Annotated in this window: 53 protein-coding genes and 2 tRNA genes (1 of these 55 only partly in view); 46 read left to right on the top strand and 9 right to left on the bottom strand. The window is 60.0% G+C overall.

The window, feature by feature from the left end:
- Positions 1-500 precede the first annotated feature (500 nt).
- The 18 genes from ASE94_RS09150 to ASE94_RS09235 all read left to right on the top strand — a co-directional run bounded on the left by ASE94_RS09150 (position 501) and on the right by ASE94_RS09235 (position 19,096).
- On the top strand, positions 501-866 hold the full coding sequence (locus ASE94_RS09150) for an NADH-quinone oxidoreductase subunit A (RefSeq protein ID WP_061907385.1): 366 nt from the start codon (positions 501-503) through the stop codon (positions 864-866).
- Positions 857-1,438 (top strand): NADH-quinone oxidoreductase subunit B, encoded by a 582-nt coding sequence (locus ASE94_RS09155; protein ID WP_061907386.1) that lies wholly within the window; start codon positions 857-859, stop codon positions 1,436-1,438. The genes ASE94_RS09150 and ASE94_RS09155 overlap by 10 nt, the downstream gene beginning before the upstream one ends.
- Positions 1,439-1,447: 9 nt before the next feature.
- Entirely contained in the window at positions 1,448-2,086 is a 639-nt protein-coding gene (locus ASE94_RS09160) for an NADH-quinone oxidoreductase subunit C (RefSeq protein WP_061907387.1), read from the top strand.
- Positions 2,086-3,276 (top strand): NADH-quinone oxidoreductase subunit D, encoded by a 1,191-nt coding sequence (locus ASE94_RS09165; protein WP_061907388.1) that lies wholly within the window; start codon positions 2,086-2,088, stop codon positions 3,274-3,276. The genes ASE94_RS09160 and ASE94_RS09165 overlap by 1 nt, the downstream gene beginning before the upstream one ends.
- Positions 3,276-4,622, top strand: a complete 1,347-nt coding sequence (gene nuoE, locus ASE94_RS09170) for an NADH-quinone oxidoreductase subunit NuoE (RefSeq protein ID WP_062630162.1) — start codon at positions 3,276-3,278, stop codon at positions 4,620-4,622. The genes ASE94_RS09165 and nuoE overlap by 1 nt, the downstream gene beginning before the upstream one ends.
- A complete protein-coding gene (nuoF, locus tag ASE94_RS09175; RefSeq protein ID WP_061907390.1) occupies positions 4,622-5,929 on the top strand; it encodes an NADH-quinone oxidoreductase subunit NuoF in 1,308 nt (435 codons plus the stop codon). The genes nuoE and nuoF overlap by 1 nt, the downstream gene beginning before the upstream one ends.
- Positions 5,930-5,933: 4 nt before the next feature.
- Complete coding sequence (nuoG, locus tag ASE94_RS09180) at positions 5,934-8,036, top strand: NADH-quinone oxidoreductase subunit NuoG (RefSeq protein ID WP_062630163.1); 2,103 nt, start codon at positions 5,934-5,936, stop codon at positions 8,034-8,036.
- A gap of 9 nt (positions 8,037-8,045) precedes the next feature.
- The gene (nuoH, locus tag ASE94_RS09185; RefSeq protein ID WP_061907392.1) at positions 8,046-9,143 is read left to right on the top strand and encodes an NADH-quinone oxidoreductase subunit NuoH; all 1,098 of its coding nucleotides are present in this window, start codon (positions 8,046-8,048) and stop codon (positions 9,141-9,143) included.
- The gene (gene nuoI / locus ASE94_RS09190) at positions 9,143-9,631 is read left to right on the top strand and encodes an NADH-quinone oxidoreductase subunit NuoI (RefSeq protein ID WP_062630164.1); all 489 of its coding nucleotides are present in this window, start codon (positions 9,143-9,145) and stop codon (positions 9,629-9,631) included. Before nuoH ends, nuoI begins: the two co-directional genes overlap by 1 nt.
- Before the next feature lie 11 nt (positions 9,632-9,642).
- Entirely contained in the window at positions 9,643-10,251 is a 609-nt protein-coding gene (locus ASE94_RS09195) for an NADH-quinone oxidoreductase subunit J (protein ID WP_062630165.1), read from the top strand.
- Between the two features lie 16 nt (positions 10,252-10,267).
- The gene (nuoK, locus tag ASE94_RS09200; protein WP_061907447.1) at positions 10,268-10,576 is read left to right on the top strand and encodes an NADH-quinone oxidoreductase subunit NuoK; all 309 of its coding nucleotides are present in this window, start codon (positions 10,268-10,270) and stop codon (positions 10,574-10,576) included.
- A gap of 11 nt (positions 10,577-10,587) precedes the next feature.
- Positions 10,588-12,714, top strand: a complete 2,127-nt coding sequence (nuoL, locus tag ASE94_RS09205; protein WP_062630166.1) for an NADH-quinone oxidoreductase subunit L — start codon at positions 10,588-10,590, stop codon at positions 12,712-12,714.
- Positions 12,714-14,297, top strand: coding sequence for an NADH-quinone oxidoreductase subunit M (locus ASE94_RS09210; RefSeq protein WP_062630167.1), 1,584 nt, complete (start codon positions 12,714-12,716; stop codon positions 14,295-14,297). The genes nuoL and ASE94_RS09210 overlap by 1 nt, the downstream gene beginning before the upstream one ends.
- A gap of 9 nt (positions 14,298-14,306) precedes the next feature.
- Entirely contained in the window at positions 14,307-15,752 is a 1,446-nt protein-coding gene (gene nuoN / locus ASE94_RS09215) for an NADH-quinone oxidoreductase subunit NuoN (protein WP_082461132.1), read from the top strand.
- Positions 15,753-16,583 carry a biotin--[acetyl-CoA-carboxylase] ligase gene (locus ASE94_RS09220; RefSeq protein ID WP_062630169.1) on the top strand — a complete coding sequence of 277 codons (831 nt, stop codon included), beginning with the start codon at positions 15,753-15,755 and terminating at the stop codon, positions 16,581-16,583.
- Positions 16,584-16,654: 71 nt separating this feature from the next.
- Positions 16,655-18,328, top strand: a complete 1,674-nt coding sequence (locus tag ASE94_RS09225) for a ribonuclease J (protein ID WP_062630170.1) — start codon at positions 16,655-16,657, stop codon at positions 18,326-18,328.
- Between the two features lie 4 nt (positions 18,329-18,332).
- Complete coding sequence (locus ASE94_RS09230; RefSeq protein ID WP_062630171.1) at positions 18,333-18,584, top strand: DUF1467 family protein; 252 nt, start codon at positions 18,333-18,335, stop codon at positions 18,582-18,584.
- A gap of 35 nt (positions 18,585-18,619) precedes the next feature.
- Positions 18,620-19,096, top strand: a complete 477-nt coding sequence (locus ASE94_RS09235; RefSeq protein WP_062630172.1) for a hypothetical protein — start codon at positions 18,620-18,622, stop codon at positions 19,094-19,096.
- A gap of 17 nt (positions 19,097-19,113) precedes the next feature.
- Here the strand turns inward: ASE94_RS09235 and ASE94_RS09240 are convergent, their stop codons facing one another.
- On the bottom strand, positions 19,114-19,437 hold the full coding sequence (locus tag ASE94_RS09240) for an MmcQ/YjbR family DNA-binding protein (protein WP_062630173.1): 324 nt from the start codon (positions 19,435-19,437) through the stop codon (positions 19,114-19,116).
- Positions 19,438-19,833: 396 nt separating this feature from the next.
- Here ASE94_RS09240 and proS point away from each other — a divergent pair, with 396 nt between their 5' ends.
- From proS to ASE94_RS09255, 3 genes are all read left to right on the top strand, one after another.
- Positions 19,834-21,183, top strand: coding sequence for a proline--tRNA ligase (gene proS / locus ASE94_RS09245; RefSeq protein WP_062630174.1), 1,350 nt, complete (start codon positions 19,834-19,836; stop codon positions 21,181-21,183).
- Positions 21,184-21,245: 62 nt separating this feature from the next.
- Positions 21,246-22,556: an ABC transporter permease gene (locus tag ASE94_RS09250; protein WP_062630175.1), complete on the top strand. Its 1,311-nt coding sequence runs from the start codon at positions 21,246-21,248 to the stop codon at positions 22,554-22,556.
- A complete protein-coding gene (locus ASE94_RS09255; protein WP_062630176.1) occupies positions 22,549-23,235 on the top strand; it encodes an ABC transporter ATP-binding protein in 687 nt (228 codons plus the stop codon). The genes ASE94_RS09250 and ASE94_RS09255 overlap by 8 nt, the downstream gene beginning before the upstream one ends.
- 30 nt (positions 23,236-23,265) lie before the next feature.
- On the opposite strand, the gene ASE94_RS09260 is transcribed toward ASE94_RS09255, so the two are convergent.
- Positions 23,266-24,246 carry a hypothetical protein gene (locus tag ASE94_RS09260; RefSeq protein WP_062630177.1) on the bottom strand — a complete coding sequence of 327 codons (981 nt, stop codon included), beginning with the start codon at positions 24,244-24,246 and terminating at the stop codon, positions 23,266-23,268.
- Between the two features lie 158 nt (positions 24,247-24,404).
- Between ASE94_RS09260 and ASE94_RS09265 the strand changes: the two genes are divergently transcribed.
- The 3 genes from ASE94_RS09265 to ASE94_RS09275 all read left to right on the top strand — a co-directional run bounded on the left by ASE94_RS09265 (position 24,405) and on the right by ASE94_RS09275 (position 27,147).
- Positions 24,405-24,980, top strand: coding sequence for a nitroreductase (locus ASE94_RS09265; RefSeq protein WP_061907405.1), 576 nt, complete (start codon positions 24,405-24,407; stop codon positions 24,978-24,980).
- Positions 24,981-25,058: 78 nt separating this feature from the next.
- Positions 25,059-25,862 carry a transglycosylase SLT domain-containing protein gene (locus tag ASE94_RS09270; RefSeq protein WP_062630178.1) on the top strand — a complete coding sequence of 268 codons (804 nt, stop codon included), beginning with the start codon at positions 25,059-25,061 and terminating at the stop codon, positions 25,860-25,862.
- A gap of 79 nt (positions 25,863-25,941) precedes the next feature.
- Positions 25,942-27,147, top strand: coding sequence for a DUF2336 domain-containing protein (locus tag ASE94_RS09275; protein ID WP_062630179.1), 1,206 nt, complete (start codon positions 25,942-25,944; stop codon positions 27,145-27,147).
- 1 nt (position 27,148) lies between these two features.
- On the opposite strand, the gene ASE94_RS09280 is transcribed toward ASE94_RS09275, so the two are convergent.
- The 3 genes from ASE94_RS09280 to ASE94_RS09290 all read right to left on the bottom strand — a co-directional run bounded on the left by ASE94_RS09280 (position 27,149) and on the right by ASE94_RS09290 (position 28,281).
- Entirely contained in the window at positions 27,149-27,925 is a 777-nt protein-coding gene (locus ASE94_RS09280; protein WP_348270963.1) for an NAD kinase, read from the bottom strand.
- Between the two features lie 64 nt (positions 27,926-27,989).
- Positions 27,990-28,065 (bottom strand) — tRNA-Thr (locus tag ASE94_RS09285).
- 57 nt (positions 28,066-28,122) lie between these two features.
- Complete coding sequence (locus tag ASE94_RS09290) at positions 28,123-28,281, bottom strand: hypothetical protein (protein WP_156352088.1); 159 nt, start codon at positions 28,279-28,281, stop codon at positions 28,123-28,125.
- 294 nt (positions 28,282-28,575) lie between these two features.
- On the opposite strand from ASE94_RS09290, the gene cysD reads away from it, so the two are divergent.
- A complete protein-coding gene (cysD, locus tag ASE94_RS09295; RefSeq protein ID WP_062630182.1) occupies positions 28,576-29,484 on the top strand; it encodes a sulfate adenylyltransferase subunit CysD in 909 nt (302 codons plus the stop codon).
- Between the two features lie 13 nt (positions 29,485-29,497).
- Positions 29,498-31,372, top strand: coding sequence for a sulfate adenylyltransferase subunit CysN (gene cysN / locus ASE94_RS09300; protein ID WP_062630447.1), 1,875 nt, complete (start codon positions 29,498-29,500; stop codon positions 31,370-31,372).
- Here the strand turns inward: cysN and ASE94_RS09305 are convergent.
- Complete coding sequence (locus tag ASE94_RS09305; RefSeq protein WP_156352090.1) at positions 31,369-32,610, bottom strand: ROK family transcriptional regulator; 1,242 nt, start codon at positions 32,608-32,610, stop codon at positions 31,369-31,371. The genes cysN and ASE94_RS09305 overlap by 4 nt on opposite strands.
- A gap of 212 nt (positions 32,611-32,822) precedes the next feature.
- Here ASE94_RS09305 and xylF point away from each other — a divergent pair, with 212 nt between their 5' ends.
- The 11 genes from xylF (at position 32,823) to ASE94_RS09360 (ending at position 45,405) form a co-directional block, all read left to right on the top strand.
- Positions 32,823-33,860: a D-xylose ABC transporter substrate-binding protein gene (gene xylF, locus ASE94_RS09310; RefSeq protein ID WP_061907410.1), complete on the top strand. Its 1,038-nt coding sequence runs from the start codon at positions 32,823-32,825 to the stop codon at positions 33,858-33,860.
- A gap of 87 nt (positions 33,861-33,947) precedes the next feature.
- On the top strand, positions 33,948-35,267 hold the full coding sequence (locus ASE94_RS09315; protein ID WP_062630184.1) for a sugar ABC transporter permease: 1,320 nt from the start codon (positions 33,948-33,950) through the stop codon (positions 35,265-35,267).
- 11 nt (positions 35,268-35,278) lie between these two features.
- On the top strand, positions 35,279-36,061 hold the full coding sequence (locus ASE94_RS09320; RefSeq protein ID WP_062630185.1) for an ATP-binding cassette domain-containing protein: 783 nt from the start codon (positions 35,279-35,281) through the stop codon (positions 36,059-36,061).
- 44 nt (positions 36,062-36,105) lie between these two features.
- The gene (locus ASE94_RS09325; RefSeq protein WP_062630186.1) at positions 36,106-36,783 is read left to right on the top strand and encodes a DUF1345 domain-containing protein; all 678 of its coding nucleotides are present in this window, start codon (positions 36,106-36,108) and stop codon (positions 36,781-36,783) included.
- Between the two features lie 99 nt (positions 36,784-36,882).
- Positions 36,883-36,956 (top strand) — tRNA-Cys (locus ASE94_RS09330).
- A 140-nt stretch (positions 36,957-37,096) separates the two neighbouring features.
- Positions 37,097-37,720: a protein-L-isoaspartate O-methyltransferase gene (locus ASE94_RS09335; protein WP_162236075.1), complete on the top strand. Its 624-nt coding sequence runs from the start codon at positions 37,097-37,099 to the stop codon at positions 37,718-37,720.
- A gap of 133 nt (positions 37,721-37,853) precedes the next feature.
- The gene (locus tag ASE94_RS09340; RefSeq protein WP_162236076.1) at positions 37,854-39,206 is read left to right on the top strand and encodes a TolC family outer membrane protein; all 1,353 of its coding nucleotides are present in this window, start codon (positions 37,854-37,856) and stop codon (positions 39,204-39,206) included.
- A gap of 182 nt (positions 39,207-39,388) precedes the next feature.
- A complete protein-coding gene (locus ASE94_RS09345) occupies positions 39,389-40,240 on the top strand; it encodes a DUF2497 domain-containing protein (protein WP_062630189.1) in 852 nt (283 codons plus the stop codon).
- Between the two features lie 131 nt (positions 40,241-40,371).
- Positions 40,372-43,125, top strand: coding sequence for a valine--tRNA ligase (locus ASE94_RS09350; protein WP_062630190.1), 2,754 nt, complete (start codon positions 40,372-40,374; stop codon positions 43,123-43,125).
- Positions 43,126-43,132: 7 nt separating this feature from the next.
- Positions 43,133-44,140, top strand: coding sequence for a CorA family divalent cation transporter (locus ASE94_RS09355; RefSeq protein ID WP_082461133.1), 1,008 nt, complete (start codon positions 43,133-43,135; stop codon positions 44,138-44,140).
- A gap of 455 nt (positions 44,141-44,595) precedes the next feature.
- Positions 44,596-45,405: a tetratricopeptide repeat protein gene (locus ASE94_RS09360; protein ID WP_062630192.1), complete on the top strand. Its 810-nt coding sequence runs from the start codon at positions 44,596-44,598 to the stop codon at positions 45,403-45,405.
- Between the two features lie 37 nt (positions 45,406-45,442).
- On the opposite strand, the gene ASE94_RS09365 is transcribed toward ASE94_RS09360, so the two are convergent.
- The 3 genes from ASE94_RS09365 to ASE94_RS09375 form a co-directional block, all read right to left on the bottom strand.
- On the bottom strand, positions 45,443-47,584 hold the full coding sequence (locus ASE94_RS09365; protein ID WP_062630193.1) for an SPOR domain-containing protein: 2,142 nt from the start codon (positions 47,582-47,584) through the stop codon (positions 45,443-45,445).
- A gap of 74 nt (positions 47,585-47,658) precedes the next feature.
- Positions 47,659-49,404: an arginine--tRNA ligase gene (gene argS / locus ASE94_RS09370; protein WP_062630194.1), complete on the bottom strand. Its 1,746-nt coding sequence runs from the start codon at positions 49,402-49,404 to the stop codon at positions 47,659-47,661.
- A 30-nt stretch (positions 49,405-49,434) separates the two neighbouring features.
- Positions 49,435-50,628, bottom strand: coding sequence for a deoxyguanosinetriphosphate triphosphohydrolase (locus tag ASE94_RS09375; protein WP_062630195.1), 1,194 nt, complete (start codon positions 50,626-50,628; stop codon positions 49,435-49,437).
- A gap of 85 nt (positions 50,629-50,713) precedes the next feature.
- On the opposite strand from ASE94_RS09375, the gene ASE94_RS09380 reads away from it, so the two are divergent.
- The 9 genes from ASE94_RS09380 to serS all read left to right on the top strand — a co-directional run.
- Positions 50,714-51,067 carry an iron-sulfur cluster assembly accessory protein gene (locus tag ASE94_RS09380; protein WP_061907423.1) on the top strand — a complete coding sequence of 118 codons (354 nt, stop codon included), beginning with the start codon at positions 50,714-50,716 and terminating at the stop codon, positions 51,065-51,067.
- Positions 51,068-51,133: 66 nt separating this feature from the next.
- Positions 51,134-52,228: a serine hydrolase domain-containing protein gene (locus tag ASE94_RS09385; protein WP_062630196.1), complete on the top strand. Its 1,095-nt coding sequence runs from the start codon at positions 51,134-51,136 to the stop codon at positions 52,226-52,228.
- A gap of 24 nt (positions 52,229-52,252) precedes the next feature.
- Positions 52,253-53,032, top strand: coding sequence for an exodeoxyribonuclease III (xth, locus tag ASE94_RS09390; protein ID WP_062630197.1), 780 nt, complete (start codon positions 52,253-52,255; stop codon positions 53,030-53,032).
- A gap of 80 nt (positions 53,033-53,112) precedes the next feature.
- On the top strand, positions 53,113-53,886 hold the full coding sequence (locus tag ASE94_RS09395; protein WP_061907426.1) for a ScpA family protein: 774 nt from the start codon (positions 53,113-53,115) through the stop codon (positions 53,884-53,886).
- 5 nt (positions 53,887-53,891) lie between these two features.
- Entirely contained in the window at positions 53,892-54,539 is a 648-nt protein-coding gene (scpB, locus tag ASE94_RS09400; RefSeq protein ID WP_062630448.1) for an SMC-Scp complex subunit ScpB, read from the top strand.
- A gap of 117 nt (positions 54,540-54,656) precedes the next feature.
- The gene (locus tag ASE94_RS09405) at positions 54,657-54,869 is read left to right on the top strand and encodes a twin-arginine translocase TatA/TatE family subunit (protein WP_061907428.1); all 213 of its coding nucleotides are present in this window, start codon (positions 54,657-54,659) and stop codon (positions 54,867-54,869) included.
- Between the two features lie 49 nt (positions 54,870-54,918).
- A complete protein-coding gene (gene tatB / locus ASE94_RS09410) occupies positions 54,919-55,701 on the top strand; it encodes a Sec-independent protein translocase protein TatB (protein WP_082461135.1) in 783 nt (260 codons plus the stop codon).
- 4 nt (positions 55,702-55,705) lie between these two features.
- Entirely contained in the window at positions 55,706-56,548 is an 843-nt protein-coding gene (gene tatC / locus ASE94_RS09415; protein WP_062630199.1) for a twin-arginine translocase subunit TatC, read from the top strand.
- Positions 56,549-56,665: 117 nt separating this feature from the next.
- Positions 56,666-56,967 carry the 5' portion of a serine--tRNA ligase gene (serS, locus tag ASE94_RS09420; protein ID WP_062630200.1) on the top strand. The gene runs 1,027 nt beyond the window's last position, so only the first 302 of its 1,329 coding nucleotides appear in the window; its start codon is at positions 56,666-56,668; its stop codon lies off the right edge, out of view.

Raw genomic sequence — 56,967 nt, forward strand, 5'->3', positions numbered from 1 at the left:
CAATGCTGGTTCGGTTGGCCTCTACCAGCTCGGCGGCGGCGTCGAAGTTGCTGTGACCGATGCAATCACCGTTCGCGGTGAAGTCGTCGGCCAGGGCGATTTCAACAATGCTGGTGCCAATGACTCGTTCTTCGAAACGACCAAGGCCACCGTCGGCGTTTTCTACCACTTCTAAGAATCGGTCTGGCGCAAGCCAGTTGATTTTTGACGGCGAGCTGGCTTCCAGCTCGCCGTTTTTGTTTTGGGCACAGGAACTGTTCTATTTGCTTTTATTCTCGCGCTAAATTTACCCCAAACTCACCTCCTTTGAGCGATAAGCAATCTCAGCCATGTGGCTCAGATATATGATCTTTCAGCTCATATTTTCTTTCCCTTGAAACCGTTTTGGGGAAGGTCTAAGCCCTAGCCATCAATCAGACGCGGTGGTCGGCTCGCCCAAATTGCTTGCTCGCCCCGTGCATTGCCGGCGGCTCCCGTCGGCCCGAACCTTAGGCTGCCGCATGACTGACTTGCTCAGCAATTACCTGCCAATCATCCTCTTTATCGGCCTTGCCGCGGTCATTGGTGGCGCGCTCCTCGTTGCCCCTTGGCTCGTTGCGCATCGCCGTCCTGATCCAGAAAAGCTGTCTGCCTTCGAAGCCGGTTTCGATGCCTTCGACGACGCGCGCATGAAGGTCGACGTCCGATTCTACCTCGTGTCGATTCTTTTCATTATTTTCGATCTCGAAGTGGCTTTCCTCTTCCCCTGGGCAGTGGCGTTCCATGACGTGGGCTGGTTTGGCTTCTGGTCGGTCATGGCTTTCCTTGGCGTGCTGACCGTCGGCTTTATTTATGAATGGCGCAAAGGAGCTCTGGAATGGGATTGAGCCCCTCCAACGCGACACTGGTGACTCCTCGTCCCACTGGCGCGATCGACCCAAATACCGGCAAGGCCGTGGGCGCAGACGATCCGTTCTTCATGGGCGTAAACAACGAGCTGGCCGACAAGGGCTTTCTCGTCACGACCGCGGCGCAGCTCATCACCTGGGCGCGTACCGGCTCGCTGATGTGGATGCAGACTGGACTTGCCTGCTGCGCCGTGGAAATGATGCAGATGTCCATGCCGCGCTATGACATTGAGCGCTTTGGTACTGCGCCGCGCGCTTCGCCGCGTCAGTCCGACGTTCTGATCGTTGCTGGCACGCTGACCAACAAGATGGCGCCCGCTCTGCGCAAGGTCTACGACCAGATGCCCGAGCCGCGTTATGTCATCTCGATGGGCTCATGCGCCAATGGCGGCGGCTATTACCACTATTCCTATTCGGTGGTGCGTGGCTGCGATCGCATCCTGCCCGTAGACGTCTATGTCCCTGGCTGCCCTCCCACGGCGGAAGCGCTTCTTTACGGCATCTTGCTGTTGCAGAAGAAGATCCGCCGCGATGGCACGATCGAGCGATAGGCCCAGGCGATGACCGATACTGTTGAAACTGTTGAGCCCGTCGTTCAGGTCCATCCACTGGTTGCTTTGGGTGAGCACATTACTGCGTCGCTGGGTGAGGCCGTACTGGGCTTTGAAGTCGGTTACGGCGATCTTTCGATCAGCGCCAAGCGCGAGTCGATCGTCGAGGTCGTGACGTTCCTGCGCAATGATCCGAAGTGCCGCTTTATCTCGTTCGTTGATGTGTGCGGTACGGATTATCCGGCCCGCGAATTCCGCTTCGACGTCATCTATCACTTCCTGAGCCCGCACCTGAACCAGCGTGTTCGGGTGAAGGTCGAGACCAATGATTCGACGCCGGTTCCTTCGATCTTCGGCGTGTTTCCAGGCGCTGATTGGTTTGAGCGCGAAACCTATGACCTTTATGGCGTGCTGTTCTCGGGTCACCCCGATCTGCGTCGCATCCTGACCGACTACGGTTTCGATGGTCATCCCTTGCGCAAGGACTTCCCGCTGACTGGCTTTGTGGAGGTGCGCTATGACGAAGAGCGCCGCCGCGTCGTCTATGAGCCGGTATCCCTCCCGCAGGAATTCCGCTCATTCGATTATCTGTCACCCTGGGAAGGTACGGATTACGTGCTGCCCGGTGACGAGAAGGCTAAGAACTGATGTCCGAAGTCGACGTTCGCAATTTCACGATCAATTTCGGCCCGGTCCACCCCTCGGCCCACGGCGTGCTGCGCATGATTCTCGAACTCGACGGTGAACTCGTCGAGCGCGTTGATCCGCATATCGGCCTTCTTCACCGCGGCACTGAAAAGCTGATCGAATACAAGACCTACCTCCAAGCGCTGCCCTATTTCGATCGCCTCGACTATGTCGCGCCGATGAACCAGGAGCATGCCTTTGCCCTAGCCGTCGAGCGCATGCTCGGTGTCGAAGTGCCACGTCGCGGGCAGTTGATCCGCGTGCTTTACGCCGAAATCGGCCGCCTGCTTGCGCACCTGATGAACGTGACCACGCAGGCGATGGATATCGGCGCGCTCACGCCGCCACTTTGGGGCTTCGAGCAGCGCGAAAAGCTCATGGTCTTCTATGAGCGCGCGTCAGGCGCCCGTATGCACGCTGCCTATTTCCGTCCCGGTGGGGTCCATCAGGATCTGCCGCAGGCGCTGGTCGATGATATCGAGAGCTTCTGCGAAGAGTTCCCGAAAGCCCTCGACGACATCGATACGCTTCTGACCGAAAACCGCATCTTCAAGCAGCGCGGCGTCGATATCGGCATCGTCCCGCTCGAAGAAGCGTGGGGTAGGGGCTTCTCGGGCGTCATGGTTCGCGCTTCCGGTGCTGCGTGGGACCTGCGCAAGGCGCAGCCTTATGACGCCTATGCCGAAATGGATTTCGATATCCCGACCGGCGCCAATGGCGACTGCTACGATCGTTACCTCGTCCGCATGGAAGAAATGCGGCAGGCCAACAAGATCATGAAGCAGTGCGTTCAGAAGCTGAACGCGCCGGAAGGCAAGGGACCCGTGTCTTCGGTCGACGGTAAGGTCGTGCCCCCAAAGCGTGGCGAGATGAAGCAGTCGATGGAAGCCTTGATCCATCACTTCAAGCTCTACACCGAAGGCTATAAAGTCCCGGCCGGCGAGATCTATGCCGCCGTCGAAGCGCCCAAGGGCGAGTTCGGCGTCTATCTCGTCGCCGATGGCACCAACAAGCCCTATCGCTGCCACATCCGCGCACCGGGCTTTGCCCATTTGAGCGCCATGGATTGGCTTTGCCGCGGGCACATGCTCGCAGACGTGACCGCTATTTTGGGGTCGATTGATATTGTGTTCGGAGAGGTTGACCGCTGATGAGCGTGAGACGCCTTGCAGACGAGTCGGTTCAGCCGGCAAGTTTCGCCTTTAGTGATGCTAACGCCGCCTGGGCCGAAAAGCGCATTGCGCTTTATCCCGCCGGCCGTCAGCAGTCTGCCGTTATTCCGCTGCTCATGCGTGCGCAGGATCAGGACGGCTGGGTCACGCGCGCGACCATCGAAAAGGTCGCCGAGATGCTCGGCATGGCCTATATTCGTGTGCTCGAAGTCGCGACCTTTTATACCCAGTTCCAGCTTCAGCCCGTCGGCACCCGTGCCCACGTTCAGGTCTGCGGCACCACCCCGTGCATGTTGCGCGGGGCAGGGGAGTTGATCGAGGTCTGCAAAAGCAAGATCCACCACGATCCGCATCATCTCAACGATGATGGCACGCTCTCGTGGGAAGAAGTCGAATGCGCCGGCGCTTGCGTCAACGCTCCGATGGTCACCATCTACCACGACACCTATGAAGACCTGACGGCCAACCGGCTCGAAGAAATCATCGATGCCTTCCATGCTGGCAACGGCGCGAGCATCAAGCCGGGCACGCAGATCGATCGTTTGAACGCTGCCGCCGAAGGTGGTCAGTCGACCCTCCTCGAAATGCCTACGGCAACCCGAGAAAAGTTCATTCCGCCCACCCCGCCTGAGGCACCAGCGCCTGCAGCAGCTCCTGCTGCGGCCCCTGCGCCTGCGGCTGCTGCAGCACCAGCCGTTGCAAAGACAGCAGAGCCTGACAATGCTGCCCGTCCAAAGGACGTGAGTGAAGAAAATGCGCCGGCCCTGAAGGGCACGCCGAGCGAAGCCAAGGTCTCCGAGGCCAAGGCCGAAGGCGAGCGCAAGGCCGCCGGTGCAGCCTCCAAGGCTGATGGTACGCCAAACGCTGAAATGCGCTCCGGTGCCACCGGCGCCGAATCCGATGCCGGCAAGATCGATGGCGGCAAGGCTCCGGGCAAGGCGACTGTCGAAGCCGCCGAAAACGGCGCCGCGGCGACTGGCGTCAAGAAATCCGCCAAGAAGGTCGTTGCCGCTCCCGCCGAAGGCCTGAGCCCCAGCGCTGATGGCGGCAATCCGCAGCCGATCTTCACGGCTCCCGAAGGCCCTGCAGACGATCTCAAGCTGATCACAGGCGTCGGTCCGGTTCTCGAGCGCAAGCTCAACGCCGTGGGCATCACCAAGTGGAGCCAGGTGGCTGCCATGACGCCCGAAGAGATCGCCAAGCTCGAATCGAGCCTCAATTTCAAGGGCCGGGTGGCCCGCGATAACTGGCTGCAGCAGGCCGATGTGCTCGCTCGTGGCGGCATCGAAGAATATCGCAAGGTGTTCGGGAAGGACCCGCGCTAATGCTCGCTGATAAAGACCGTATCTTCACCAATCTTTATGGCCAGCATGACTGGCGGCTCGAAGGCGCGCGGTCGCGCGGCGCCTGGGTCGGCACCAAGGAATTCATCGATTCCGGCCGTGATTGGATTACCAACGAAGTCAAGTCGTCGGGCCTGCGTGGTCGCGGCGGCGCTGGTTTCCCGACTGGCCTCAAGTGGAGCTTCATGCCCAAGGTCAGCGATGGCCGCCCGCATTATCTCCTCGTCAATGCTGACGAATCCGAGCCCGGCACCTGCAAGGATCGCGAGATCCTGCGTCATGATCCGCATCATCTGATCGAGGGGTGCCTTCTGGCGTCCCGCGCCATGGATGCGCATCTGGCCTTCATCTATGTCCGCGGCGAGTTCATCCGCGAACGTCAGCGTCTCGAGGAAGCCGTACAGGAAGCCTACGACGCCAAGCTGATCGGCAAGGACAATGTCCACGGCTGGGATTTGGACATCATCGTCCATCACGGCGCCGGCGCTTATATCTGCGGGGAAGAAACCGCGCTGATGGAATCGCTCGAAGGCAAGAAGGGCCAGCCGCGCCTCAAGCCGCCATTCCCGGCCGGCATGGGTGTCTATGGCAACCCGACGACTGTCAACAATGTCGAATCGATCGCCGTCGTTCCCGAAATCCTCCGCCGTTCCGGCGCCTGGTTCTCCTCGATCGGCCGTCCGAACAATGTCGGCACCAAGCTGTTCATGGTCTCGGGCCACGTGAACAAGCCCGCGACCTTCGAGGAAGCCCTAGGCGAAAGCTTCAAGGAAATCATCGAAAAGCATTGCGGCGGTATCCGCGGCGGCTGGGATAATTTCCTCGCGGTCATTCCCGGCGGCGCCTCGTGCCCTGTGGTCCGTGCCGAAGACATGATGGATACCATCATGGATTTCGATGGCCTGCGCGAAAAGAAGTCGTCTTTCGGCACTGGCGGCATGATCATCATGGATAAGTCCACTGATATCGTGAAGGCCATCTGGCGCATCTCGGCTTTCTTCAAGCATGAGAGCTGCGGTCAGTGCACGCCGTGCCGCGAAGGCACCGGCTGGATGATGCGCGTTCTCGGCCGCATGGTCGAAGGCCGCGCCCAGAAGCGCGAGATCGATATGCTCTTCTCGGTCACCAAGCAGATCGAAGGGCACACCATCTGTGCTCTCGGCGATGCTGCTGCGTGGCCGGTTCAGGGCCTGATCCGCAATTTCCGCGACGTCATCGAAGCGCGTATCGACCAATATACATATTCTTCCACCAGCGACGGCGCGGTTCCGTCCATCGCTGCGGAGTAGGGCAATGGCTTCCATTAAGGTCGACGGCACGCTCGTCGAAGTTCCAGACTACTACACCCTGATGCAGGCGGCGGAAGCCGCAGGCGCGGAAATCCCGCGTTTCTGCTATCACGATCGCCTGTCGGTCGCCGGCAATTGCCGCATGTGCCTGGTCGAAGTAAAGGGTGGTCCGCCAAAGCCCCAGGCCTCTTGCGCCATGTCGGTCAAGGACCTCCGTCCCGGCCCGAATGGCGAACCGCCTGAAATGTTTACCAATACGCCCATGGTCAAAAAGGCCCGTGAAGGCGTGATGGAATTCCTGCTGGTCAACCACCCGCTCGATTGCCCGATTTGCGATCAGGGTGGCGAGTGCGACCTTCAGGATCAGGCCATGGCCTATGGCGTAGATAAGTCGCGCTTCTTCGAAAACAAGCGCGCCGTTGAAGACAAATATCTTGGCCCTCTGGTCAAGACCTCGATGAACCGCTGCATTCACTGCACGCGCTGCGTCCGCTTCACCACGGAAGTCGCGGGCATTTCCGAAATGGGTCTGCTCGGTCGCGGCGAAGATGCCGAGATCACGTCCTATCTCGAACGCGCGCTGTCGAGCGAGCTGCAGGGCAATGTGATCGATCTGTGCCCGGTCGGCGCGCTGACGTCCAAGCCTTATGCGTTCCACGCTCGTCCGTGGGAATTGAACAAAACCGAATCCATCGACGTGATGGACGCCGTCGGCTCCAATATCCGCGTCGATAGCCGTGGCCGCGAAGTTATGCGCGTCCTGCCGCGCGTCAATGAATCGATCAATGAAGAGTGGATCTCGGACAAGACCCGCTTCATCTGGGATGGTCTCAAGAACCAGCGTCTTGATCGCCCTTATGTGCGCAAGAACGGCAAGCTGCAGGCGACAACCTGGGATGAAGCCCTCGGCGCCGTTGCCACCCGCCTTAAGAAGGCTGGCAGCAAGGTCGGCGCCATTGCCGGCGATCTGTCTGCCGTCGAAGAAATGTATGCCCTCAAGGGCCTGCTTGCCTCCATCGGCTCGGGCATGACCGACGTTCGTCCGGCCATGTCGGGTATCGATCCCTCGATGCCCCGCGCGGCTTACCTCTTCAACCCCACCATCGCGGGTATTGAGGAAGCCGACGCCGTCCTGATCATTGGCGCCAATCCGCGCCGTGAAGCCGCTGTGCTCAACGCCCGCATTCGCAAGCTTTGGCGTGCAAAGAACGTCCCGATCGCCGTCATCGGCGAACGCAACGATCTGACTTACTCCTATGACTATCTCGGCGAAGGCTTCGAAACCCTCGCAGATCTCGCCGCCGGCAATGGTGCGTTCGCCAATACGCTCGCCAATGCGCAGCGCCCGCTGATCATCGTTGGTGAAGCTGCCGTCTCGCATGCCAATCTTGGCAAGCAGGTCGGTCGCGACGTCATCGCGACGGCTGCCAAGCTTGCGACTGGTGCCAATGTTGCTGAAGGCTGGAACGGCTTCGCGCTGCTCCACAATGCTGCCAGCCGCGTCGGCGGTCTCGACATCGGCTTCGTCCCCCATGATGGCGGCGTTTGCTCAGCGGACCAGATCGCTCTGGCCGGCAAGGGCGAACTCGACGTGCTCTTCATGCTCGGCGCCGACGAATACGACTTCTCGGCCATGGGCAAAGCCTTCGTCGTCTATATCGGCTCGCATGGCGACCAGGGTGCACACCGCGCCGACGTCATCCTGCCTGGCGCGACCTACACGGAAAAGTCCGGCACTTATGTGAACACCGAGGGTCGCGTCCAGCAGACCGCCCGCGCGGTGTTCCCGCCGGGTGAAGCCAAGGAAGATTGGGCGATCATTCGGGCGCTTTCCGGCTCGATCGGCAAGCCATTGCCATACAATTCGCTGGCTCAGTTGCGTTCGGCGCTTTATGCCGAGTTTCCACATCTGGCGCGAGTCGATGAGATCACGCCGGCTAAGCTTGCCGATCTCGGCAAGCTCGCCAAGGCTTCGATCAAGACCAAGTCGGCTCCGTTCGGTTCGGCCGTGTCCGATTTCTATCTGACCAATCCCATTGCACGCGCTTCGGCCGTCATGGGCGAATGCGCCGCGCTTGCTGCCGGTTTGCGGCAGGCCGCGGAGTAGGGGACCCCAATGGATTTCGTCACTTCGGCCCTCGACTATCTGCTCGGCATCCCCTTCCTCGGTTGGGGCGTGCAGATCGGTTTTATCTATAAGGCTCTGTTGCTCCTCGTGGTGTTGCTGGTCTTCACCGCCTTCATCCTTCTTGCCGACCGTAAGGTCTGGGCTGCAGTCCAGATGCGCCGCGGTCCGAACGTCGTCGGTCCTTTCGGCCTGCTGCAGTCCTTCGCGGATTTGCTCAAGTTCGTCTTCAAGGAGCCGATCATCCCGGCAGGTGCCGATAAGGCGCTGTTCCTCCTCGCGCCGCTGCTGACCGCCACTCTGGCGCTCGGCGGTTGGGCGGTTGTCCCGATCGACAATGGCTGGGCGATGGCGAACATCAATATCGGCATTCTCTATCTGCTCGGTATTTCCTCGCTCGGCGTTTATGGCGTCATCATCGGCGGTTGGGCGTCCAACTCGAAATACCCCTTCTTCGGCTCGCTCCGCGCTGCCGCCCAGATGGTGTCCTACGAAGTCTCGATCGGCCTCGTCATCATCACCGTGCTGCTCTGCGTCGGCTCGCTGAACCTTAATGACATCGTCGTCGCCCAGACCCAGATGGGCCTTGCCCATACGCTTGGCGTTCCGTGGCTGTCGTTCCTCAACTGGTTCTGGCTGCCGCTCTTCCCGATGTTCGTGGTGTTCTACATTTCGGCCCTCGCCGAAACCAACCGCCCGCCCTTCGATCTTGCCGAAGGCGAATCCGAACTCGTCGCCGGCTTCATGACCGAATATTCGGCCACCCCCTACATGCTCTTCATGCTGGGCGAGTACATCTCGATCCTGCTGATGTGCGGCATGACGGTGATCCTCTTCATGGGTGGCTGGGCCTCGCCGATCGATCTGCCGCCATTCACCTGGATTCCCGGCGCGATCTGGTTCTTCATCAAGCTCACGCTTGTGTTCTTTATGTTCGCGATGGCCAAGTCCATCGTGCCCCGTTACCGCTATGACCAGCTCATGCGGATCGGTTGGAAGCTCTTCCTGCCGCTCTCGCTCGTGATGGTCGTGATTGTTGCCTTCGTTCTCAAGCTCACGGGCTGGGGTTGGCACGGAGGGATCGCCTGATGCGCGCCAGCCAGTTCATCAATACGCTGATCATGAAGGAGTTCGTCACGGCCTTCTTCCTGGCCATGCGCTACTTCTTCTCGCCCAAGCCGACGATCAACTATCCCTTCGAAAAGGGTGCGGTGTCGCCGCGTTTCCGCGGTGAGCATGCCCTGCGGCGCTATCCCAATGGCGAGGAGCGTTGCATTGCCTGTAAGCTCTGCGAAGCTATTTGCCCGGCCCAGGCCATCACCATCGAAGCCGGCCCGCGCCAGAACGATGGCACTCGCCGCACCGTGCGCTACGACATCGACATGGTGAAGTGCATCTATTGCGGCTTCTGCCAGGAAGCCTGCCCGGTCGATGCCATCGTCGAAGGCCCGAACTTCGAATTTGCAACCGAAACGCGCGAAGAGCTGTACTTCTCCAAGGAAAAGCTCCTCAGCAATGGCGATCGTTGGGAGCGTGAAATCGCATCCAACCTTGCAGCCGACGCGCCGTATCGCTGAGGGGGAAGAAGATGACGCTTCCACTATTCTTCTTTTACCTCTTCTCCATCGTGGCGATCGCTTCCGCCTTCATGGTGATTTCATCGCGCAACCCGGTTCACGCCGTGCTGTTCCTGATCCTCGCCTTCGTCAACGCCGCTGGCCTATTCATGCTGGCTGGCGCCGAGTTTCTGGCGCTGATCCTGATCGTCGTTTATGTCGGCGCCGTGGCGGTGCTCTTCCTCTTCGTCGTCATGATGCTTGACGTCGATTTTGCCGAATTGAAGTCGGGCATGTTGCAATATGCGCCCATCGGCATTCTGGTCGGCGTTGTCCTGTTGCTCGAGCTTCTGCTCGTTGCCGGCAGCTTCGTGATTTCGCCTGAGGTCAGTGGGTCGACTGGTCTCCCGATCAATGTCGACATGGACAATACGCGGCAGCTCGGGCTCGTGCTCTATACGCGCTACGTCTTCCTGTTCCAGGGGGCAGGCGCCGTGCTGCTGGTCGCAATGATCGGCGCCATCGTGCTGACCCTGCGTCATCGGTCGACGGCCAAGCGTCAGAACCCGGTGGATCAGGTGGCCCGCCAGGCCAGTGAGACGCTGAAGATTGTCAAAGTGAAGAGCGGTCAGGGACTTTAGGGGTTTAATCATGGGCTTGGAAATCGGGCTCGGTCATTACCTGACCGTGGCAGCCATTCTGCTCACGCTTGGCGTGTTCGGAATCTTTCTTAACCGTAAGAACGTGATCGTCATCCTGATGTCGGTCGAACTGATCCTGCTTGCGGTCAATCTCAACATGGTCGCATTCAGCGCCGAACGCGGTGACTTGCAGGGGCAGATTTTTGCGCTCCTCATCCTCACCGTGGCTGCTGCAGAGGCCGCGATCGGCCTCGCGATCCTCGTTATCTTCTATCGCAACCGTGGATCCATCGCGGTTGAAGACGCCAATATGATGAAGGGCTGAGGCTGGGCGCTATGATCATACAGGCGATTGTCTTTCTGCCCCTCATTGGGGCGCTTATAGCCGGCTTCCTCGGCCGCTCGATTGGCCATAGGCCGAGCGAATTCATCACCACGGGCCTGTTGCTCATCGCAGCGGTTCTAAGCTGGGTCGTCTTCATACCCGTCGCCTTTGGCGATGGTCTCGTCGGCGCCGTGGGTGATGGTCATGCCGCGGTCCTCAAGGTCGAGGTCATGCGCTGGATCCAGGTCGGTGACATGGATCTGCGCTGGACGCTGCGCGTCGATACGCTCACCGCCATCATGCTGGTGGTCGTGAACACCGTTTCGGCCCTCGTTCACCTTTATTCCATCGGCTACATGAACGAAGATCCGCACCGCTCGCGCTTCTTCGCCTATCTCTCGCTCTTCACCTTCGCCATGCTCATGCTGGTGACGGCCGACAACTTCCTCCAGATGTTCTTCGGCTGGGAAGGCGTGGGCCTCGCGTCCTACCTCCTCATCGGCTTCTGGTACACGCGCCCGTCGGCAACCGCTGCCGCCATGAAGGCCTTCATCGTCAACCGCGTCGGTGACTTCGGCTTCGCGCTCGGCATCTTTGGCGCCTTCATGGTGCTCGGCCACATCGATTTCGATGGCGCCTTCTCCGCCGCCGATCAGTTCGCCACCACCGGTCTCCCCGTCATCCGCTTCCTCAATTGGAACGTCGATGCGATGACCGTGATCTGCCTGCTGCTCTTCATGGGTGCGATGGGTAAGTCGGCGCAGTTCCTGCTGCACACCTGGCTCCCGGACGCCATGGAGGGCCCGACCCCGGTTTCGGCGCTCATTCACGCTGCAACCATGGTCACCGCCGGCGTCTTCATGGTCGCCCGTCTGTCGCCGCTGTTCGAACTCTCGCAGTTCGCCCTGACCGTCGTCATCGTCATCGGCGCCATCACGGCCTTCTTTGCGGCCACCGTCGGTCTCGTCCAGAACGACATCAAGCGCGTCATCGCCTATTCGACCTGTTCGCAGCTCGGCTACATGTTCGTCGCCCTCGGCACCGGTGCCTATTCGGCCGGCGTGTTCCACCTCTTCACCCACGCCTTTTTCAAGGCCCTTCTGTTCTTAGGCGCCGGCTCGGTCATCCATGCCATGCACCATGAGCAGGATATGCGGAACATGGGTGGCCTGCGGAAGAAGATCCCGATTACCTATGCCATGATGATGATCGGCACGCTGGCCCTGACCGGCGTCGGCATCCCGGGCACCAGCCTCGGTTTTGCCGGCTTCTTCTCCAAGGATTCGATCATCGAAAGCGCCTACGCTTACGGCGGTAACGTCGGCAGCATGGCCTTCTGGCTCCTCGTCATCGCGGCTCTCTTCACGAGCTTCTATTCCTGGCGCCTAGTCCACCTGACCTTCCACGGCTCACCGCGCGATGCGCAGCATAGCCACACCGCCCATCCGGACCCTGCGCATGCCGATGCCGAAACCCACCATGAGCCGATCGACGACAGCAATCTCGACGATCATGTCCATGCTGCGGTGTCGCATGACGATGCGCATCACCATGGTTCGGCCTATGACCACGCCCATGAATCGCCCAACGTCATGCTGGTGCCGCTATATGTGCTGGCAGCCGGTGCGGTCTTGGCCGGTGTCGTCTTCTACGGCATGTTCTTCCATGAGGTCGAACATATCGAGCACTTCTTCGCTGGCTCGATCTTTGTCGATCACGAGATCATCGAAGCTGCGCACCATGTTCCGCTTTGGGTGAAGTGGAGCGCCACGATTTCCATGATCATCGGCTTCGTCGCCGCCTGGTACATGTATATCAAGCGCCCCGACGTGCCCGGGAAGCTGGCGGCCACCAATCCTGGCCTCTACCAGTTCCTCTTGAACAAGTGGTACTTCGACGAGCTCTACAACACGATCTTCGTGCGCCCCGCGCTCTGGATCGGCCGCGCCATCTGGCATGGTTTTGATGATTGGCTGGTCGATGGCAAGATTGCCGAAGGCCTCGGCCGTCGCGTTCAGGATGTCACCTCCTGGGTCGTCAAGCTCCAGTCCGGCTACCTCTATCACTATGCCTTCGCCATGCTGATCGGCATCGCGGCGCTTCTGACCTGGGCCATTACGGCCGGGGGACTGATCTGATGACCTTCGATAACACTATCCTCACGATCCTGACTTATCTGCCGCTCGTCGGAGCGGCACTGATCCTGGTCACCCCCAAGACGGCGCTCAACGCCATCCGCTGGACAGCGCTAGTGACGACTGTCGTCACCCTCGCGCTGTCACTCTGGATGTGGTCCGCCTTCGATCCGTCCAATCCGGGTTTCCAGTTCGTCGTCAATTATGACTGGCTGGGCGAAAGCATTGGCTACCGCGTCGGCGTCGACGGCATTTCCGTGCTCTTCGTCGTGCTTTCGGCTCTCCTCATGCCCTTCTGCGTGCTGGCGAGCTGGGAAGCCATCGACAAGCGCGTCAAGGAATACATGGTCGTCTTCCTAATCCTGGAAGTCCTCATGATCGGCGTTTTCACCACGCTCGATCTGGCCATGTTCTACGTCTTCTTCGAAGGCACGCTGCTGCCGATGTTCCTCATCATCGGTATCTGGGGCGGCAAGCGCCGCATCCAGGCGAGTTACAAGTTCTTCTTCTACACCTTCACCGGTTCGGTCCTGATGCTCCTTGCCATCATGGCCATGTATTGGAATGCCGGCACCACCGACATTTCGCGTCTCCTGACGCACCAGTTCCCGGAAAGCATGCAGATCTGGCTCTGGCTGGCCTTCTTCGCCTCGCTCGCGGTCAAGATGCCCATGTGGCCGTTCCACCGCTGGTTGCCGGAAGCGCACGTTGAGGCACCAACCGCCGGTTCCGTCATCCTTGCAGCGATCCTTCTCAAGCTTGGCGGCTACGGCTTCCTGCGCTTCAGCCTCCCCATGTTCCCCGATGCTTCGGCACAGCTCTCGAACTTCGTGTTTATTCTGTCCGTCGCTGCCATCATAATCACCTCGCTGGTGGCGCTGGTGCAGACCGATATCAAGAAGCTCATCGCTTATTCGTCGGTGGCGCATATGGGCTTCGTGACCATGGGCATCTTTGCGGGTAATGCGCTGGGTATCCAGGGCGCCATGTTCCAGATGATCTCGCACGGTCTCGTCTCCGGCGCGCTCTTCCTGGCCGTCGGTGTCATCTATGATCGCATGCACACCCGCGATATCGAGACCTATGGTGGTCTCGTCGAGCGTATGCCGCGCTATGCCTTTGCCTTCATGGTCTTCACCATGGCCAATGTCGGTCTCCCGGGCACCTCCGGCTTCGTCGGTGAATTCCTGACGATGATGGGTGTCTTCCAGGTCAATACCTGGGTCGCATTCGGTGCTGCCTTCGGCGTCATCTTCTCGGCGGGTTATGCCCTCTGGCTCTATCGCCGCGTCGTTTTCGGTGCGCTCACCAAGGAATCGCTCAAGGGCATTCTCGATCTGAGCCTGCGCGAAAAGATCGTGCTCTATCCCCTGATCGTCCTGATCATCGTGTTCGGTTTCTATCCCTCGCCGATCCTCGATACGACGGCCGCCTCGGTCAACAATCTGGTGTCGCATTACGCAACTTCGGTTGGTCTCGACCCCGCCGTTTCTCTTGCCGATGCAAGGGCACCCCTCGAATATGCCGCGCCCACGGGCGAGGCCGCTCCAGCCGCAGAGCATGCGGCTGAGCCTGCTGCGCACTAGGAGAGCACCGTGAACTCTGACGTTACTGATTTCGCGAGCATTGCGCCTGCCTATCCCGAATTGCTGATGGCAGTCGGCGCCCTTGTCCTTTTGGTCATTGGCGTCGTCATCAACAAGGAAAAGTCGGCTCTCATCTCCTGGCTCGCCGTGCTGCTCATTGCTGCCGCTGGCCTCACCGCCGTGCTCAATCCGGCAGATGGTGTGCTGTTCAACGGCGTCTTCATCGCCGATGCCTTCGCGCGCTATATGAAGCTGCTCGTTCTTGGCGGCGCCGCGCTCTCGCTCATTCTGGCCATGCCGAATGATTTCGAGAACGGCCTCCACAAGTTCGAATATTCGATCCTCGCGGTTCTCGCGACGCTCGGCATGATGGTCATGGTCTCGGCCAATGACCTGATGAGCCTCTATGTCGGCCTCGAACTGCAGTCCCTTGCGCTGTACGTGATGGCCGCCATCAAGCGCGATGATCCGCGTGCCACCGAAGCGGGCCTGAAATATTTCGTACTTGGCGCGCTGTCCTCGGGCTTGCTGCTTTATGGCGCCTCCATGGTCTATGGCTTTACCGGCCATACCAACCTGCAGGAAATCGTCTCGGCTATCGCCATGGAAGGCCGTTCCGTTGGCCTGATCTTCGGCATGGTCTTCCTTCTTACGGGCGTTGCTTTCAAGATTTCTGCAGTTCCGTTCCACATGTGGACGCCAGACGTTTATGAAGGCGCACCAACTCCTGTTACCGCCTTCTTCGCCATGGCGCCCAAGGTTGCCGCCATGTCGTTGATGATCCGTCTCGTCATGGACACCTTCCAGCCGATTACGGGTGATTGGCAGCAGGTTGTGATCTTCCTCTCGATCGCTTCCATGGTCCTCGCAGCGTTCGCTGCGATCGGCCAGAAGTCGATCAAGCGCCTCATCGCCTATTCCTCGATCGGTCACGTCGGCTTCGCCCTCGTCGGTCTTTCGTCGGGCACGCAGGTGGGCGTCGAAGGCGTCGCCATCTATATGGCGATCTATGTCACCATGACGGCCGGCCTATTTGCCTGCATTCTCTCGCTGCGCACTGAAAACGGCTATGTCGAAACCATTGACGATCTGGCTGGCGCCGCACAGACGCGTCCCTTCGTGGCCGCGATCATGGCGATCATTATGTTCTCGCTGATCGGCCTGCCGCCGCTCGCCGGGTTCTTCGCCAAGTGGCAGGTTTTCCTTGCCGCCATCGAAGCGCGCCTCTTCGTGCTTGCCGTCATCGGCATGCTCGCTTCGGCAGTCAGCGCCTTCTATTATCTGCGCGTCGTCAAGACCATGTACTTCGATGAGCCCAAGTCGACCTTCGCCGCGGTGCCCAACGAACTCAACATCATCATCGCCGTCAGCGCCTTCCTGATCGTGACTTATTACTTCACGGTCGGCAGTGCCCTCACCAATTGGGCTCATATCGCCGCCGGAAGCCTGTTCTAGGTGGCGGATTTCGCACTTGGCCCGGTAGCCCGTTCAGCGGGCTACCGTCTGGCCGGATACGATGAAATCGGATCGACCAATGTCGAAGCGCTCGCGGCGGCCGGCGCGGGTGACCCGGGCGGAATCTGGTTTGCGGCCCTGCACCAGACCGCCGGCCGCGGCCGTCGTGGTCGTGCCTGGGAAAGTACGCCAGGCAATCTGGCCACCAGTCTTCTCATTATTCCCGACGCCGAACCCAACGCTCTCGCCACCCTTGGCTTTGTTGCCGGCGTCGCCATGCAGACGGCCTTTGCCCGAATTCTGCCGCAGGGTGCCGTACGCATCGGCATCGATGGCGCGGATGCGCTCGATGGCCGGGGCAGGGTGGCACTCAAGTGGCCCAATGACGTCCTGGCCGATGGTGCCAAGGTCTCCGGTATCCTCCTCGAAATGGCCAAGACCCCGGATGGCCGCAACGCCATCGTCATCGGCATCGGCGTCAATGTGGTTGCCGCACCCACCGGTTTGCCTTATCCCGCTACCAGCCTTCGCGAACTCGGCTACGAGCGGAGCGCAGAAGAAGTTTTCGCCGCCCTTGCCGATGCTTGGGTAGAGGCTTTCTCGCTCTGGCAGGACGGACGAGGCGTCAGCGACATTCTCGAGCGCTGGCGCGGTTCTGCCGCCGGCATCGGCGCCCCGGTTGCCGTCCAGCAGGACGGCGTCGTCAGGCGCGGCATTTTCGAAACAGTCGACTCCTCCGGTCGTCTGGTCATGCGCGACGATGATGGCGCGCGGATCGTGATCACGGCGGGCGATGTACATTTTGGGGCAACGGCCAGCGCCCGAAGCTGACCACAACATCTGCGCGACGACCAGCGACCAAAGATCGCCAGGCGCCGTGCGCAAAAAGAAAGAAAAGACCCATGGCAAAGAACCAACGGGATGAACTCGTCTTTGTGCCGCTTGGCGGCGTCGGCGAGATCGGCATGAATATGGGGGCCTATGGCTTCGGCCCCGAACATTCGCGCAAGTGGATTGTCGTCGATTGCGGCGTCAGCTTCGGTGGGCCGGATCTGCCGGGCATCGAACTCATCATGGCCAATCCCGAGTTTCTCGAGGAACACGCCGATGACGTTCTGGCGCTGATCCTCACCCACAGCCACGAAGACCACTACGGCGCCGTGCTCGATCTCTGGCCCGTCTTCGAGCGCCCGGTCTACGCGACGCCCTTCACCGCCGCCATGCTGGCTGCCAAGCGGGCAGGGGACGGCATCGTCGAAAACGTCGATGTCCGCATCATGCGTCCCGGCAAGCCGTTCGAGATCGGCCCCTTCACCATCGAGGCGATCAACGTCGCCCACTCGATCCCAGAATCGAACAGCCTCCTCATTTCCACTCCAGTCGGCCGCGTCCTCCACACCGGCGACTGGAAGCTCGACCCGACCCCGGTCGTCAGTGCGCCCACCGACGTCGCCCGCTTCGAGGCCATCGGCGCCGATACCAGCACACCCCTGGCGCTCGTCTGCGATTCGACCAATGCCATGAAGGAGGGCGAAAGCCCGAGCGAAGCCGAGGTCGCTGACAACCTCGCCAAGCTCATCGCCGATGCGCCCCATCGCGTCGCTGTCACCACCTTTGCCTCCAATGTCGGCCGGGTCGTCTCGATCGTCCGCGCCGCGCATAAAGCCGGCCGCCAGGTCGTTCTCTCCGGCCGCTCGCTCCACCGCATCATGGGCATCGCCCGCGAAATTGGCATGCTCGAAGGCCTGCCGGTCCTCCACGATCAGGATGCCTATAAGACGATCGCCCGCGACAAGTGCGTCTTGATCTGCACCGGCAGCCAGGGCGAAGCCCGCGCCGCCATCGCCCGCATCGCGCGTGGCGAGCACCCGGTAATCGATCTCAACGCCGGCGACCGCATGATTTTCTCGTCCTGGGCCATTCCTGGCAACGAGCGCGAAGTCATCGATATCCAGAACCTCCTGATCGACAAAGGCGTCGAGGTCATCACCGCCAATGATGGCCTGGTCCACGTCACCGGCCACCCCCGCCGCGGCGAACTGCAGCGCCTCTATTCCTGGCTCAAGCCGCAGGTGCTAGTCCCCGTCCACGGCGAAGCCATGCACCTTCAGGCCCATGCCAAGCTTGGTCGCGAATCCGGCATTCCCAATGTCTGCGAAGCGCGCAATGGCGATATGGTCCGGCTCTTCCCCGAGCCCATGGCCTATCCCGCCGAAGTGCGCACCGGCGAACTCTATCTCGATGGTCTCGTCCTCTGCACGCCCGAGGAATCGGGAGTAAAGGGCCGCCGCCGCCTGTCCTTCGGCGGCATGGTCATCGTCAGCCTCGCGGTCAATTCATCGGGTCATGTCGTCTCCGGCCCCGATTATGTGGTCGAAGGCCTGCCGGAAACCGAAGATGAATCGCTCGTCGAGCTCATCGAGGAAACCGTCGCCGGCACCATCAAGAGCCTGCCGCCCAAGCGCCGCTCTGACCCCGATGTGTTCAGCTCCGCCCTGTTCAAATCCATCCGCAACGAGGTAAACGCGTTCTGGGGCCGCAAGCCCAACGTCAACGTCTTCGTTCATAAGGTCTAGCGCCATGCAGTGGGGATCGATCGCCGCCGTTTTCTTCGTCGTTTGGTGGCTCTGCTTCGTCGCCGTGCTGCCGATTGGTTCCCACAGCCATCACGAAACCGGCGAGGCGCTGGTGCCCGGCGCCGATCCCGGCTCCCCTGTCGCGCCGCGCCTCATGCGCAAAGTGCTGATGGCCACGGGTCTCGCCGTGGTCTTCACCGCCCTCCTGCTCTGGGCGCTGACCAACGAAACGCTGATGGCCTATTGGAACCGCTAGCCCAGTCTGCGACACCCCAAAAGGGAGCTCCCGCCATGCGCAAGACAGTCCTGGCCATCGCCGCCACCGTGGCCATGGTCAGTCCAGCCTTCGCAGTCTGGCAGGTCGACGACGAAAGCGACGATCAGGGCTTTCTCTTCATCGCCTCGCAAGTCGATGAAACCGACACGATCGAAGTGCAGCTGATCTGCGACGAATTCCGCGAAGGCGCGCTGCTCTTTTCCGTCTTCACCGGCATTCCGCTCGAAAAGCAAAAACACTCCATGCCGGATGCGCCGATCGCCGTCCGCTTCGGCAACGTCGCCTTCGATGATCTGATGGCAGAAGTCGTCGACCTCGACACCGAACGCGTGCTCGACGTCTCGGAAAGCGACCACCCGGAAGTCCGCCAGATCGCCCATGCCATCGCCAAGGGCAAGGAAATGGTCGTCACCTACCGGGATGAGCAGTGGGTCCTTGCCGGCGACAACGCGTCCCCATCCGTCGGCCCTATCCTCGAAAACTGCCCCTGAAGCGTAGACTTAAACCCTCATCGCTTCTTCGCCGGCCCCACCGCATGTGCGTAGGCCATCTCCAACCCCGCCTGCACATCCGCCTCAGTCGCCGCCGCCAAATCCATCACCGTCCAGCCCTGCCGCCCCCAGCCATTGTCGATGGGCCGAAACACGTCCGGCGCGAGCTGACATTTGAACGCCTGCTCATCCGGCGTCAGCTTCAAATTGACGCTTCTGCCATCGGCCGCCAGTGTCGCAAAAATCCGCTTTACCTTGAAAGCCGTGCGATCGAAATGCGGCACGCTTGTGACCTCGGCCAGGGCAAGCACCATTCGCGTAAAATGTGCAGCATTGACCATAAGCCTATGATCCAAAATAAAAAAGCAGGGCACAAGGCCCCGCTCTTATAAGTTAAATCGACAATACCTTGGTCTTAGGCTCGCTGTTCAGCGTGCGGCCAAGGCTCCTCCCTTGACGTTGTCGATCGTTAGCGGTTGAACCGCCTTGGCTTTATTGTGACGGGAACCTAACAACAGATTTTCTGTCTGTCACGTAGATTCTGCATAGCAAGCATGCTTGAATCGTATGGACGGTTACGATCTGAGTGGGCATCAACAAAAGCCTTGAGTCCTAGGCATGTCTCCTGAAAGTGGTTACCGGTTTCAGGACGAAGACATGCGTAAAACAAGAAGCTAAAGCGGAGGAGCGAGCCCGATAGGGCGTGACGCGCTTTAGCCACCAATTTCGGAGTTCCCATGCGCCTTTCCCGCTATTTTCTGCCGGTGCTGCGCGATGTGCCCAAGGAAGCCGAGATCGTCTCGCACCGGCTGATGCTGCGTGCCGGCATGATCCGCCAGCAGGCCTCCGGCCTCTATTCCTGGCTGCCGCTGGGCTACAAGGTGCTGATGAAGGTCCAGAAGATCATCGAGGAGGAGCAGAACCGCTCCGGCGCGATCGAACTTTTGATGCCCACGATCCAGTCCGCTGATCTTTGGCGCGAATCGGGCCGTTACGATGCCTACGGCAAGGAAATGCTGCGCATCGAAGATCGCCACGAGCGCGAATTCCTCTATGGCCCGACCAATGAGGAAATGGTCACCGACATTTTCCGCACTTATGTGAAGTCCTATAAGGACTTGCCGCTGAACCTCTACCACATCCAGTGGAAGTTCCGCGACGAGGTGCGTCCCCGTTTCGGCACCATGCGTAGCCGCGAGTTCCTGATGAAGGACGCCTATTCTTTCGATCTCGACAAGGACCGCGCCGTTGCCGCCTACGAGCGCATGTTCGTCGCTTACCTGCGCACCTATGCCCGCATGGGCCTGACCGCCATTCCGATGCGCGCCGATACCGGCCCGATCGGCGGCGACTTGAGTCACGAGTGGATCATTCTGGCCGAAACCGGCGAAAGCCAGGTCTTCTGCCATCGCGATCTCCTCGATAAGCCCATCCCCGGCCAGGATGTCGATTTCCGCGGCGATTTGAAGCCGATCTTCAACGATTGGACGTCGCTCTACGCCGCCACCGAGGAAATGGTCGATCACGCCGAATACGAAGCCTCGGTCCCGGAAGACAAGCGCGTCTCGGCTCGCGGCATCGAAGTCGGCCACATCTTCTATTTCGGCACGAAATATTCCGAGCCGATGAAGGCCTCTGTCACCGGCAATGACGGCAAGGAAACCATTGTCCACATGGGCTCCTACGGCATCGGCCTGACCCGTGTCGTGCCCGCCATTATCGAAGCCAGCCACGATGAAAACGGCATTGTCTGGCCGGTTTCCGTCGCGCCCTTCGAAGCCGTGCTGATCAATCTCAAGGCCGGCGATGCCGACACCGATGCAGCCTGCGACAAGCTCTATGCCGAGCTGACTGCGGCCGGTCTCGACATGCTCTATGATGATCGCGATCAACCCGCCGGCTCCAAGTTTGCCACAGCCGATCTCGTCGGCATTCCTTATCAGCTCATCCTCGGGCCCCGCGGCCTTAAATCGGGCGAAGTTGAAATCAAACATCGCAAGACTGGCGAGCGCGAGACGCTGCCGCTCGCCAATGCGGTCGAGCGTCTCAAGGGCCTGATCGAACCCCAGCGGATGAACGACATTTGACCACCTCAGCGCAGCAAGCCCCGGCGGGCCGGTCCACCCGGCCGTTCTCCCGGTTTGAATGGATGATTGCTGCGCGCTATTTGCGCGCCCGGCGCAAGGAAGCCTTCATTTCGGTCATCGCCAGCCTCACCATGGTTGGCGTGGCCATTGGCGTCGCGACGCTTATCGTCGTCATGTCGGTGATGAACGGCTTTCGTGGCGAGCTTCTCGACAAAATCCTTGGGCTGAATGGGCATTTCACCGCCTATCCCATCGAGAGCCAGTTCACCGATTACAAGGAAACCGTCGACGCTCTCCAGACTGTCAATGGCGTCAAGTTCGCCGTCTATTACGCCGAGGGCCAAGTGCTCGCCTCCGGCCGCGGCGGCTCGACCGGCGTATCCGTGCGCGGCATGGACGAAGAAAACCTCAAGAAGCTGACGCTGCTCTACAATTCGGCGGAGCAGGGCGGTTTTGATTCTTGGGACCAGAACGATGGCGTCGCCATCGGCTACCGCTTGGCCCAGACGCTCGGCGTCGGCCTTGGCGATCAGGTCCAGATCATCAACCCCGATAGCGGCGCCATGACGCCCTTTGGCTCGACCCCGCAGATCAAATCCTATCCGGTTCGCACCATTTTCAATCTCGGCATGGTCGAATTTGATAGTCTCTTCATGTTCATGCCGCTGCAAACGGCGCAGGACTATTTCAAGCTTTACGACGATGTCCTCAAGGCCGGCCAGGGCCCGCTCGACCCTATGGCGTCCGACGAGGAAATCGACGCCGCCTACGAGCGAATCTATCGCGCGAGCGGCGCGGAAATCTTCATCGACGATCCCGACAATGTCTCCGTCATGCGCGAACGCATCGCCGCGACGCCCGGTCTCCGGCCTTTGCTGCTCAACGATTGGCAGCAGCGCAACGAGACTTTCTTCTCGGCTCTCCAGGTCGAACGGGTCGTGATGTTCACCATTCTCTCGATGATCGTGCTCGTGGCTGCCTTCAACATCATTTCAAGCCTCGTCATGCTGGTGAAGGACAAGAGCAAGGACATTGCTGTGCTCCGCACAATGGGCGCCACGCGCGGCGCCATCATGCGCATCTTCTCGATCACCGGCACCACCATTGGCGTCGTCGGCACGCTCTCCGGCCTCGTGCTCGGCCTGATCGTCGCCGCCAATGCCGAAGCGCTGCGCTCCTCGATTTCCAATCTGCTCGGGGTTACGCTTTTTCCGCCGGAAGTCTTCTTCCTCTCCTCGCTCCCCAGCAAGACCGACCCGACCGAAGTCACTGTTGTCGTCGTCATGGCCCTCGGCCTCAGCTTCCTCGCCACGCTCTATCCCGCCTGGCGAGCCGCCCAATACGATCCTGTCGAGGCGCTGCGTTATGAGTAATTCGTTCCTGCGCCTTTCGGGTGTGCACCATCACTACGGTGAGGGCGCTACCCAGATCCGCGTCCTCGATGCGGCTGATCTTATCGTCGAAAGCGGCGAGCTCGTCGCCCTTGTCGCGCCGTCTGGCGCTGGCAAGTCGACATTGCTGCACCTCTGCGGACTGCTCGAAAGCCCGCAGTCGGGCGAAGTCGAGATCGTCGGCAACAAGACAAGCCAGCTCAACGATCGCGGCCGCACGCAGCTCCGCCGCAACACCGTGGGCTATGTTTACCAATTTCACCATCTGCTGCCCGAATTCAGCGCGCTCGAAAACGTCTCGATGCCGCAACTGATTGCCGGCAAGACACCCGCCGAGGCCAGCGTGCGTTCAATGGAACTGCTCGAACTTCTCGGCGTCGGCCCACGCGCCACCCATCGCCCAGCCGAACTCTCCGGCGGCGAACAACAGCGCGTTGCCATAGCCCGCGCCGCCGCCAATCATCCACGCGTCATCCTCGCCGATGAGCCCACGGGCAATCTCGATCCCACCACCAGCGATGTCGTGTTCGAAGCCCTCAAGGGCCTTATCCGCACCGAAGGTGCTGCCGCGCTGATCGCCACGCACAACTACGATCTGGCGCGCCGCGCCGATCGCATCGTGACCATCAAGGATGGCAAGGTCATCCCGCACACGCTGTAATAGCGTCGCCAGCGCATCGGGCTATCGGGGCTAACCGCCCTGATAGACGCTCGTCAAAACTTCGATCTCGCGCGAGCCGCCCGAGACCACCTGCACATCCCGATTGTAGACCTTCTCGCCCTGCTTGGCCAAAACGACATAGTCGCCTTCGGCAAGCACCGTGCTCGGGAACGCGCCGCGATCGGTAAACACCGTCGCGCCATCGGCCGTGTTCACAGTCCACTCGACGTCGGCGATAGCCTCGCCGCCTTCTTCAGAGACGAGCTTGAACGAGACTTCGCTGGCGTGATGATAGAGCGTTGCGTCGGTCAACTCGCCGGCTTCGACGCGCAAGTCCGCGCGCACCACGGCGTTGATGTCCCCGAAATGCGAGACGATGTGATAGGTCCCCGCGTTGAGCGTAACGATATCGTTTGGCGGCAAGCCTTCGGCAATCAACACGCGGCTCGCTTCGTCGCCGGCGGTGAAGATGTCGAACTTCAATTCGGTCGGCGGAATTGGAATGTCGCCGGTCACGGCGGAGTTGAGCCTCAGCGCTCCGGCCTCGAGATCGACGACCTTCTCATTGTTGCCGGGCACGACCGACAGCGATTCGCTTAGCTGTGCGCGGCCATAAGCGGCATGCACTACATATTCCCCTGGCGGCAGATCGAGTTTGGCGGTCGCCTGCTCCGATTTTGCCACTAGCGTCATATTGCCTTGCGCATCGGGCACACTGTCATAGACGCGCCAGATCACACCCTCTGGCACGGCTGCGCCTTCCTGCGTGATACGCGCCGTCAGGGTCACCGGTTGCGGCGCATCGGTGATTGCTGAAATGGCATCGGTAGCACTATTTGCGCCATCCGCCGCAGGAGCAGGCGCACTGGGCAGGGAGTCCGGATCAGGCCGCGGCCGGGGCAGGGGTGGGATCTCAACACTGTCTTGCGCGATGACTGTTGGCGCCGCGCTCAGTGACAGGCTGGCAAAGCCGAGAAAGGCGCAGGCGATCAGGCGAAAAACAGGCAGCATGTGGTTCGGGCCATGGATGCGGTCGGGCGCTGACCGACTCTCATAAGTATGGTGCGCGATTGGGGTTAAGCTGTGTCACAGACGGCGCGGCTTGAAAACCGCCACGGGAAAGGCTCAAAGCAATTTTACAGGCCGTTACCCGATCCCCAAGGTTCATCATGCCCGCCAATCCCGCCCTCCGCGATTATCTCCTCACCCGCCGCTCCGTCGGCCAGGCCTTCCTCGCCGAACCCGCGCCGACCGGCGACGAGCTCAATACGCTTCTCACCATCGCGACCCGCGTTCCCGATCACGGCAAGCTTGCCCCGTGGCGTCTCGTCCTGATCTCGGGTGACGCTCGCGCTGCTGCGGGCGAGAAGCTCGCCGAGATCGCCAAGCGCAAGCGCCCGGAACTCGACGAAGCCAGCCTTGATGCCGAGCGCCGCCAGTTCCTGCCGGCTCCGCTTGTCGTTGGCGTCATCTCGACGGCCAAGCCGCACGTAAAGGTCCCCGAATTCGAGCAGTTGCTCTCGGCAGCTAATGTCGCGTTCAACCTCATTCACGGCGCCTATGCGCTTGGCTATGCCGCGACTTGGATCACTCGCTGGTACACGTTCGATAAGGACGCTGCCGCGATGTTGGGCGCGAAGGATGGGGAGCAGTTTGTTGGCTTCGTCCACATCGGCACCCCGACAACCGCCATCGAAGACCGCCCGCGTCCCGATTTGTCGCAAGTCGTCACCGAATGGCGTTAACTTGCCGTCAATGTTAACGGACTGTTAGCCGTAGTAAGGCATTCCTTAACGCAATTTCGGCTCGCACTCAGGCAGTTCATGGGCGTCCAGTCCGTCTCCGTACCGCAAAATGTTGCCTCCGCACTCACTGCGGCAGGCAATCGTACGGGCGTGGATTTCTCTTATTTGCTGCAGACCGCGATTCGAGAAAGCAGCCTCAATCCGAGCGCCAAGGCATCGACCTCTTCGGCCACCGGCCTCTTCCAGTTCCTTGAAAGCACATGGCTTCAAACCATGAAGGAACAGGGCCCGGCGCTCGGCTATGGCCAATATGCCGACCAGATCCAGCGCAGGAGCGACGGCACCTACACCATCGCCGATCCCCAGACCAAAGCTGCAATCCTCAAACTGCGCGAGGATCCGCAAATCTCGGCTGATCTCGCCGCCGCCTTTACGCGACGGAATGGCGAATATTTGAAGAACCAATTCGGCCGCAATCCAAGCGCCGGAGAACTCTATATCGCCCACTTTCTGGGGGCTGAAGGCGCCGAGCGCATGTTTCGCGCCGGCCTCCAGGACCCCGACCAGTTGGCTGTCAATCTCTTCCCCCGCCAGGCCGACGCCAACCAGGCAATCTTCTATAGCAACGGCCAGCCACGGACGATTCGGGAGGTCTATCGCGTCCTCGTTGCCAAGCATGAGAACGGCACCAATGCCGCATTCTCCGCCCAGCAAATGGCCGGCCAATCAACCGCCGCGCCACCGCCACTCCCCGTCGTCCCATCCCGATTCTCGACCGACAACATGTCCTTCACCGGTCTCTTCAAAACTGTCCCCGACGTGCCTGTCGCCCCATCAGAAGCCGGTGGCTCTGCCTTTTTCACCCAGCTTTACGCCCGCTAAGCCCCGTGGATAATTTATGGTGAACGCTTCCTTAAATACTCCGCGATAGTCTTTTCTCCGCTGCGGTGCGGAGAGAGTAATGATCGAGTATAGCGAGTTTGTCCGGCTGTCCCGGTCCCACGATAGCGACGAGCGCGGACACGCTGCACACCTGGCGGCGCTTGCGTTTCTCGACCACGACGGCCCTGCGGACGAGCATGCTGCGCTCTATGCGTCTCTCATCAATTTCCTCGATGACCCATCGGTAAAAGTCCGCGCCGCCTTGGCCTATGGGCTGCTGCATTCAGAGCAGGCGCCACGCCCGATCATGATGGCGCTGCTGCAGGACAGTCCCATCATCTCACGCGCGATTCTTCAGTACTCGCCGATACTTATCGACGCAGATCTGTTCAATGCCATCCGCAAGGGGGACGCTGCAATCTGGCTGTCGGTGGCCCAGCGCGCTCAACTTTCGAGCCGCGTCGCGACACTCCTCATAGAGCGCGACGAGCCAGGTCTTGTCCTCCATATGCTGCGACGGACCGATATTTCACTAGACGCCTCTCTGCTGGTGCGGCTTGCCGCAACCCATGGGGTGGAAGCAAAGGTGCGGGGCGCGCTTCTTGCCCGCCCGGACCTTCCCGGTCCTGCTCGGCTTATTCTTGTGCAGCGCGTTACGGAAGCACTCCGCGAGACCCGACTTGTCGCTGGCGCATTGGCGCCTGAGCGGCTCGAACGCTTACTGCGCAACGGCTCGGACACGGCACTTTCAGCCATTGGCGAAGCGGAAGCCTATCTTCGTAAACGCGAGTTTGTTCAAACACTCGTGGGCTCAAGCCAACTAAATACACGTATTCTGCTGCACGCTTTGGTCACTGGCCACGTGATGTTCTTCGCGTCCTGTATTGCCGAGCTGTCCGGGGCAACACGCGAAAAGGTCTTCACTTTGCTCGAAGGTGGCAGCCGATCTGCCCTGTCCGCTCTGATGCTGCGCGCCGACATTTCGACCGCTCTCGGCAAGGTTCTGGTGCAACTCGTCCTCCATGCCCGCATTGCCGACCTCGCAGACGATACCGCAGCGCGGCATTTTGTGGTCACCGCACTCATCGAAGAGCTCATTGCAGAGTATGACGGCGTCATTCCTGAGGAACTTGAAGAAACTTTTGCTTATCTGAGCGAGCAGAACATCGCTCTGGCGCGCAAGGCGGCACGCGGCGTCATGCGCGTCTTCGCAGCGACGACGCATCTGCCGATGCTCGTCCCACCAAGCGACAATAGCCTGCCTTTGCAGCTACCTGCCGCCTGACCTAAAACTTGAATTGTTCGCTGAGAACGCGCTCTTCCAGGCTCTTTCCCGGATCGAAAAGCAGCGTGACCGCATGAGAGCGATCTTCGCGTACGGTCACTTCCCGCACGTTCTTGATCTCAATATTGTCCGCAACGGCGCTCACCGGACGCTTGTCGGCCTCCCGCAGCACGAAGCGCACGCGGGCCGCGTTACTCAGGATTGCCCCACGCCAACGACGCGGACGGAACGGAGAAATCGGCGTCAGTGCCAACAATGGCGCCTCGATCGGCAGGATCGGCCCATGAGCGGAAAGATTGTAGGCCGTTGAGCCCGCTGGCGTCGACAAAAGGATACCGTCGCAAATCAGCTCATCCAGCCGGACTTCGTCATCCACGGATATCTGGATCTTCGCCGCCTGGTGGGTCGACCTAAACAGCGAAACCTCGTTCAGAGCCAGCGCCGTCCGGGTTTGCCCAGAGGCGTCAAGCACGTCCATCGAGAGAGGATAGATTTTCGTGCGCTGGGCAGATTCGAGCCGCTCGATAATATCGGCCGACGAAAAATCATTCATCATGAAGCCGACAGAACCGAAGTTCATGCCGTAGACAGGCGTGTCCTGTTTCATCGCCAAGTGAAGCGTTTGAAGCATCAAGCCGTCCCCACCTAAGGCGACGACATAATCTGCTTCTTCAAGGCTCACATGGCCCAAAATCTTGCGAAGACTAGCGGCGGCGGCATCGGCCCCGGCCGTTTCGTTGGTCACGACTGATACGCGAGGCTTGGCCAAACCGCTCACATTGACACCTTAAACGGGCCGAGCGTTTTGCTCTGCCAGGTTACCGCCAATGTCGCGGTTAAACTGGTGCCGGCAGCAGGGTTCGAACCCGCGACCCCCTGATTACAAATCAGGTGCTCTACCAACTGAGCTATACCGGCACGCTGCTGGCCGTTTAGCATTGGGGCAGGGGGCTCGCAAGGGATTCCAAGCGCAATTCAGGTCTTCGTTTTGCCCCTAGACGTCTTTCCGTTTTTGTCCACGGGCTGTTCAAGCTTTTTGTCCCCCGACTTTTGGCCGACATCGTTGACGTTGTCGTCCATTTGTTCGCCGTCTTCGGTCTCAAGCGGAGCGGGAGTAGATTTGTCTATGCTCATGAAACGATCCTCCATGAGAAACGCAATCCATCCCACCTACCAAGGTTCCGGCCCCTAACGGGAAGAAAAGCCGAGAGAATTATTTTTCCGCCTCTGATCCATCGTGCGCCAAAGGTTGGGTGTCAGTCCGGCAGAATTGAAGTGGTTTGTCTGACTTTCGGCTCAACGTGCACAAAATTGCCCGAGGTGCCTGAAACCACTGGTTTTGCGGGACTTTTGGCCTTGATGCAGCCTATGTTTCAAACGTAATTACGAGCCTAAAGCCCGGCAAAATCTGTCCAGTTTGGAACGAACGTGACCCACAGCCGCCTGACCCATCTGCAATCGCTGGAAGCGGAGAGCATCGAAATTCTGCGCGAGGTCGCGGCGAGTTTCGAGCGGCCAGTGATGATGTATTCGATCGGCAAGGATTCGAGCGTGCTGCTGCATCTGGCGCGCAAGGCGTTTTATCCGAGCAAGATTCCGTTTCCGCTGCTGCATGTCGATACGACATTCAAGTTCAAGGAAATGATCGCGTTTCGCGAGCAGACGGCGGAAGAGTATGGCTTCGATCTGATCCGGCACACAAACCAGGAAGGCGTGCGCGACGGCATCAACCCGTTCGACCACGGCTCGTCGCGCTACACAGACATCATGAAGACCGTAGCACTGCGCCAGGCGCTGAATGCGGGCAAATATGATGCCGCGATCGGTGGGGCGCGCCGGGACGAGGAGAAATCGCGCGCCAAGGAGCGTGTCTTTTCGCACCGCAATGCCAACCATGCCTGGGACCCGAAGAACCAGCGGCCGGAGCTCTGGCGCACGTTCAATACGCGTCTCAATCCCGGCGAAAGCATGCGCGTATTCCCGATCTCCAATTGGACCGAGCTCGACGTCTGGACCTATATCTACGCTGAGCACATCCCCATCGTACCGCTCTATTTTGCCAAGCCCCGGCCGGTGGTCGAGCGCTCCGGTACCTTGATCATGGTCGACGACGAACGGCTGCCGCTCGAGCCCGGTGAGACGCCGCGCATGGAAACCGTCCGGTTCCGCACACTTGGTTGCTATCCTTTGACCGGAGCGATCCGCTCCGATGCCGCCGACCTTCCATCCATCATCATGGAAATGCAGGCCAGCCGGACCTCCGAGCGCGAAGGCCGGCTGATCGACAGCGATTCCGTCGGTTCGATGGAAAAGAAGAAGCAGGAAGGCTATTTCTGAGATGAGTTTGGCCATGCCCGCACCCACCAACGCACTCGATATCTGGCTTGCCGAGCAGACCGACAAATCTCTGCTTCGCTTTCTCACCTGCGGAAGCGTCGACGACGGTAAATCGACGCTGATTGGTCGCCTGCTCTACGACAGCCAGCTCATCCTCGATGACCAATTGACGAGCCTCAAGAAGGAAAGCCATAACCGCACGGTGGGCGACGAGGGCATCGACTTTTCGCTGCTGGTCGACGGGCTGGCGGCTGAGCGGGAGCAGGGCATTACCATCGACGTTGCCTATCGGTTTTTCTCGACCGACAAGCGCAAGTTCATCGTTGCCGATACGCCGGGCCATGAGCAGTACACGCGCAACATGGCGACGGGCGCTTCCAATGCGGATCTGGCTCTGTTGCTCGTTGATGCACGTAAGGGGCTGCTGACCCAAACCCGGCGCCACAGTTTTATTCTTTCGCTTGTCGGCGTGAAGCATGTGGTCTTGGTCGTGAACAAGATCGACTTGGTCGGATACGATCAGTCCGTCTTTGATAAAATCGAGGCCGACTACCGGGAGTTCGCCCGGGATCTAGGTTTTCAGACGCTTGCGGCGGTGCCGGTTTCGGCGCTGCGTGGCGACAATATTTTGACGAAAAGCGAGCGGATGCCGTGGTTTACCGGCCAGCCGCTCGTGCCTTATCTCGAAACCATCGAGGTGGCGCAGGACAAAGCGGATCAGCCGTTCCGCTTCCCGGTGCAGTGGGTAAACCGGCCGAACCTCGATTTCCGCGGGTTCTCGGGGACCGTCGCTGCAGGCTCGGTCAAGGTGGGCGACGACGTGCTTGTCGCCGCCTCGCGCAAGCCGGCCAAGATCGCCGACATTGTCACCATGGACGGGTCGCTGACGAGCGCTGCAGCGGGACAAGCGGTGACCTTGGTGCTGGATCGGGAAATCGACGTCTCGCGCGGAGATGCGCTATCCCATCCCGGGACGACGCCGGAATTCTCCAATCAGTTTCAGGCCAAGCTCGTTTGGATGAATGACGAACCCGCCTATCAGGGACGGTCCTATCTACTTAAAATCGGTGCCCAAACGGTACCCGCGACCATAACCGACATAAAATTCCGCACCAATGTGAACACGCTGGAGCACGTGGCCGCGAATAAGCTTGAGCTCAATGAAGTCGGCACGGTGACGATCGCGACCGACCGGGCGATCGCGTTTGATGCCTACGCCGACAATCCGTTGACCGGCGGCTTTATCCTCATTGACCGGCTTTCCAATGCCACGCTCTCGGCGGGAACGATCGAGTTTGGTCTTCGGCGGGCGCAAAACCTGACCTACCAAGCCTTTGACGTGAACCGCGGCGTGCGCGGCACGATGAAGGGGCAGGAGCCGCAAATCGTCTGGTTCACCGGGCTATCCGGATCGGGAAAGTCGACCATCGCCAATCTGCTCGAAAAGCGTCTTACAGCCGAAGGGCGGCATTGCTACATTCTCGACGGGGATAATGTCCGTCACGGGCTCAACAAGGACCTTGGCTTTACGGAAGCTGCGCGTGTCGAAAACATTCGCCGCGTTGCCGAGGTCGCCAAGCTGATGGCCGATGCCGGGCTGATCGTCCTCGTGTCGTTCATCTCACCGTTCGAGAAGGAACGCCAACTCGCTCGCGAGATCGCTGGCGATATCCGGTTCACCGAGGTTTTTGTCAGCACGCCGCTTGAAGTGGCCGAGGCGCGCGATCCCAAGGGGCTCTATGCGAAGGCAAGGCGCGGCGAGATCAAGAATTTCACCGGCATCGACAGTCCGTTCGAAGCACCGCGCAATCCTGATCTGACCTTGGACGCCGGAGCCGAAGAGCCAGTGGTCTTGGCCGACCGGCTGCATGACTGGCTGAAAATCTAGGCTGCCGGACCGATCCTTTCGGAGTTCGGCAGCGGGGCAAAATCGAGCTGATCGATGTCATTGAGGGTTTTCATAAGAAGGCCCCGGAAGACCGGCTCGGTTTCGTCGCGGTGGGCGATGATCTTCGGCAGGCCATTGATCTCGCCGACTAGGGAATTGCCGATCGCTTGGTCGAATTCTGCGCGCATCAGTTCCAGCGCCCTGGCGCCGGGTCCGACGATCAGGATATGCGAGGGATCGTAGATCGCCATCATACGGCTGATGCCGTAGCCGACAGCGCGGCCAGCGACGTTGAAGGCGTGCTTGGCCGCGCGATCTCCGGCTTCGGCCCGCTGCATCAGCATTTCATATTGTTGTGCCGGGACGGCGGCGGCAGGCGGCGCGGTTTCGGGCACCGAGAAAGCTGTGCGCAGCACGGCATAATCTGCGGCATAGGCCTCGATGCAGCCGCGCATGCCGCAACGGCAGAGCGCGCCATTCGGCAGGTGATTCATGTGCCCGAATTCAGTCGCCCCTTCATCGCCGCGCCCCATGATCTGGCCACGAAAAGTGACGCCCATGGCAACGGTCGAGCCGATAAACACCGTGGCGACGCTGGCATCATGCAAAGTTGGATCGAGCCAGCGTGCGCCTTCGGCAAGCAAGACGCCGCGCTTATGAAGCGTAACCGGCAGGTTGCGTTTTTCGGAGAGCTCGGACACGAACGACGTGCCGGCAAGCCGCGGGATGGGAGACCATCGCAGACCCTGCCCATCGCGCTGCAGGATACCCTGGACCGAGATGGCGACCCGGCGCAAAGATAGGGCAGCCTGGGGCGTACGGATCAACAGTGCCGTGAGGCGTTCGGACAGGAAGTCGGTCGGTTTCTGATACGCAAAAGTGTCTGGAGTCAGCGAGGTTTCGATGCGGTCGACGAGGACGCCGCCATAATCGATAAGCGACAGCCGCGCGCGATTGACGTCGATTTCGAAAAGCGCGAGATGCGCGGCATCGCGGGCGAAGTGCACGAGTGTCGCTGGACGTCCGCGGCTGCGGCCATCCACACGATCGGCGGCGACCTCGCTGACGAGACCCTGCACCAGAAGATCGGACATGATCGCGGTCATACTTGCGTGGCTGAGACCAGTGAGGCTTGCGAGGGCCGTGCGCGATTGCGCACCCTGCATGCGCAGCGCGCTTAAAACCAGTCCACGGTTTTGCCGACGGACGCTGTCACTATCGCTGACGGTTCTCGTCAAGCAGTTGTCTCCCTCACTCCGTCTTTAGACACCAAAGCCCAGCGATAGACGCAACCTCGATTTTTTTCACGGCCCGAATTTGACGTTGACACGCCAAGTTTTGCCATGCGACGTCGTTTTTCGGGCAACAAAAGAGCCTTGCCGCACCGACGGCCCGAGGGATTCAGCAGGTCGAGATGCGCTACTGGCCTGATGCCCAAGGAAGGACTTGGATGAACAAGCAGTTCGCGGTGGTCTTGCTGGCTTCTGCTGCGCTTTCAAGCCCTGCCTGGGCTGAGGACGGCGTGGTTATCGGCGTTTCCTGGAATAATTTCCAGGAAGAGCGCTGGAAGACCGACGAGGCTGCGATCAAGACGGCACTCGAAGAGGCTGGCGCCACCTATATCGCGGCAGACGCTCAGTCCTCAGCGTCCAAGCAATTGACCGACATCGAGAGCCTGATTAGCCAGGGAGTCGATGCGATCATAGTGTTGGCCCAAGATAGCGAAGCGATCGGGCCTGCGGTTGCCGCCGCTGTCGCAGAAGGCATTCCGGTCGTCGGCTATGACCGGCTGATCGAAAACCCTGACGCGTTTTATCTGACTTTCGACAACAAGGAAGTCGGCCGCATGCAGGCTCGCGGCGTGTTCGAGCTAAAGCCTGAGGGCAATTACGTCTTCATCAAAGGCAATCCGACCGACCCCAACGCTGACTTTCTGTTTCAAGGTCAAATGGAAGTCCTGCAACCGGCGATCGATGCCGGGGCGATCCGAAATGTCGGTGAAGCCTATACCGACAACTGGAACCCCGAATATGCCCAGTCGAACATGGAGCAATTTCTGACCGCCAATAATAACGAGGTCGACGCCGTCGTCGCATCTAACGATGGCACTGCGGGCGGGGCAATTGCGGCGCTGGCAGCCCAAGGTCTTGCGGGATCAGTGCCGGTTTCAGGTCAGGATGGCGATCATGCCGCGCTCAATCGCATCGCGCTGGGGACGCAAACGGTTTCGGTGTGGAAAGATTCTCGCGAACTGGGCAAGAAAGCTGCGGAGATCGCGATCGAACTCGGCTCGGGGACGCCGCTTGATGCCGTACCGGGTGCGATAAAGTTTTCCGATGGCCCCAAAGGCGTCGAGATGAACGCTGTGTTGCTGACGCCGGTGCCGATCACGCGGGACAACCTCGGGCTTGCCATCGATGCAGGCTGGGTCACCAAGACGCTGGTTTGCCAGGGCGTCGCGCCCGGCGCTGTTGCCGCATGTAACTGAGGCGAGAACCAGTTAGAATGATCGCCTTGATAGTTTTTCGCGCGCGCCGGCGACATGGGTTTGACGCGCAGCGATCCGGAGACCTGAATGGCTGACCAAGACGCCATTTTCACGCCAGCTCATCCCAGCAGCTTTGCGCAAAAACCCCTGCAGCGATTCCTGATCGCCACCGAGGTCGATACGCGTCTGCTCGGCATGATCGGGGCGCTGGCGATCATCTGGATCGGGTTCAATGTCTTTTCGGGCGGGCTGTTTCTGACGCCCCGAAACCTCTGGAATCTGTCGGTTCAAACGGCCTCCGTTGCGGTGATCGTCACCGGAATGGTGCTGGTCATCGTCACCCGCAATATCGATCTTTCCGTGGGCTCCATTCTTGGCGTCGTCGGGATGGTCATGGGCGTGATGCAGACGCAGTTCCTGCCGGTTCAGCTTGGCTTGGGCCTTGGCCATCCACTGATCTGGATCCTGTCGGTCCTGGGCGGTTTGGTCGTCGGCGTCGGGATTGGTGCGCTGCAGGGTGCCATCATTGCCTATCTGCGCGTGCCGGCATTCATCGTCACTCTTGGCGGCTACATGGTGTGGCGTGGCGCGGCCTGGTGGGTCACCATGGGCCGCACCGTTGCGCCACTTGACCCAACTTTCCAGTTGATGGGCGGTGGACCCGCTGGCTCGATCGGGGCAACCTGGAGCTGGGTCATCGGCGTCGTCGCCTGTGTCGCCATTATCGCGGCGATCTATTTCGACAGGAAGCAGCGGCAGAGGTTCAATTTTCCCCAGCGACCGCTCTGGGCCGAAGCGACGATCGCGATCTTTGGATGCGGCACGACGATCGCGGCTGTGTGGATCGCCAATGCCTATCCCTGGCCGGTACGGATCGCCGAAAATTATGCCGCCGCCAATGGCCTTGCAGTGCCGGAAGGCGGTCTCTTTATTTCTCACGGCATTGCAGTGCCGGTGCTCATCGCGGTGGGCGTCGGTGTGGCGATGACGTTCCTCAGCCGACGCACGCGTTTTGGCCGCTACGTCTATGCCATGGGCGGAAATCCCGAGGCGGCTGAGCTGGCCGGGATCAATACCCGTTGGGTCACGGTCAAGATATTCATGCTGATGGGCGGGCTTTGTGCCATCGCCGCAGCAATTTCGAGCGCGCGCCTCAATGCTGCGACCAATGCCCTCGGCACGCTCGACGAACTCTATGTCATCGCCGCAGCCGTCATCGGCGGCTCATCGCTAGCTGGCGGCGTGGGCACCATCGCCGGCGCCATGCTTGGTGCGGTGGTGATGCAATCTCTTCAATCCGGCATGGTGCTGATGGGGCTCGATAGCCCGCTGCAATCCATTGTGGTCGGCGTCGTCCTGGTCTTCGCGGTCTGGCTCGACACGCTCTACCGTCGGAATAAGCGCTAGGAGCGCAGACTATGCTGGATAAAAGCGCACCCCTGGTCGAGATGACGGATATCTCGATCGCCTTCGGCGGCATCAAGGCCGTTGACCATGCGTCCATTACCCTCCATCGCGGCGAGGTCGTCGGCCTCTTGGGCCACAATGGTGCGGGCAAATCGACGCTGATCAAGATCCTTGCCGGCGCCTATAAGCGTGACGGCGGTGAGATCCGGATCAATGGCGAACCCGCCAGCATCAACAACCCCCGCGATGCCAAGGCCTATGGGATCGAGACGGTCTACCAGCAGTTGGCGGTGGCCGATAATGTCGATGCTGCAGCCAATCTGTTTTTGGGCCGCGAGATGGTCACGTCGCTCGGGACGCTCGACGACGCCGCAATGGAATCGCGCGCTCGGGAAGTCATGGGCCGGCTTAACCCCAACTTTCAGCGGTTCAAGGAGCCGGTCCGGGCGCTTTCTGGTGGGCAACGCCAATCGGTAGCGATCGCACGCGCCATCCTTTTCAATGCGCGCATTCTCGTCATGGACGAACCCACGGCCTCGCTCGGCCCGCAGGAAACGGCTCAGGTTGGCGATCTCATCAAGCAACTCAAGGCTGATGGCATCGGGATCTTTCTCATCAGCCACGATATCCATGACGTCTTCGATCTGGCGGACCGGGTCGTTGTCATGAAAAACGGTCAGGTGGTTGGCGAGGCGCGCACCAGTGATGTCACCAAGGACGAAGTGCTGGGGATGATTATCATGGGTACTGTACCGCCTGGTGCGCGGCTAGGGCCCGGAGCCATCCGCGGCTGATCGCGTTGCCTCGCGAGGATCGGCATTGAGGGCAGGGGGACGGGATGGAATATAAGGGCTTGCGCGGCGCCGCCTTGGCGCGGGTTATGCCGCGCCATGCGCCATTCTATTTTGGCCTCGCGATTGGCGCCATCGGCTTGGCGATATCGCTGCTGTTCTTTCCAAAATACGCGGTAAGCGTTGGCGCCAATTGCTTCTTCGCGGCCTATCTGGTGCTGACGCTGATCAAGTTACCGCATTTGACTGCAACTTACCTGCAGAAGCACGCGCGAGACGAGGATACGCCTGGATTTGGCCTCCTTCTTATTGTCCTCATCGTTATCCTCGCCTCAGTCGTTTCGCTCTTCCTTGCGTTGAATCAGGACGGCGGCCCTGAGGCGGCCGAGATCGTCGCCAGCGTGGGATCAGTGGTTCTTGGCTGGTTCATCGTGCAGGTGATGGGGGCCCTCCACTACGCCTATGAATATTATCAGGCGCCAGATACCGAGAATGGCTCAGACATCGAGGGCGGGCTTCAGTTTCCCGGTGACGAAAAGCCTGATGGCATCGCCTTTCTCTATTTCTCTTTTACGGTCGGGACTTCGGTCGCAACATCGGACACCAAGGTCACGACCAATGAAATGCGCAAACGGGTGATGACTCATCTGGTGTTCGCGCACTTCTATAACACCGTGCTGCTGGCGGCTGCCGTCAACGTCATGCTGGGCTCGGGCGGGGGCTGAACCCATGAAGAGTCCGTTTGCCAATTCCATGAGAAAAAAAGTCGGATAGCGACAATACTGTTGCATCGACCCGACAGGTCAAATAGGTACTGCGACGAAGGCCGCGTGGCGGAGTGGTTACGCAGCGGATTGCAAATCCGTGCACTCCGGTTCGATTCCGGACGCGGCCTCCATTATCCAAACATGTTCAGAACTGCTCCGAAACGCTTGACCGCGTTCGGCTTCAGCTTGCTAGTTCGCTGGCGGGTGGATATTCACGTCCGGCATATGACACTATGGGCAAGTGCCAATGGACGACTACCGAAGCGCCAGGATGGCAATGATCGACAGCCAGCTCCGCGCGAGTGGCGTGATGGATCGTGGTATCCTTTCGGCTATGGCCGAACTGCCGCGCGAGTTGTTCGTCGCCGAACATCGTCGGCCAGTCGCTTATGTCGATGACGTCCAGCCACTGGCGCATGGCCGCTTCCTGTTGTCCCCCTCGCAATTCGCGCGCATCGCGCAGCTTGCCAAGATCGCTCCGACCGACCGCGTGCTCGATGTCGGCACGGCGAGCGGATATTCCGCAGCCATCCTCGCGCGTCAGGCGCGCGAGGTGATTGCAGCCGAGCATGTCGAGCAATTGGGCCAATTGGCGCAAAAACATCTTGAGGCGCTGGGCGTCAGCAATGTTTCCGTGGTGTCTACCGACGATGCACTCGCCACGTCCGGCGCGTTTGACGTCATCATTGTCGAAGGCGCTCTCGATGCAGAGCCCGGCGACCTGCTCAAACTCCTTGCCCCGAATGGTCGCCTTGTCGCTCCAATCCTGAAGCGCGGTGTTGCTGTCGTTGGCACTTATTCGAGAGGCGACAGAGGCGTAATGTTTACGTCAGCCTTCGATGCGACAATGCCGCGCCTGCGGAATGACGTCGTCGACGACGAATTCAGGTTCTAGCGCGCCCGATGTTGCGAATCCGCCACGTCGGCAAAAGAAGCATGCGTTAATAAATGGTTTGCATTGCAATGGTTGGTTGTAGACCCCAAATGCCGCGCGTATGGGTAATTGGGTCGAAGGCGGGGTACCTGAAGTGAAAAAGTTCGTAACAGCGGGCGCGGTCGCTATTCTGCTGGCCTTGAGCGCAAGTGGCGCTGCTCGCGCCCAGTCGATAACCGATGCGCTGACAGCAGCCTACAACCACGCGCCAGACCTGCAGTCAGCCTTGCTTGCTGCCAAGGCCTCGGCAGAAGACATTGTGCGTGCCAAATCGGGCAAGCTGCCCACGATCGGGGCGTCTGTTGCCGGGTCCAATAGCTGGAGTCTCGTGGGCGGTCAGTTTACGACGGGCAACCAGATTACGACTGGTGTTTCCTACAACCAGACGATCTTCGACAATTTTCAGACCGAAGCGCAGATCGAGGCGGCACGCGCAGCGGCCGAACTTTCCGAATATCAGATCCGCAATTCCGAGCAGACCGTGCTTCTTGCAGTGGTCCAGGCCTATATGGACGTATTGAGCGGCCGCCAGCTCGTCGCCTTGCGCCAGGACAATATCAACTTCTTCCAGGCGCAGTCGCAGTCGTCGCAAGACCGCCTTGATGTTGGTGAAGGTACCCGTATCGATGTCGCGCAGGCTCAGGCGCGCCTTGCCCAGGGGCAGGCTGCATACCGCGCCGCCCAGAGTAGCCTTGAGGTCAGCCAGGCGACATTCCAGCGTCTCGTCGGCGTACGTCCCCAGCAGCTCAACTCGTCGCACAATTTTGCCCGTTTGATCCCTTCAAGCCTCGATGCTGCTCTTGCAGAAGCAGAGGTTGGGCACCCGGCCATCATGATGTCCAAGGCGGCCATCCGCGCTGCCCAGGCTGGCAGCGATGCCGCCGAAGCGGCCTTTGGGCCGACGGCGTCGATCAATGGCCAGGTGGGTAGCCGCTGGACCAATGGCGGACCGACCGACGGCTTCAGTGGCTCGCTCGGCTTTCAGGTGACTGTGCCGATCTATGCTGGCGGCGCAATCGGTGCAGGTGTTCGCAAGGCCAATCTCAACCAGATCAAGTCTGAAGTCGACGCGATGTCGACCTATGATCAGGTGCGCGAGGCCGTTATTTCGGCTTGGGCCGGCATCCAGGCCGCCGATGCGCAAATCCAGGCAGCGCAAGCTGCTTCGCAGGCCGGCAACACTGTGCTCGAAGGCACGATCCAGGAGCGCGACCTCGGCACCAGCACAACGCTCGATGTGCTCAATTCCCAGGCCGAGCTGACGACCGCCAAGGAAAGCCTGATCAACGCGCAGACCCAGAAGGTTATTGCGACTTTCTCGCTGCTCTCGGCCATGGGCCGTCTGACGGCGCAAGATCTGGGCCTGCCGGTCGAAGTGAAGTCTGCCGTCAACTATACCCAGTCCGTCGAGGACGTTTGGCAGGAACTCCGCACCGTCGCAGAGTGACTGCTAAAAATCCAGTTCTTGTGGCCGGGCATGTCCCGGCCACAACTTTTTGTGGATCACCGCGGAACTGGCAGCCTAGTGATTCCTTCCTCTTCTATAACGCGTTAAGGTATGCGTAACGAATCGGAGGGGCGGCTTGCGGAAGTCTCTCTTGAGGGTCGAGCGTAAGTTGAGAGGCACTTATGAATAAGCCGGCTGCCAAAGAACCATCCATGGATGAAATCCTGTCTTCCATCCGGCAGATCATTGCCGACGATGATGACAGTGCGGCTCCGCGTCGTCCTTCGCTGCAGATCGCGCCCGATCCGATGGAAGCCATGTCCTTCTCCGGCGTGCCGAGCGATGACGATGGCGAACCTCTCGAGCTTTCATCGGCACAGATCGTCGCGGAAAATGATGATGCTGGCGCCGACATGGGCTTCGAAGCCCTTTTGGCTGACGCTCAAGCACAGACTGCTGAAAGCGCGCCAGCACTGGTCGTGCCCGATGACATTAGCTTTTCCCCGGCCGATAGCGCTTCAAGCGTGAATGAGCCTGAGTCAAACGTCGCCGAACTGCCGAGCTTTGATCCGATCTCGTTCGGCGTCGAAGAAGAGCGCGCACCAGAGCCAGAATTCGCGCCCGAACCAGAATTTGTACCTGAACCAGAAGTTGAGGCCACCTCCGTGCTTTCTGCTGTCAGCAATGAAGAAGACCACTCGATCATCGATACGCCGGCTGGGGCTCCTGCCTATACCCGTCCGTCGATCGCTTCCATTTCGCCAATGCCGGATCGCCAGTTGAGCGCCGATATCGCCGAAGGCCTTCTTGAAACCACGACCAAGGCCGCCGTTCGCAGCTCGATCGGCAAGCTTGGCGCGGCAGGCCTGGGCACCATCGCTTCGCCAGCATTGGGCAATGGTGGATTGACCATTGAGGCAATGGTGCGCGAACTGCTGCGTCCGATGCTCAAGGAATGGCTTGATGAAAATCTGCCGGCGGTTGTCGAGCGCATGGTCGAAAAGGAAATCGCTCGCGTTGCACGCGGCGATTGATCGGACCAGAACTCACCTGCGCTTTTAATCAATCGCGCAGTTGACCCTGGGACGCGCTTTTGCTTGAAGTTTCCAACCCTTTTGGGGCCCGCCATGTTCAGCTTGGCGGGTCTATCTGTTGTGAGTGACCTATGCTTGAAAAGACCTACGAGCCCGCCGCAGTGGAAAGCCGCATTTACGATGCCTGGCTGGACGCAAAGGCATTTGCGGCAGGAGCAGGGGCCAAGCCAGGCGCGGAAACGTTCACGATCGTTATTCCGCCGCCCAATGTCACCGGCTCGCTCCATATCGGACACGCGCTCAACAACACGATCCAGGATATTCTGGTTCGCTTCAATCGCATGCTGAAAAAGGACGTGCTCTGGCAGCCAGGCACGGACCATGCCGGCATCGCCACCCAGATGATCGTCGAGCGCCAGCTCGCTGAAAAGCACATGAGCCGTCGCGACATGGGACGCGAGAAGTTCATCGAGCGCGTCTGGGAATGGAAAGGCGAGAGCGGCGGCACGATCATGAACCAGCTCAAGCGCCTCGGCGCTTCGGCTGATTTTTCGCGCGAAAGGTTCACCATGGGTGAAAATGGCGCGGCGGATGATCAGATGGTTCGCGCCGTCACCAAAGTATTCGTTGAGCTACATAAGCGCGGTCTGATCTACCGGGCCAAGCGTCTGGTGAACTGGCATCCCGGTCTTGAAACTGCCATCTCCGATCTTGAAGTCGAGAATATCGAAATCAAGGGCCATATGTGGCACCTGCGCTATCCGCTAGCCGATGGGGTAACCTACCAGTTCCCGATCAAGGACGAAGAGGGCAACGTCACTGGCGAAGAAACGCGCGACTATATTATCGTTGCGACGACCCGGCCGGAAACCATGCTCGGCGACGTTGCCGTAGCAGTGCATCCGGAAGACGAGCGCTATCAGGGATTGATCGGCAAGTTCATCGAACTGCCACTAGTTGGCCGCCGAATTCCTGTCGTTGCCGATGAATATGCCGATCCCACGCTCGGCACGGGTGCTGTAAAAATCACGCCGGCGCATGACTTCAACGACTTCGAAGTTGGTGTGCGCGCCGGAGTCGAGCCGATCAACGTCTTTACGACGCGTGGCGCTATTGTCGAAGATGACTTCGTGCCGGCAAAATATCGCGGCATGGATCGCTTCGACGCGCGTAAAGCCATTGTGGCCGATCTTGCGGCTTTGGCTGAAGAGAACCCGATCCGCGGGCTCGACCATATCGAAGACAAGAAGATCATGGTGCCGCATGACGAGAAGAGCAAACTCGTCGTCATCGAGCCATTCCTGACCGACCAGTGGTGGGTCAAGGCTGATGTGCTGGCCCAGCCGGCACTTGCCTCGGTGCGCGAGGGCCGCACCAAGTTCGTGCCGCAGCAATACGAAAACACCTATTTTGCCTGGCTCGAAAACATCAAGCCTTGGTGCATTTCGCGCCAGCTTTGGTGGGGCCATCAGATCCCGGCCTGGTACGGTCCGGACAATGAAGCCTTCGTCGCTTCTAGCGAAGAGGAAGCCAAAGCGGCTGCCGAAAAGCACTATGGCAAGCCGGTCGAACTGGCCCGCGATCCAGACGTGCTCGACACCTGGTTCTCCTCCGCGCTCTGGCCGTTTTCGACGCTCGGCTGGCCGGACGAAACGGCCGAGCTCAAGCGCTATTATCCGACGGATGTGCTCGTCACCGGCTTTGACATCATCTTCTTCTGGGTGGCCCGCATGATGATGATGGGCCTTGAATTCCTCGACGAAGAGCCGTTCCACACCGTCTACATGCATGCCTTGGTCCGCGACGAGAAGGGCCAGAAGATGAGCAAGACCAAGGGGAACGTCATCGATCCTCTCAAGCTCGTTGACGAATATGGTGCTGACGCCACGCGCTTCACGCTCGCTGCCATGGCCGCGCAGGGGCGTGACCTCAAGCTTGCTATCAGCCGGGTTGAGGGTTACCGCAATTTCGTGACCAAGCTCTGGAATGCGGCGCGCTTCCTTGAGATGAATGAGTGCCGCCGCGTCGAGGGCTATGATCCCAAGGCAAACACGCTTCCGCTCAATCGCTGGATAGTCGGCGCTACGGTTCGTGCTCTTGCGACAGTTCGCGCTGGCATCGAGGACTACAAGTTCAACGAAGCGGCGAACTCGGCTTATGATTTTGTCTGGGGCACGTTTTGCGATTGGTATGTCGAATTCGCCAAGCCCGTGTTCAACGGCGAGGACGAGGCGGCCAAGGCAGAAACACGCGCGTCCGCCGCTTGGGCGCTTGATCAGATCCTGATCATGCTTCACCCGATGATGCCCTTCGTCACCGAGGAGCTCTGGGCAGAAACGGGCAAGTTTGGCACGCCGCGGGAGAATCTGCTGATCCTCACCGAATGGCCAACCTATCAGGGTCTCGAAGATGCCGCGGCCGATGAAGATCTCGCCTGGCTCATCGAGGTCATTTCAAATGTCCGTTCGGTGCGCGCAGAAATGAATGTCCCGGCCAGCGCTAAGCTGCAGCTTGTCGTCAGCGGCGCTAAAGAAGCAACGCTGGGCCGGCTCGTGGCTGGGACGTCGCTGATCACGCGGCTCTCACGTCTCGAAGAGATTTCGCCACAGAACGATGTGCCGGGCGAGTCCGCGCAGTTCGTGGTGGGCGAGGCGACCTTCGCGCTTCCGCTGGCTGGCGTCATCGACATCGGCGCGGAAAAAACTCGCCTTGAAAAGGAAGTCACCAAGCTCGACGGTGAAATTACTGGCGTCGACAAAAAGCTCGGCAACGAGCAGTTCGTCGCCAAGGCGCCCGAAGAGGTGATCGAAGAGCAGAAGGCCCGTCGCGAGGCAGCGGTCGACCGCCGTGCTCGCATCCTCGAAGCGCTGAAGCGCCTGAGCTGAGGCCATCATGACAGATGAAGCGCCGTCTCCGGCTCCCATGGCCACAACAGCCGGATTGTTGGGCGCAGGGACGGTGCTGATTTTCGACGGCAAGGGCGGCGTCAGGCGCCACACGTCTGACGATGAGCTGCCAAAGGCGCCATTGCGCGGCTTCGTGCTGATCGCGGGCAATTCGCGGGCGCCCGAATTCCGTGTGTGGATGAAGGGCGAACTCGGCGACTTTCATGCCGATCTGCTGTCGGCGCCAAGCACGCGGGCTCGCTGCACGGTTGTGGGCGACAAAGCACTCGTGGTGATCCGCGTCGCACGCCCAGGCGCCGAGCCAGATGATATGGGGCGACAATTGATGTCGCTGCTGATCGAAAAGGGCCGCGTGACGATCGCGTCCGAATTGAATGTCGCGGACTTCCTTGGCCTGCCGAAATGGGAGAGTTCCCACCATGCGCCTGTGTCGCCTGCCGATCTCGTCGCCAGGCTCGGGCTCAGAGCCGCGGACCGGCTAGAGCCCCTGGTCGAGATGCTCGGCGATCGGCTCGATAATATAGAGGAATCGCTGATCATCCAGAATACCTCGACGGCGCAATCACGGTTGAGCCACCTACGTCGCACCATGATCAGTTTCCGCCGTATGGTCTGGCCGCTCCGCGATACGTTGAACACGCTCGAGATCGAAGACCTGAGCTTCTTTTCAGCAAGAGACCGGCTACGCCTCCGCGAGGCGTCCGCACGGTCGGCCCGTCTGGGAGATGAATTGCAGGCCATGTCTGAGCGTGCCGTGCTGGTCCATGAGCAGATCATCGATGCACGCGCGGAACAGATGAACCGCACCATGCTGATTCTTGCCGCGGTCACCGTCGTCTTCATGCCGCTTACTCTCGTCACCGGTGCCTTGGGCATGAATGTCAGCGGCATTCCGATGGCCAATGATCCATCAGCGTTCTGGTATGTGTGCGGCGGACTGATCTGCTTCTCGATCGCGATCGTCGTCTGGATGCGCAAACGCCGCTGGCTCTGATCTCTGTGTGACGGAATCGCAACAACGGTTTTGATTCACGCCCTAGGGCCACGCCATCAATAAATTGGCGACATTTCCTGCCACATTGTCAGCTTAAACGGGGTGCTCAAGCATTCGGGGCGGGTGTGGGCAGATTTTGGTCGACGTGCTTTCGCGCGCCTTCAAGTCTGGCTGATCGTTCCCGAACCGCTGCTAATGGCGTGATCCGCCCAGATGGTGAAGACGTGCGTGCATTGACGAATGACAAGCGTGGTGAAGAACAAGAAGCCGAACTATTCGGCGGCATGTTCGACTCCGTGAACACGTTCGCTCAAATGCTGCCGCAATGCGGATTTACCAATACTTCATACATTGCTTTTCACCGTCGGGCTTGCGGTTCAAGCTCTTTGCCAGGCGCGGCATTGCCGCTGCCTGAAATAGCAGACGCGCGCCCATTGGCACGCAAAAGGAGTAAAATGCGGAAATCGCCGGCGTTCCATCTGGCATCCGCGGTCACCGGTCTTGCGCTCTCCGTTCTGGCGCTGGCCATTCCCGCTCAGGCTCAAACTGCTGCCGACGCTGCACTCGACCTCGCCAATATGCTGGATGGGGCAGGGGGCGGTGTGTCTGGCGATGCCTATCTCTCGGCGCTTGAAGATGCTGCCGAAGCCGGCCAGCCCATGGCCATGTGGCAGCTCGGCACTATGTATGAGAATGGCGAGGGCGTCGCTAAGGATCCAGTCAAGGCTTTTGGCTACTTCGCCCAGATCGCCAATCAACACGCCGATGCTGCCCCGCGCGGCGTCGAGTCTGATATCGTGGCGCAGTCCTTCGTGAAAATGGGCGACTATTATCGTCAGGGTCTGCCCGATGCCGGCATTCCCGCCGATATCGAACGTTCGCATGCGCTGCTTTTGCATGCCGCGACTTATTTCGGTGATGCCGATGCGCAGTACCGCGTCGGCCTGCTCTACCTTCAGGACGAGGGCTTTGGTGTCAATCCCCTCCAGAGCGCCCGTTGGTTCTCCCTAGCCGCCCGGAAGGGTCATTGCCTTGCACAGGCACGACTGGGTGACATGCTGTTTAACGGCATGGACGGGATCGAAGCCCAACCCATCGAAGGGCTGATGTGGCTCAATATTTCGCACGAGCGCTGCATGGGCACTGTTGATCAGGCCCAGGTCGATGAACTGTTGAACCGGGCGGCCTCGACCGCACGGCCGGAGGACCGCGACAGTGCAGCGGCATTGGCGCAGTCGATTGCGCCCCAATTCGCGAATTTCTGAAAATTGCTGCTGAGCACAGCGGCGGCGCTAAACTCTTTTAGAGAGTGTAGCAGTCGCCGCCGCTGGCTTTGACGTTCGAGCAGATCGCGTTGGCGCTCTGAAGCGAATCTGCCGGTACGCGCACGCGATAGAAGATGCCGCGCTCACCGAGATCAACCCGCTGAACTTCGAGGCTGGCGCCGTTGAACATCGCGCCAAAGCGAGACGCAATGTTTTGGGCGCTCTGGCGTGCAGCTTCTTCGCTGCGCTGCGATGACAACTGAACATAGGCTGGCGCCGGAGCGCCCGTTGCAGTTGTGATCGATGGCGTCGTCGCTGTGGCGGTTGCCGGGGCCGGCGTTTGCGCAGGCGCAACGGTCGGAAGGGTTGCCGTCTGCGTCTGCTGAACGGGTGTTGCCGCAAGAGGCGCAGAAACGGACGCTGCGTTCTGCGTCGGTAAGTTGCTCGGTCGCGCCAAAGGCACGGGCGCAGTCTTGCCTGCTATCGGGTTGCCAGCGAGATCAACGGCCTGAACAGTCGAACCAGGTTGCACAGGCGTCACTGCCGGTGTTTCTGGCACAGCGGGCGTCTGAGCGGCAGCCGGTGTGCTTGCTGCAGCATCGGCGTTTGCGATCATGTCAGGCGTCGAGAAATCTGCCCCCGGAACATCAGGAACCGTCGGCCGATCGACTGGCAACATGGCTGAACCAGCGAGGCTGTCGCCACCGCTGACGATCGTGCCATCAGGGCGCACCGTGACAGTGCGCACCTTGCGGTTCACCAGACCTTCGGCATTGACGTCATCGGCTGCAACTTGCGTTACGGCATCGACATCAGACTGATCGCGCGAAACGATCTGCTCACTGGCGGCAGTATTGGCACCTGATATTTCGTTGAAGACCACGGACTGATTGGCATCTGCCGTATCTGTCGCCGGTGCCGGCACTTCCTTGATGGGCGTCGTATCCGCAGCCACGATTGGCGCAGGACCATCCGGCGCGCTCGTGCCCAAGCCCAGCACGGTGTAGAGACCAACCGCAGCAACTGCGAGCAGAAGCGTTGCCACCAACGGACCGGCCAGCGACCGAGTCATGCCCAGAATACGGCGGCGGGGCGCCTTGGCGACCTGCTCTGCATCGTCTTCGTCAGGAAGGCGCGCTGAAATAACAGGTTCAACCCATTCGACACGCGCGCCGCTGGTCGCAGCGGCCGCAAGAATAGCTTCTTCGATGGAGGAAACTTTAGTGGGCTGCACCGGAACGGCAGCAGCAGCGGGTTCTGCCTTTGGAATTGTCGGCGTTGCAAGGCTACGCAGGGCAGGGCTCGGCGCAGCGGGCCGCTGGTGGGCACGCGCTGCAGGGCCAATCAGCCGTTCGATTTCCTCGAGCGGATCGGGCAGCGGTTGAGCCTTGTGATGGGGCGGCGGCACGAACATTTCGTGGCTGAGATCGAACTGAGCCAGCTTCACATCCGGCACTACCGGCTCGGCAGCCTCGACATGCGCTTCGGTTTTACCGGCAGGCGTGGAGCCAAGGCCGAAAACGGGAGGAATGCCGAAGGAATCAACTTCACTCGGAAAATTCTCGCGCGGAACTTCGTCTGTCACGTCGAGCTCGACCAGTGGCTCTTCAAACGTCGGTTCCGCGATGGCTTCAGGCTCTTCCGGAACGGAGAGCTCGGCAGCGATAAGATCGGCGAGGCTATCCTGATCGAGCGCCGGCATCGGCTCGGCGATAGCGGGCGCACTATCGGTCTCAGCCTCTGGCGTATGGGCCTCGGCTGGTTCCGGACGTGTCACGACAGGTTCGGCAAAGTCAGATTGTTGCACGACAGGAACGACCGGTTCATTGCGAACAGGCTCGGCCTGGCGGGACTCAAATGAAAAAGCTGGAGGCTCTTTGCGCTCAAGCGTTCCCGCAGGAGCGACCGGGCGCTCGCGGCGATCTTCCTGAATTGCCCGTGGCTCAGGCGTCAGCGCACTAGGGCCGGGAATGCGGATGCCGCGATTGTCGGCCTGCGTCTCAACCGAAAGCGCTGGCTTGACCGGAGCTTCGGCACCAGGGATGCGAATGGGCTTGGCCGGAGGCGCAACTGGCTTGTCCGACTGTGCATCCTCGGCCATCAACCGAGCCAGCTCAGCGATCAGGTCGTCCGCGCTATCTGTCTGTCCTGCCATGAGTTTCGGCTTCGCTGTCGTCATTTGCCAGCGTCCCTAATAGCTGCAAATCCTTCTGTTGAGGATTTGCGGCGAGTTTCCACACCAATGCGCCCGAATTATGAAAGTTCTTCGGGGGCCGAGACGCCTAGAATTCCTAGGCCATTGCGCACAACCTGGCGTACGGCATCCACAAGTGCGAGTCGAGCCAATGTCAGCTTTGGATCGGCTGAGTTAACAAACCGCAAAGATGGGTCATCATTGCCCTTGGCCCAGAAGCCATGGAAGGCCGCGGCAAGGTCATGGACATAGAACGCAATCCGGTGCGGCTCGTGCGCAACAGCGGCAGCGGCGACGGTTCTCGGCCATGCAGCGAGAAGACGGATCAATTCGAGGTCAGCCGCCGAGGTCAGGACGTCGACGTCGGCAGAAGCGAGCGCTTCGGCGTCGGTCTTGAGATCAGGCATTTCGCTCTGGATCTTCCGGAAAATCGAGCAGGCGCGAGCATGCGCATACTGCACGTAGAAGACCGGATTGTCGCGCGTCTGTTCTTTGACCAGAGCAAAGTCAAAATCCATCGACGCGTCGTTGCGGCGGAAAAGCAGCATGAAGCGCGTCGCATCGGCCCCGACTTCATCGACGACGTCTGCAAGGGTGACGAGGTCGCCCGAGCGCTTCGACATCTTGAACGGCTCGCCGTTCTTGAGGAGACGGACGAGTTGGCAGATGCGCACGTCGATATCGGCTTCGCCATGGGATACGGCCTTAACCGCAGCCGAAAGACGCTTCACATAGCCCGAATGGTCGGCACCGAGCACGTTGACCATGTGCTTGAAGCCGCGAAGATATTTATTGCGGTGATAGGCGATATCGGCGGCAAAGTAGGTGAAGCTGCCGTCTGATTTGATCAGGGCGCGATCGGTGTCGTCGCCATAGTCCTTGGCCCGGAACAGAGTTTGCTCGCGATCTTCCCACTCTTCCGGCGCCTTGCCCTTTGGCGGGTCGAGCCGACCCTGATAGACCATTCCCTGTTCGCGCAGCCATTCGAGCGTGGTGTCGATATCGCCGCCCTGGCCGTGAAGCGTGCGTTCAGAGAAGAAGACGTCGTGATGGATGTTGAGCTGGGCCAGATCGGCCTTGATCAAATCCATCATCGCGGCCAGCGCTGCCTCGCGCGCGATAAGAACGGCTTCCTGCTCGGGCTTTTCGAGAAGCTTATTGCCATACTCGGCAGCCAGCGCTTGGCCCACTGGAATGAGATAATCGCCCGGATAGAAGCCGGATGGAATCTCGATGGTTTCACCCAGGCATTCGCGATAGCGCAGCAGTGCGGATTGACCGAGAATGATTGTCTGGCCGCCGGTGTCGTTGATGTAATATTCGCGCGTTACGTCGTAGCCAGAATAGGCCATGAGTGATGCCAGCGCGTCGCCAAAGATGGCGCCACGCGTGTGGCCCACATGCATGGGGCCCGTCGGGTTGGCCGAGACATACTCGACATTGACACGTTCGCCCTTGCCGAGATCGGTGCGACCATAGTTTTCGCGTTCAGCGCCGATCGACTTTAGCACCTTGTGCAGGATCGGCGTTGCGAGACGGAAATTGATGAATCCAGGACCAGCGACCTCTACCGAGGTTACGTCCGCATCAGAGTTGAAACGCTCGACAAGCGCAGCAGCCACTTCGCGTGGGTTCTTCCCAAGCGGCTTGGCAACAACCATGGCAGCATTGGTTGAAAGATCGCCATGGGCAGGGTCTCGCGGGGGCTCCACCACAACGCGCGACAGCAGATCGGTCCCGAGCTCGGGATGATCGGCAAGCAGGGCCTCGGTGACCCGGGTGGTGAAGAGTGCAAAGATATCCATGACAAACCCGCTGGAAATGCTGCGTGGCGGTTAGCGGAATTCCGGACGAGCGTCAAACAAGCGCTGGTACTCGTCAAGAGCATAGGGGTCGGTCATCCCGGCTATAAAGTCGGCGACGATCCGCGCGCGGTCGGTTGTGGAACTGGCCGAAGCTGACGCGATACCCCATCTGCCGGGCATGACGTCACTTTCCATATAGGCCGCAAACAGGCGCTCGACCACGCTTTCACTCTCGCGAACCGGGCGCATGACGGCTTCGTCGCGATAGACGCGGTTAAAGAGAACCTCTTTCAGTCCACGCTCTGCGGCCGCAGTCTCCTCAGAAAACGTAACGAGAGCTTTACCGGCCATGCGCACATCCTCGGCCGATTCCACGCCTGCCGACTCGAGGTTGAGCGCACTTTGGCGGATCACGTCTTCGATGGCGCGGGTGATCATCCTGCGCTGGACCTCGTGCGTCTGGCGCTTTGGACTCACGTCTGGATAGAGGCTTTCAACTTCCAGAACGATCGGACCGGCCATCGGGGCGTCTTCGAAATCAGTCAGTTTGACGAGACCAGCGCGCAACGCGTCGTCAATGTCATGGGCATTATAAGCGATATCATCCGAAATGGCCGCGACTTGCGCTTCGAGCGAGGCATGGCTCGACAGGCGAAGGTCCGCAATAGCGGGGATGTCGTTGACGCCAGCGGGCAAGCCTTCCGCGACATATCGACCAACAGGTTGCCCGGCGGAATCCACCATTGGCCCGTTGTGCTTGAGAATGCCCTCAAGTGTCTCCCAGGTAAGGTTGAGACCATCGTGCTCGGCATAGCGATTCTCGAGCTGCGTGACGACGCGGAGCGCCTGGACGTTATGGTCGAACCCGCCATAGGGCGCCATGGCCCGATGCAGGGCGCGTTCACCCGCGTGACCAAACGGGGTATGGCCGAGGTCGTGGCTGAGCGCGAGCGCTTCGGCCAAATCTTCGTTGAGCCGGAGGGCGCGGGCGATGGAGCGGGCGATTTGGCTGACTTCGAGCGTATGAGTCAGCCGGTTGCGAAAGTGACGGCCTTCGTGATGGAGAAAGACCTGGGTCTTGTGCTGCAAGCGCCGGAAGGCCGTCGAGTGGATGATGCGATCGCGATCGCGCTGGAATTCGGAGCGCGTCGGGCTAGGCCCAGCGCCATAAAGGCGGCCGAGAGAATCTTCCGGTTTGCTGGCATAGGGAGCCGTTTCGCTCATCTTTTCGTTCTGCTCTTTGCATCGACGCTTGCTGCGCCTATCTTATGCGCTGCGTTATGACATTACGATCGTATCGGAAACTTCCATGACTGCCGTTGCCACCGCCCAAACTGCCTCCGTGACATTGTCTGATCGCGCTGCCAAGCGCGTTTCGCGAATTCTGTCCAAGGAGCCCGCCGGAACCGTTTTGCGCGTCTCCGTCGCCGGTGGCGGCTGCTCAGGCTTTCAGTACGAATATAATCTCGTGCAGGAAACGGCCGGCGATGACGATCTGGTCCTCAGCAAGGGCGACGCAACCGTGCTGATCGATTCCATGAGCCTTGAATTCATGGGCGGCTCGGAGATCGACTTCGTCGACGATCTCGTCGGCCAGTCGTTCCAGATCAAGAACCCCAATGCCGTCGCATCCTGCGGCTGTGGAACCAGCTTTGCCGTTTGACGTCCCTGCAGCCTCGTTTATCCTTATCCATCCGAAACATAAGAAGACGGAAGAGGGTAGGGCGGAATGGACAGGACAGAAGTCGATAGGGTGATCGATGCAGCGGTGACCGGCAAGAAGCTGGTTGGCACCGTAGTTATGGCAGCGATCGATGGGGAGATCGTTTACTCTCGCGCCGCTGGTCTTGCAGACCGCGAAGAATCAGAGCCGATGCGCGAAGACACGATCTTCCGCGCGGCCTCGCTGACCAAGCCGCTAGTCGCCGCAACAATTCTCGCCATGACCGATCGAGGCCTGCTCAAGGTTACGGACCCGGTTTCGGACTATCTTCCCTATTTCACGCCGGCGCTGCCGGACGGCACACGGCCTGTCATCACGCTCAAGCATTTGCTGACGCACACCGCCGGTCTCACTTACGACTATTCCAAGGACCCGCGGATCAGTCCCGGCCTGACGGACACGACGACAAGCCTTGATGGGGTGTTGCGCCTGATCGCAGAGCAACCGCTGAATTACGCGCCTGGAACATCCTGGCTCTACTCAATGGCGATCGACGTTCTCGGCGGGGTCGCTGCTGCGGTGCACGGCACTGACCTAGCGACGGCAGTTGCGCATTACGTGGCGGGTCCGCTCGGCATGAAGGATACAGTTTTCCATCTCGATAGCGATGAGCGCCTCGCGGTGCCCTATGCCGATGGAGAGACGGAGCCGGTCCGGATGACTGATCCACACTCTGCCAAGAACCCATGGAATGCTGTCACGACTTTTTCGCCCAAGCGGATTTTCAACGCGCAGGCATTTCAGTCTGGCGGTGGCGGCATGGCGACGACCGCGCCGGATTATATGCGTTTTCTGATGGCCGTGACGCAGGGTGGTGTGCCCATTCTGGAGGCCGAGACGACCCAGGTGGCGCTGCAGGATCAGATGGGCTACGAGCGTGACCCTGGCCAAGCATTCAGCTTCTTTGGCAGCTATACCATTGATCCGGCGCGCGCCAATTTGCCTTGGACCGCGGGCACCAACAATTGGGGCGGCATCTATGGCCATGTGTGGTCGATCGAGCCGAGCCGCAAAATATGTTCGGTGTCGCTGACCAATACGGCATTCTATGGCGGCGAGCTTGAGTATCCGCTGCGGCTGCGCCAAGCTATCCACGCCTGAGACCCGAGCGGAAAGACTGCCACGATGCGTATCGCCACCTGGAATATCAATGGCATCAAAGCCCGCCTTGAGCTGCTGCTGAAGTGGCTCGATGAGGAAAAGCCCGATATCGTCGGTCTGCAGGAAATCAAGACAGTCGACGAGGGCTTTCCCACGGCCGAAATCGAGGCCCTAGGCTACAATGTCGTGACCCATGGCCAGAAAAGCTGGAACGGGGTGGCGTTGCTCTCGAAACTGCCGTTCGACGAGGTGACGCGCGGTCTGCCCGGTGACGACGCGGATGAACAATCGCGCCTGATCGAGGCGGTCTTCTCGGTCGAAGGCGGCGTTGTGCGCATCTGCAACATCTATCTGCCCAACGGGAATCCGGTCGATACCGAGAAATTTCCCTACAAACTGCGGTGGATGGATCGGCTCAATGCCTATGTCGCTGACCGGCTGACGCTTGAAGAGCCGTTCGTGCTGATGGGGGACTTCAACCTGATCCCGGCGCCGATCGATGCCCATGATCCACATGCCTGGTGGGGCGATGCGCTCTATCGGCCTGAAAGCCTCGAACGATTCCGCGTGCTAAAGAACATGGGCATGACTGACGCCCTGCGAGCCCTAACATCGGAGCAGACATTCACGTTCTGGGATTTTCAGGCTGGCGCTTGGCGCCGCAATGCCGGCATCCGCATCGATCACCTGATGCTCTCGCCTCAAGCAACCGATCGACTCGACGGCATCACGGTCCACAAGGACGTGCGTGGCTGGGACAAGCCGAGCGATCACGTGCCTGTGGAAGGCCAGTTCAGCTTCTGATTCTGCCGGTATCGCCGTCTTGACGCCCTGCGGGCTCGGGGACATGGATTGAGCATGATCGTCGCGCGGCAGATATCGCCATGAGTGAACTAGAGGCCCACTGGCTCGAAACCGAGCCGGCAGACGCCGAGGTTCTGCATGTCGATGTGCGAGGCTATGAGGGCCCGCTCGATCTGCTGCTCGACTTGGCGCGGCGGCAGAAGGTTGATCTCGCCTCGATCTCGATCCTGTCGCTCGCAGAGCAATATCTCGACTTCATCGAGACCGCGCGGGAAGGGCGGCTGGAAGTGGCTGCCGATTACCTCGTCATGGCCGCGTGGCTCGCTTATCTCAAAAGCCGGCTCATGGTGCCGCAGGCGCCGGACGATGACGAGCCCTCCGGCGAAATGTTGGCGGCCATGCTGCAATTCAGGCTCAAGCGCCTTGAGGCCATGCGGCTGGCTGCAAGTCGCCTTCTAGGGAGAGCGTGTCTTGGGCGCGAAGTTTTTGCGCGCGGCGCTGGGGAACCTCTGGTGGTAACGCGCAAAGCGAAGTGGGAGGCAAGTTACTACGAGCTTCTCAAGGCCTATTCGGCACAGCGCGAACGGGGATCCATCACCGACTATAAGCCCATTATCAGAACCGTCTGGTCGCTTCAGGATGCGCGAGACATTTTGCAGCGGCTGATCGGCGACAGCGCCGAATGGATCGCCATGGATCATTATCTCGCGGAATATCTCGCCATCCCAAAAGACCGCACCACGATCCGGGCCTCCACATTTGCCTCGAGTCTGGAGCTGGTACGCCAAGGCCAAATCGAAATCCGACAGCATGAGACTTTCGGCCCGATCCTCTTGCGCAGGCGGCAGGTGTAGCAGTGATGCACGATGACGGACCGCCGATCAGCGTTCGGGAGCGGCAATTGAGAATCGTCGAGGCAGTTCTGTTCTCTTCGCCTGAACCGCTCTCGCTCTCCGAAATTCTGCCCTATGTCGGTGAGGGTGCGGACCTGCCTTCTCTGATCGAGGACTTGCGAAACCAATATGCTCCCCGAGGCATCAACCTCGTGCGGCGCGGCGACGGATGGGCGTTTCGCACTGCCGAGGACCTCGGCTTCCTCTTGCGTCGCCAGGAAGAAGAGACCCGTCCGCTTTCCCGCGCTGCTCTCGAAACCTTGGCGATCATCGCTTATCACCAGCCAACCACGCGCGCTGAGATCGAGGAAGTGCGCGGGGTTGCGGTGGGCAAGGGTACGCTAGACCTTTTGATGGAAGCAGGCTGGGTGCGGATGCGCGGGCGCCGCCGCACGCCGGGGCGCCCTGTGACCTATGGCACGACCGACGGGTTTCTCGACCACTTCAGCCTTGAAAGCCTCACTGATCTTCCCGGGCTCGACGAACTCAAGGGGGCAGGGCTACTGTCATCGCGACTTCCTGCCTCGTTGCAGATCCCTTTGCCGTTCGATGGCGACTTGCGAGAAGACGAGGATCCGCTTGATCCGGATGATGCCGGTGTGGACGCGGAATAGTACTGGCGCTTTCGTGAGGTGCAAAAACCAACACGTTCTTGTGTTTGCCCGCGATTGAACCTATTTCTGGCGCTATGTATCGCGTGTTACGCGTTCTAGAAGTCTAGGGAGATCAACATGCACGCGCCTTCCATTTGGGGCATCCTCGTCGTCGCCGTCGTCGTGGTTCTTTTGTTCGGCCGCGGGAAGATCTCCGGCATGATGGGCGAAGTCGCATCCGGCATCAAAGCCTTCCAGAAGGGCATGAAGGATGACGATGACAAGCCGGTTGACCGGGTCACCACCACTGCCGACCTGAACGCCCGCGAAGCCGAGCGCAAGGACGTCTGATCCTTCTCGGCCCGACTAGCGACCCTGCGTCGCGCCCGGAGACTATTCTATGCTCGGTCTAGGCTGGACAGAGATGCTTGTGATCGGCGTCGTTGCGCTGATCGTCATCGGTCCAAAAGATTTGCCCGTCGTTATGGGTCGCCTCGGAAAATTCATGGGGCAGATCCGCCGCATGGGCAACGAGTTCCAACGTGAAATCAATCGGACCACCGGGCTCGATGAGGTGCGCAATCTGCGTAACTCGATCACCTCGCCGCTGAAGAAAACCGCTGAAGAAATTCGGCGCGATTTCAACACGATGACGCCGACCGGTCAAAAGCCGAGCGGCATAATCAAGCCGGCCGATCCCAAGGTCGAAAGCGTCGTCGATGAGCTTCGTGCCGCAGCCGGCATGCCGGCTGCGGCGAAGTCGAATGACGAACTCGCCGCAGACTATGGTTTCAAGCCGGGCGAAACGTCGACTGGTCCAGTAAAGGCTGCTCAAGTAAGCCAGCCCCAGCCGCTGTCTCCGGTGCCAACGGCACCGGTGGTTACGAGCGATCTTGCGCCTATTGAAACAGTCGTTGCTCCCAAGCCAAAGACCGTGCGGGCGGCTCCTGCAAAGAAGCCTCCTCTCAAGAAGGCCGTTGCCGCGAAAACTTCGGAAGTCGAAGTGCTCGCCAATACGCCCCCTGCGGTGGGTGCAGAGCTCGCGCCTGTCGCAGTGCCAAAGACGCCGCGCAAACCTCGCGTGAAAGCTGCCGTTACCGTTGCGGAAGCCGAGCCGATCGCCCCGGTTAAAAAGCCGCGCGCTCCCCGGAAGAAGCCGGAAACTCCGGAAGAAACGAAGTAGTTAAATGGCCGACGTGAATCAGCCGCAGCTCGAAAATCAGAACAAGCCAGAGATCGAAGACGAACTCGCCGGCAGCGAAGCGCCGCTTCTTGAGCATCTGATCGAGCTGAGAAAGCGTCTGATCAACTGCGCGATTGCCATCGTCGTTTTGATGGTCGGGTGTTTTCTGGTCTCGAAGAATATCTTCGATATTCTGCTCGGGCCCTATCGCGGGGTTTATGCCAACGACCCCACGCACAAGATCGAGCTGATCTATACGGCGCCGCAGGAACTCTTCTTCACCGAAGTGAACCTCGCCTTTTTCGGCGCGATCTTTCTCGGCTTCCCGTTCATGGCCTCGCAAATTTATATGTTTGTTGCGCCTGGGCTTTATAAGCATGAGCGCAAAGCGCTGGTGCCCTATCTGATCGCGACGCCCGTGTTCTTCATCTTGGGCGCTGCGATGGTCTACTTCACCGTTCTGCCTATGGCGCTGCATTTCTTTGCCAGCATGCAGACCGAAGAAATCACGCTGGTGCCGCGCGTCTCCGAATATCTCGGCTTCGCCATGACGCTGATTCTGGCGTTTGGTGTCTGCTTCCAGCTTCCGGTCGTCTTGACGTTGCTGGCGCAGATTGATCTCGTCAATGTCGACATGCTCAAGAAGGGGCGGCGTTACGCCATCGTCGGCATCTTGATCGTTGCAGCGCTGATTACGCCGCCGGATCCGATTTCCCAGATCGGGCTTGCCCTGCCGATGTACGGGCTTTACGAACTGGCAATCCTGTCCGTTCGCATGGTCCAGAAGCGTCGTGAAGCGGCCCTGGCGGCACAGGAAGCCGAGCTTTCCAGCTCATCTACCGAATAAGCGCATCGCGTTATCCCGCGGTGCAGCACGTTCTGTCCCGCGGCACTGGCAGGCACGCCCGGGACGGATTGATCCAGGCCTGCAGCAACCAGAGGCGGGCTGGGCCCGTGGTGACCGATGTTCGATATCAAGTGGATTAGAGCTAACGCCGAAGCTTTCGACGCTGCCGTTTCACGGCGCAAGAATGTTTCCGTGCGCTCCTCCGATCTTCTTGCGATCGACGACCGTCGGCGCGAGATCATCGGCCGCCTCAACGAGGCGCAGGAAAAGCGCAATACGCTGTCCAAACAGATCGGCCAGGCCAAGGCGCAGAAAGATGAAGCCAAGGCTCAGGAGCTGATGGCCGAAGTTGCGCGCCTCAAGGAGTTCATCCCGACGGGTGAAGCAGAAGAGCGCGCGGTTGAAGCCGAACTGCGCTC

The sequence above is a fragment of the Devosia sp. Leaf64 genome, from assembly GCF_001421945.1.
GTDB lineage: Bacteria > Pseudomonadota > Alphaproteobacteria > Rhizobiales > Devosiaceae > Devosia.

What these genes read in the sequence shown, in the direction of transcription:
- ASE94_RS09395 (WP_061907426.1), top strand. Translation starts at nt 53,113, where the DNA reads ATGAGTGAACTAGAGGCCCACTGGCTCGAAACCGAGCCGGCAGACGCC.
- ASE94_RS09385 (WP_062630196.1), top strand. Translation starts at nt 51,134, where the DNA reads ATGGACAGGACAGAAGTCGATAGGGTGATCGATGCAGCGGTGACCGGC.
- ASE94_RS09210 (WP_062630167.1), top strand. Translation starts at nt 12,714, where the DNA reads ATGACCTTCGATAACACTATCCTCACGATCCTGACTTATCTGCCGCTC.
- xth (WP_062630197.1), top strand. Translation starts at nt 52,253, where the DNA reads ATGCGTATCGCCACCTGGAATATCAATGGCATCAAAGCCCGCCTTGAG.
- ASE94_RS09350 (WP_062630190.1), top strand. Translation starts at nt 40,372, where the DNA reads ATGCTTGAAAAGACCTACGAGCCCGCCGCAGTGGAAAGCCGCATTTAC.
- ASE94_RS09380 (WP_061907423.1), top strand. Translation starts at nt 50,714, where the DNA reads ATGACTGCCGTTGCCACCGCCCAAACTGCCTCCGTGACATTGTCTGAT.
- ASE94_RS09320 (WP_062630185.1), top strand. Translation starts at nt 35,279, where the DNA reads ATGCTGGATAAAAGCGCACCCCTGGTCGAGATGACGGATATCTCGATC.
- ASE94_RS09405 (WP_061907428.1), top strand. Translation starts at nt 54,657, where the DNA reads ATGCACGCGCCTTCCATTTGGGGCATCCTCGTCGTCGCCGTCGTCGTG.
- ASE94_RS09335 (WP_162236075.1), top strand. Translation starts at nt 37,097, where the DNA reads ATGGCAATGATCGACAGCCAGCTCCGCGCGAGTGGCGTGATGGATCGT.
- ASE94_RS09240 (WP_062630173.1), bottom strand. Translation starts at nt 19,437, where the DNA reads ATGGTCAATGCTGCACATTTTACGCGAATGGTGCTTGCCCTGGCCGAG.
- ASE94_RS09195 (WP_062630165.1), top strand. Translation starts at nt 9,643, where the DNA reads ATGACGCTTCCACTATTCTTCTTTTACCTCTTCTCCATCGTGGCGATC.
- ASE94_RS09265 (WP_061907405.1), top strand. Translation starts at nt 24,405, where the DNA reads ATGCCCGCCAATCCCGCCCTCCGCGATTATCTCCTCACCCGCCGCTCC.
- ASE94_RS09150 (WP_061907385.1), top strand. Translation starts at nt 501, where the DNA reads ATGACTGACTTGCTCAGCAATTACCTGCCAATCATCCTCTTTATCGGC.
- ASE94_RS09230 (WP_062630171.1), top strand. Translation starts at nt 18,333, where the DNA reads ATGCAGTGGGGATCGATCGCCGCCGTTTTCTTCGTCGTTTGGTGGCTC.
- ASE94_RS09165 (WP_061907388.1), top strand. Translation starts at nt 2,086, where the DNA reads ATGTCCGAAGTCGACGTTCGCAATTTCACGATCAATTTCGGCCCGGTC.
- ASE94_RS09225 (WP_062630170.1), top strand. Translation starts at nt 16,655, where the DNA reads ATGGCAAAGAACCAACGGGATGAACTCGTCTTTGTGCCGCTTGGCGGC.
- cysN (WP_062630447.1), top strand. Translation starts at nt 29,498, where the DNA reads ATGCCCGCACCCACCAACGCACTCGATATCTGGCTTGCCGAGCAGACC.
- tatB (WP_082461135.1), top strand. Translation starts at nt 54,919, where the DNA reads ATGCTCGGTCTAGGCTGGACAGAGATGCTTGTGATCGGCGTCGTTGCG.
- nuoH (WP_061907392.1), top strand. Translation starts at nt 8,046, where the DNA reads ATGGATTTCGTCACTTCGGCCCTCGACTATCTGCTCGGCATCCCCTTC.
- ASE94_RS09365 (WP_062630193.1), bottom strand. Translation starts at nt 47,584, where the DNA reads ATGACGACAGCGAAGCCGAAACTCATGGCAGGACAGACAGATAGCGCG.
- ASE94_RS09235 (WP_062630172.1), top strand. Translation starts at nt 18,620, where the DNA reads ATGCGCAAGACAGTCCTGGCCATCGCCGCCACCGTGGCCATGGTCAGT.
- xylF (WP_061907410.1), top strand. Translation starts at nt 32,823, where the DNA reads ATGAACAAGCAGTTCGCGGTGGTCTTGCTGGCTTCTGCTGCGCTTTCA.
- ASE94_RS09160 (WP_061907387.1), top strand. Translation starts at nt 1,448, where the DNA reads ATGACCGATACTGTTGAAACTGTTGAGCCCGTCGTTCAGGTCCATCCA.
- ASE94_RS09325 (WP_062630186.1), top strand. Translation starts at nt 36,106, where the DNA reads ATGGAATATAAGGGCTTGCGCGGCGCCGCCTTGGCGCGGGTTATGCCG.
- ASE94_RS09250 (WP_062630175.1), top strand. Translation starts at nt 21,246, where the DNA reads ATGATTGCTGCGCGCTATTTGCGCGCCCGGCGCAAGGAAGCCTTCATT.
- nuoE (WP_062630162.1), top strand. Translation starts at nt 3,276, where the DNA reads ATGAGCGTGAGACGCCTTGCAGACGAGTCGGTTCAGCCGGCAAGTTTC.
- ASE94_RS09315 (WP_062630184.1), top strand. Translation starts at nt 33,948, where the DNA reads ATGGCTGACCAAGACGCCATTTTCACGCCAGCTCATCCCAGCAGCTTT.
- ASE94_RS09155 (WP_061907386.1), top strand. Translation starts at nt 857, where the DNA reads ATGGGATTGAGCCCCTCCAACGCGACACTGGTGACTCCTCGTCCCACT.
- ASE94_RS09290 (WP_156352088.1), bottom strand. Translation starts at nt 28,281, where the DNA reads ATGAGCATAGACAAATCTACTCCCGCTCCGCTTGAGACCGAAGACGGC.
- proS (WP_062630174.1), top strand. Translation starts at nt 19,834, where the DNA reads ATGCGCCTTTCCCGCTATTTTCTGCCGGTGCTGCGCGATGTGCCCAAG.
- nuoL (WP_062630166.1), top strand. Translation starts at nt 10,588, where the DNA reads ATGATCATACAGGCGATTGTCTTTCTGCCCCTCATTGGGGCGCTTATA.
- ASE94_RS09360 (WP_062630192.1), top strand. Translation starts at nt 44,596, where the DNA reads ATGCGGAAATCGCCGGCGTTCCATCTGGCATCCGCGGTCACCGGTCTT.
- ASE94_RS09255 (WP_062630176.1), top strand. Translation starts at nt 22,549, where the DNA reads ATGAGTAATTCGTTCCTGCGCCTTTCGGGTGTGCACCATCACTACGGT.
- nuoF (WP_061907390.1), top strand. Translation starts at nt 4,622, where the DNA reads ATGCTCGCTGATAAAGACCGTATCTTCACCAATCTTTATGGCCAGCAT.
- ASE94_RS09345 (WP_062630189.1), top strand. Translation starts at nt 39,389, where the DNA reads ATGAATAAGCCGGCTGCCAAAGAACCATCCATGGATGAAATCCTGTCT.
- ASE94_RS09355 (WP_082461133.1), top strand. Translation starts at nt 43,133, where the DNA reads ATGACAGATGAAGCGCCGTCTCCGGCTCCCATGGCCACAACAGCCGGA.
- ASE94_RS09375 (WP_062630195.1), bottom strand. Translation starts at nt 50,628, where the DNA reads ATGAGCGAAACGGCTCCCTATGCCAGCAAACCGGAAGATTCTCTCGGC.
- nuoG (WP_062630163.1), top strand. Translation starts at nt 5,934, where the DNA reads ATGGCTTCCATTAAGGTCGACGGCACGCTCGTCGAAGTTCCAGACTAC.
- argS (WP_062630194.1), bottom strand. Translation starts at nt 49,404, where the DNA reads ATGGATATCTTTGCACTCTTCACCACCCGGGTCACCGAGGCCCTGCTT.
- ASE94_RS09275 (WP_062630179.1), top strand. Translation starts at nt 25,942, where the DNA reads ATGATCGAGTATAGCGAGTTTGTCCGGCTGTCCCGGTCCCACGATAGC.
- ASE94_RS09260 (WP_062630177.1), bottom strand. Translation starts at nt 24,246, where the DNA reads ATGCTGCCTGTTTTTCGCCTGATCGCCTGCGCCTTTCTCGGCTTTGCC.
- tatC (WP_062630199.1), top strand. Translation starts at nt 55,706, where the DNA reads ATGGCCGACGTGAATCAGCCGCAGCTCGAAAATCAGAACAAGCCAGAG.
- nuoI (WP_062630164.1), top strand. Translation starts at nt 9,143, where the DNA reads ATGCGCGCCAGCCAGTTCATCAATACGCTGATCATGAAGGAGTTCGTC.
- scpB (WP_062630448.1), top strand. Translation starts at nt 53,892, where the DNA reads ATGCACGATGACGGACCGCCGATCAGCGTTCGGGAGCGGCAATTGAGA.
- ASE94_RS09270 (WP_062630178.1), top strand. Translation starts at nt 25,059, where the DNA reads ATGGGCGTCCAGTCCGTCTCCGTACCGCAAAATGTTGCCTCCGCACTC.